The organism is Pseudomonas sp. PA-1-3F (genome assembly GCF_021609665.1).
Lineage (GTDB): Bacteria > Pseudomonadota > Gammaproteobacteria > Pseudomonadales > Pseudomonadaceae > Aquipseudomonas > Aquipseudomonas paracarnis.
The window spans coordinates 173,015-230,285 of record NZ_WJZD01000002.1 but is presented as its reverse complement, the minus strand read 5'-3'; the positions used below and the strand labels follow the sequence as shown (position 1 = coordinate 230,285).

Genomic DNA, 57,271 nt, shown 5'->3' with positions numbered 1-57,271 from the left:
TATCACCCCCGGCGAAGCTACGGTCGACCTCGCTGACACCCAGGGCCAGCACCTGGCGAACACCCTGCGGGGCGTCTGGAGCCTGCGCCTGGAAGGCCGCGACGCGGGCCTTGCGGGCCTGCCGCTGCATGGCCTGGAGTTGCTGCTCGACATCGCCCCCCGTGGGCGTGGCCTGCGCGGTTACCTGGACACCGCCGAGCAGCTGCGCGCTGAAGGCGAGCCGCGCTACCGGGTCTTGGGTGATGTGCTGACGGGCGAGGGCGCCGTGCTCTATTGGCGCTTGATCGACCGCGATTCAGCCGGCGGCGTGCCGGCCTATGAATTCAAGATGACCCTGGATGAAGTCTGGGCCGATTTCGGCAATGCCGGCAGCGCCACCCTCAGCGGGCACATCCTCGACCTTGAGCGGCCCCTGGCGCTGACCGAACGCGACAACCGTTTTATCGCCCACAAACAACTGTTCCCCGAAGCCCGCCAGCGCATCGGCCTCAACCCGACCTTGCTGGCCTGGCTGATTTCTCCCGAGCACCGCCTGTTTCACCAACTGTGGCACGCCACCCGCGACCAATGGCACAAGCTCTCCGAAGAAAAACGCGAGGCCCTGCGCGGCATCGGCTGGCAACCGGGGCCCCGTGGTCAGGAACGCGACGCCCGCGGCAAGCGCAAGGACCGCAATGGTTCGGGCATCGACTTCTTCTTCATGCACCGCCACATGCTCGGCACCGCACGTTCCATGCAGGACTTGCCCTCCTGGCCGCAATTCCCCGAGCCGCAACCGCCGTTGGAGCGGGATCGCCCGGGCTTTGTGCGCTACTTCGACAACCACGACGGTTTCGCACTGCCGCCCTGTTGGTCAGCGCCAGATGACGCCGACTACACCCAGTGGGTCAGCGATATCAAGGCGGCCGAGACCTACCACAGCAACTTCCAGGTGTGGGAATCCCAATACCGCGACCCGCGTTACCTGGCCAAGTTGACCCTGGGCCAACTGGGCTCGGAAATGGAGCTGGGCCTGCACGATTGGCTGCATATGCGCTGGGCCTCGGTGCCCCGCGACCCGTCCAACGGCGCCCCGGTACCCTTCGCCCGTGACCCCGCGGACTTTGCCGCACGTTGGTATGCGCCGGAGAATGACTTTCTGGGCGACCCGTTTTCATCCCATGTGAACCCGGTGTTCTGGCATTTCCACGGCTGGATCGATGACCGCATCGAAGACTGGTTTCGTGCCCACGAGCGCTTCAACCCAGGCGAGGTGAGCCGACTGGAAGTCAACGGCGTAGCCTGGTTTGCGCCAGGCCGCTGGGTGGAAATAGGTGACCCGTGGCTGGGCCCGGACACCCACGGCTGCAGCACCACGCCGGGGCTGCAACAGGGGCGCTCGATGGAAATGGACCCGGAGATCATGAAGCTGGCCCTGCGCATTACCTTCGGTGCCGATGAAGCGCTGCTCAAGGGGCTGTTCAAACGTGTGCCGCAGCGGCCATGGTATGCGCGGCATCTGAAACTCAAACGCGAGGCTTAGCAGGTTTTTTTAAACCTGCTCTTCCTCACGCAATTGCGCACTCATCTCATCGCAACTGCGTGCCCAGTCGCTCAACCATTGCGGCATCGGCGGTGAGGTGTCGTCCAAGCCCAACTCGCGGATGAATTCGGCCGGGGGCAGGGTGCCTTTGGCGGATCGAAACAGCCCACGCATCACCACCACGCCGACCACCCGCCCATTGCTGACGAAGCGGTGCTCCATCAGGTTCCACTTGTGGTCCCAGCCGAGAATGCGGGTATGCACCTCGAATACCTCGAACAGCTTCAATTCCCGACGGAACTTGCCCCAGGTATCGCCGACTATCGGCATCGCCTTATGGCGCAGCGCCACGCGAAACGCGCCGGTGCGCAGCACAAAATCCATGCGAGCCACATCGGCCAGGGTGAAATACCGGCCATTGGTGACATGCCGGTTCAGGTCCAGGTCCAGCGGCCAGACACGCATGCGCACCACCGTGGTAGCCAGGCCGTGAACCGGTTTGCGCCAGGGGCGGCGCAACAGCATGTGCAGTAATCGAAACCAGAGATTCATAAAAACGCCAGGCAGTTGATCAATGGCCGCACTGTACGGGGGTGGGATCGGCTAAGGTAGATGCGTAAATGACTTATTACATGCGAAAAGTGCAAGCCGGAGTTTTTACATGCATGTCACCTTGCTCCTGGCGGATCAATGTTCCGCTGCCAGTGCCACCCTGGCCATGGAAATGCTCAGTGCGGCCAATCTGTTCGCTGACAGCCCGCCGTTTGAGGTGATGCTCGCGTCTATGGACGGCCAGCCGGTGACAGCATGGGGCGGGCAGCGCCTGCAGGTGCAGGGTTCAATGGCGCAGATCGCGCACACCGACCTGGTGCTGATTCCCGGGTTTCTCTTTACCCTCAAGGAGGCTATGCCGACGTTTGCTGCCTACGGCCCCTGGTTGCGTGAGCAGCATGGGCAGGGCGCCGTGTTGGCTTCCATGTGCACGGCGGCCTTCATGCTGGCCGAGACCGGCTTATTGCACGGCTTGCGTGCGACGACTCACTGGGCATTTGCCGGGTTCTTCCGGCGTCGATATGCCCAGGTCAGCCTGGATGAGGGTCAGATCCTTTGCGAAGACAATCGCCTGATCACGTGCGGGGGCGCTACGGCGGCGATGGACTTGATGCTGCACCTGATCCGCCGTTTCGGCTCGCCGGAGCTGGCTCATACCTGCGGCAAGTACTTGCTGATCGATGCCGGCCGCACCGAGCAGTCGGCCTACGCGATGTGGTCGCTGCCCAAAAGCCACGGTGATGCGCAGATCCTGCGTGTGCAGCATTGGTTGGAGCAGCACTTTGCGCAGTCAATGGTGATCGATGAGGTGGCCCGGCGCTTTGGTTTTGGCGTGCGTAATTTCAAGCGGCGTTTCAAGGATGCCACTGGTTGTACGCCGATTGGCTACCTGCAAACCCTGCGCCTGGAACGAGCCAAGCAGATGCTGGAGTCAACACGCATGACCCTCGCCAGCATCACGTATGCCGTGGGCTATGAGGACAGCAACTCGTTTCGGCGTCTGTTCCAGCAACGGGTGGGGATGCTGCCGGCGGCGTATCGCAAGAAGTTCCTGGTTGCCCAGGGCGACGCCTATGTACCTGACGCACCGAGGTCCTGACCTGCCTTGATGCCGGTCAGGTAAGCAGGCGCGCTGCACCAGGGTCGTGTATCACTTTTTTGCGCGGGGATTGCTCTGTGCAACACCGTGCAGCAATAGCGCCTCAAACACCCGCTGTACCCGTGGTTCGTCGCTGTGGGCCACATTGAAGCGCATTGAGTCGCGGTGGGCCGGGTCGTAGCCGAAGAGCGCGCCAGGTGCCAGTACCATGCTGCGTTTCAGGGCTTCCTGGGCCAGGAGTTCGCCGTTCACGCCAGGCGGCAGGCGTGCCCAGATGAACATCCCGCCTTCATACGCCATGGGCAGTTCGCACCCGCAGCGCTTGAGCCATTGTTCGACGCGCCCACCGGCTTCCATCAGGCGCTGCACCATGCGTTTGCGGTGCTTGGCGTAACTGCCTTCGCTGAGCATGCGGTAGACGATCTGTTCGAACAGTTCCGAGGTGACGCCGCCGCTCATCAATTTCATGTTGGTCAGGTTGGCGGCCAGTTGCGGAGCGGCCACCACATAGCTGACGCGGGTGTTGGCACTCAGGATCTTCGAGAACCCCGACAGGTAGGTGACCTGGTCCAGCCCGGCGACGGCGGCCAGGCGTGGTGGAGGGTTGGGGTGCAGGTCGCCGTAGAGGTCGTCCTCGACGATGTGGCAGTGGTACTGCTGGGTCAGTTGCAACAGGCGAAACGCTTGGCTGGGGCTGAAGGAGTGGCCGGTGGGGTTGTGCAACACGCTGGTGGTCAGATACAGGCTGGGGCGGTGTTCGGCCAGCAGCTGTTCGAGGGCGCTGAAGTCAAAGCCGTCGGGGCGGCGTGCAATGGTGATGACTTTGACGCCGTGCAGCGCCAGGTTGGCGTGGAAGTTGAAGTAGCACGGCGCGTCGAGCAGCACCGTGTCGCCGGGGCGTGCGAGCAGGCGCATGAGCATGTCCAGGCCCTGCACGGTATTGGGTGTGGTGATGATCTGTTCCACCGGTACCGACAAGCCTTCGCCGTGCAGTTTCTGTTGCAGCGCCTGGCGCAACGGCAACAGCCCCGCCGGCGTGCCCAGCCCGGCGATACGCAGTGACGGCGCACGCACTACGCTGCGCATGGCCTGGCGGATCGCTTCGCCATTGAGCCAATCCTCCGGCAAGTGCCCGCCACCGGGGCGCAGTTCGCCACTGGCGGTGGCCAAGGGCCGGCGCAATACGCTGAGCAGGTCTTGGGGCAATAGGTCCACCCAGGTCACTGAGGCAGGGCGGGTGCTGTCCATCGCCACGAAGTAGCCGCGGCCCTGGCTCGAGGTGAGCAGGTGGCGACCGCGCAGGCGGTCCAGTGCCTCATTGAGAGTGAACTTGCTGACGCCGAGGACCTGGGTCAGTTCACGCACGGATGGCAGTTTGCTGCCCGGTGCCCATTCGCCATTTTCGATGGCCAGGCTGAACGCCTCGACGATCTGCTGGACCTTGGGCGTGCCTTCTACGAAAACGATGGCGGATACAAACATGACGCGTCCTTGTGTTTGCCGGTGCTTTTACCGGTGAAGTTAGGCCGGATTAGGCACCACTTTACCTGCCTTGCGCAATGCCACTCCCCTAGACTGCGCGGCATCTCGCCTGGAGATGGCGATATTTCCTACACCTGAGCAATGGATTTTGCATTTCCATGAAGACTTATATGTGCGCACCCTGCGGTTTTATGTACGTAGAAGAACTGGGTATTCCGGAGGACGGAATTCCCGCAGGCACCCCTTGGGAAGAGGTGCCTGAAGATTGGACATGCCCGGATTGCGGCGTGACCAAGGCCGATTTCATGGCCATCAATCTTCCTGAACGTCAATTCGCCTGACACTCCATCAACGAAAGGAATCGTCCCATGAACAGCAAACTGATCAACGCCACCGTCCCGTTCTGCACCGGTGTGGCCCACCAGAAATACCTGGGCGCCGAAAAGGGCCTGCAAACCGCCATCGAAGGTGACTGCACCCACTGGTACATCGACGGCAGCCTGTTCGGCGAAATGGTCGATGACTGGACCGAGGCGCGTATCGAGAGCCTGCAGGCGCAAATCGCGGCCGCGGGGGTCAAGCCGGTTTTCCATGGCAACTTCAAGGCGCCGTTGGGCAGTGATGTCGAAGCCTTCCGTAGTGCGGCCGTGGAGTACGTCAAAAAAGAAATCGATATCGCCAGCCGCCTGGGCGCGCCGTTGATCATTCACGGTGGTTGCATCGTCGAGCCGAAAATGGTGCTGATGGCCAAGAAGGTTGCCCTGGAGCATTATCTCAAGTCGGTGCAGGAACTGGCGCGCTATGCCGAGGCCAAGGGCACGGATATCTACCTGGAGAACCTGTCCAACTACGTCAACTATCGGCCGTTCCACTACATCTTTACCCATGAAGCCGAATACGCCTTTGTGTTCGAGCGCCTGCAAGCCCATAGCAATGTGTATTTCTTCCTTGATGCCGGCCACGCCAACATCGAGAACGGCCTGCCGGCAGAAGTGGTGCGCAAATACCACCACCTGATCAAGGGCATTTCCTTCAGCAACAACAACGGCGTGCAAGACCAGCACTTCGGTATCCATGACGGCAACTGCGATTACGCCGATGTGCTGCAGGCCATTGTCGAGACCAACTGGAAGGGGCTGGTCGCGTTTGAAACCCGCAACCAGACCGCCAAGGCTGCCCTGGCTGACCTGGCGGTGATGTACCGCGACTCCCTGACCACCGAAATCGCTGTCGCCTGATCGGCCGGGGGCGAGCGCTGGCCGCGTTCGCCCTGTTGCTGCTGTTTCTTTTTATTCAAGGTGCTGGCCATGACAAGTGCGTTAACCCTGTCTTCATTTCTCTACTTTCTGTTGTTTTGCGCCACCATGACCTTCAGCCCGGGCCCCATGACGTTGCTGTTGTTGAGCCTGGGCTTGAAGGACGGCCTGCGCAGTTCGATCCCGGCGCAGGTCGGCGCCAGTGTGTCGTACCTGATTTCGATCCTGATCTTTGCCGTCGGCTTCTCGGAATTGATCAAGGGCAACCTCGCCATTACCCAGACCATCCAGTTTGTCGGGGTGGCCTACATTCTTTACCTGGCCTACAAGCAGTGGACCAGCAGCGGCGTGTCGATCAACAACGCCGACAAGGTCGAGGGGGCGCGCAGCCTGTTTGGCAAAGGGCTGTTGACCGGGTTTTCCAACCCCAAGACCATCATCATGTTCAGCGCCGTGTTCCCGCAGTTTGCCGGCGCCGGTGAACACAGTTCGGCGGCGGACATCGCCATCCTTGGCCTGACCTTCCTGCTGCTGCAATTTGCCAGCGGCTGCCTGTATTGCTATTTCGGCCAGCGCATCAAACACGTGCTGGAAAACCCCAAGCGGCGGGTGTTGTTGCAGCGAATCACGGCCGTGTTGCTGCTGGGCGTCGCCTTGATGCTGGCGCGTGGGTTTTCGCACTGAAGTATTAGCCAATAAGCGGTAGTGGCGATTTGACGTCGCCCTGATAGACTCCAGGCATTCACCCAGGATCGCCCCCACCATGCCAGCCGTCGGAGGAAAAGGACTTCCGCTCGCTTTGCGCTTGTACAAATCTCGCGTGCTGGGGCTGACGCTCGGCTTTGTGTGCGTGGCGTTCGGCATGTATCCGTTGAATCCGTCCCTGTGGGTGTGGGCCTGGATGCTGATCAATGCCTTTGCGTGGCCGCACCTGGCGTTTCAATGTTCGTTGCGCTCGGCCAATACCTTGCGCAGCGAACGCCGCAGCCTGCTGTTCGATTCCTTTTGCGGTGGGTTCTGGGTTGGCGCGATGCACTTCAACCCGCTGCCCAGCGTCACCACCCTGTCGATGATGAGCATGAACAACGTCGCCATCGGCGGGCCGCGTTTCCTGTTCGCGGGTTGGGTGGCGCAGGCACTGGGGCTGGGCACCTCGTTGCTGCTGTTCACACCAGGATTTATCGCCGTGACCACCCAGGCCCAGCTGTATGCCTGCCTGCCGATCCTGATGCTGTATCCCCTGGCCCTGGGCTGGATCTGCTACCGCCAGGCCGTCACCTTGGCCCGCCACAAGCGTGAACTGCTGGCCTTGAGCCGCACCGACAGCCTGTCGGGCCTGCTCAACCACGGCGCCTGGAAGGACCATCTGGACCTCGAGTTTCAACGCTGCCGCCGTGGCCCGGGCGGTGCCGCCATCGCGTTGATCGACATCGACCACTTCAAGACCATCAACGATACCTACGGCCATGTGACTGGCGATATCGTCCTGCGCCAACTGAGCAAGGTGTTGCGCCAGAACCTGCGCACCAACGACCTGGCCGGGCGCTATGGCGGTGATGAGTTCTGCGTGATCCTGCCAGACATGCCCCTCAACCGTGCCACCGAGGTGATGGAGGCATTGCGCAGTCGCTTCAACGCCTTGGCCTACGCCCAGGACCCGACACTGCGAGTGAGCTTGAGCATCGGCCTGGCGTCGTACCAGCCGAGCCACGCCGACTCCATCAGTTGGCTCAACGATGCCGACCAGGCGCTGTACGAAGCCAAGAGCAGCGGGCGCAACCGGGTCAGTTCGGTACAGGGCAGTTGGTTGCGGTCAGTTTAGTGGGGTAGGGTGGCGGGGCACCCTCCAACAAAAAACAAGGATCGGTCCATGTTCTTCACCTTCCCGCGTACCCTCTTGGCCGCTACCCTGGCCTTGTCTTTCAGCCTGCCGGCCTACAGCGCCGAGCCTCATAAACAGATCCAGCAACAGGCCGAACAATACAAGGCCGAAGCCTTGAAGCTGCTGGAGCGCCTGGTGAATATCGACTCGGGCTCAGGCTACGAGCCGGGCCTGACCCAAGTGCGCGATATCGCCGTGGATGAGTTGAAACAGTTGGGTTTCACCATCGAATTGGTGCCGGATAAAGCCGCCAACAATAGCCATGTGGTCGCCACCCTCAAAGGCACCGGCAAGGCCAAGATCCTGCTGATGGCCCATATGGACACCGTATTCAAGGAAGGCTCGGCTGCCGAGCGCCCCTTCCACATCAAGGACGGCCGCGCCTACGGCCCCGGCGTGATGGATGACAAGGGCGGCATCGTCGCGGGCATCTATGCGCTCAAAGTCCTCAAAAGCCAGGGTTTCAAGGACTACGCGCAGATCACCTTCCTGCTCGACGCCAGCGAAGAAACCGGCTCCGACGCCGCCTCCGAACTGATCCGCAACACTGCCAAAGGCCACGACGTGACCCTGAACCTGGAACCCGGCCGCCCCGCCGACGGCCTGGTGGTGTGGCGCAAAGGCAGCGCCACCGCGGTGGTCGAAGTCAAAGGCAAGGCCGCCCACGCCGGCGTCGCCCCGGAACTGGGACGCAACGCCGCCATGGAAGCCGCGCACCAGATCCTGCAACTAGGCAAGCTGGGCGATGAAGACAAGAAAACCACCATCAACTTCACCGTGCTCAAGGCCGGTGACCGCACCAACGTTATCCCTGACCAAGCCACCGCCAAGGCCGACGTGCGTGCGGCCTTGCCGGAAGAGTTCGACCGGATCGAGAAAGACCTGGCCCGGGTTTCAGCCAACAAATTGATCCCGGAAACCGAAGTGAACACCAGCCTGCAGCGCGGCCTGCCACCGATGCCGCAGACCGCCGAGTCGGATAAGTTGGTAGCGATTGCCCAAGGGATTTATGGCGAACTGGGACGCAAGTTGACCATCGAAGGCAGCGGCGGCGCGGCGGATGCCAGCTTGTCCGCCGGTGTAGGCACGCCGACGCTGGATGGGTTTGGGATAGTGGGGGGCAATATTCACACGGCGGAGGAATATGCCGAGGTGGAGAGTGTGGTACCGCGGGTTTATTTGTTGAGTCGGATGATCATGGAGCTTTCCAAGCGCTGATCAGAACACTGGATGATCGAACGAAGCAGATTTGAATGGGGGAGGAATGCCCGTCCGGCAAACGCAGATCCCCTGTGGGAGCGGGCTTGCCCGCGAAGGCGGTGTGTCAGTCGCTGCATGTGTTACTGCACTACCGCTTTCGCAGGCAAGCCAGCTCCCACATTTGATCTTTGTTGATTTGAGCGTTGTGTTCGCTTTGTTTTGTTGGATTACTCGTCTGCTGTCGCTTCAGCGTGATAACGAATTAGACATTCAAGTAATGTTCTCATAAAGGCTCTTTTGTCGATGATTTCATCTTCGAAGTAAGTGTCGAAAAGGTAGAAGACTGAGTCGAAATTTTCGTCGGTTAAAAGATAATGCTTAATGGTTTCTATGAACCAACTCTGCTCCTCTGACGTATATGTGTAAAACTCTGGCTTGGTTAAAGCATCGAAAAGCTCTGTTAGCTCTCTTGGGTTGTTAATATTTTTTGATGCGATGATTTCTTCTCTTTCGAAATTTCTAGTGTTTTCGATGCAGTAGGTAAATAACAATCCTTTAAGGATTGATAGTTGCGGTTGTCTTTTCATTTTTAAAGTCCGTATAAGCAGTAATGGGTTTTCCGTATTTATTCAAATGTACAAAGGCTTTTCTTTGTTTTCCATATTCTAATCCATGTTTTTTTACCCTTCGTCTATAAATTTCTCCATACAGATCATTGGATGATAAAGCGAAGCGGGTTTGTATGTGAGAGGAGTTCCAGGTAAGCGCAGATCCCCCTGTGGGAGCGGGCTTGCCCGCGAATGCGGTGTGTCAGTCGCTGCATGTGTTACTGCACTACTGCTTTCGCAGGCAAGCCAGCTCCCACATTTGGTCTTTGTTGATTTGAGCGTTGTGTTCGTTTGACTGATCGGCATTCCGGGGTGATTGTGATGCAGTTTGCACATGCATTGGCTGACCACCCGCGCTGATCAGGCCGCTGTATTTCGACGCGAGGCTAAATGTTGGCAAACCCTGATGCTAGTCTGTTAAAGCATGTGTAGGAGCGATGACGCTTTAACTGACTGGTATTAGGGCTTGCCCCCTCCCACATTGAGTACTCGATGTATTCAATGTGGAAGTCACCATGTGGCAGGGTCTTCGAGGCTGGCTTTTTGGAGGTCTTCTTTCCACCATTCATTAGTTAATCTATAAATTTCTTCGAAAAAACCTTTTGGATTGTCCATTTCACTCCATCCCCAAGGCAGGGTGCAATAATAGCCGGGAGCCTGTCTCAATAAGTGTGAGAAATCAAAGGCTTCGTCGCTAAGTGCAGCCCCCAATTTGTCGCATAAAACCTTGCGATGTCGATAGCTTAGATCTGAAGATTTCTCAATTATGTGTTTTTTGATCAGTCGTCTTCTGTCTGTGTCAAGGTTGATGTCGTAACGTGCAAACTCTTCGCCTAAAGTATCTTCGCGATCATAAATATCGAACGGGCCGAGTAGGTGCCGAAGTTTCGGTGCGTACGGGATATCTAGAAAAGGGTGTTTCAGCATTGGTCATTACTCACAGGGAATACGGTATAAAGTTCTTTGGTTTCGCGATCAAATTTTGCGATCGCTGCATCCATGTTTTCATCAAGTATTGGATTGTTTCGGTCAGAAGGGTTTGGTATGTATCCTCTTCCGCAACCCTGCATTTCGATTCGGACAATTGGGTTGCCGTAGTAATCTTCCCCGGTAAAAGGCGGCAGATTGCGTTCCGCTCTTGTGGTCGCCTTATTTAATACAGCTAATTGCGCTCGATGACTTTTAAACTGTGTGCTTAACTGCATAGGATTTTTCCTTTTGCTGGAGGTGTTTATTTGTTTAGGGACGTCAGCTCGCATCGGACTCTATCTTGTAGTACAGTAAGCAGCGTAACAGCACAGTCATGAATTGCCGGTGATCAATTATTTTGTCATCAAAATAGGTGTCGAAAAGATAAAAAACAGAATCAAAGTTTTCATCTGTATTTAAATAGTAGTGAAGTGTGTCGATATGCCACTGTTGGATTTCAGGTTTATATGATAGAAATTCTGGTTTAGTCAGTTTTTCAAAGAGCTCGGCGAGTTCTGTTTCGTTGTTGACATTTTTTGAAGCGATGAAACGCTCTCTTTCAGAGTCGTCGTAGTTTTCAATGCTATAGGTGAATAGTAGGCTTCTGAGTATTGATAGTTCTGGTGTGAGTTTCATGTTTAGAATTCCGTGTACGCAGTAATCGGATTACCATCATTATCGAGTATTACAATAGCTTTGCTCTGTCTTCCATACTCAAAATTATTTTTTTTGTATCCTTCTCCAATTATTTTTCCCATGTTCATTGGTCTGCGAGATGTTTGTAGGTTTGTATGCTTAAATATAAGTTGTGCGCGATAAATGGCGTTGAGTTGGTCCCGGTGGCTGAAATATCTAGTAGCTGCAGTAGGTATTTTGGGTTCACCATCTTTTCTTCCACCAATGTATCTTTCGATTTCTTCTGTTGTTGGGTTTTTACCCGTTCTTACTCTTTCGAGTTGGGAGTCGGGGGTTGTCTGCGCGCCGTGCTTCTCCAAAAAATGTGCTCTTGGGAATGCTTGTTCGATCTCTTTCAAACGTCTGTAGGCGTTTGCCTCTGCAAGCTCATCAATTCTCGCCTGCCTCTGCGCGCGGGTCAGTTGCGGTAAGGCCGGCTCTCCGTGGTTAACCCTATCCGTAGGGCTTGGAGCACTGGTGCTGGGTTTACATCCGTCAGCACCTGGGCATGCACTCAAGCCCAGCGGATCCACCCACCCCGTCGGATTGGGCACATACCGGTACCCATTGATCCCACCCGCCAACTTCACCGGATCCGGTGTCAGGTAGCGACCAATATCCGGATTGTAGTAGCGATGGCGGTTGTAGTGCAGGCCGCTTTCCGCATCGAAATACTGCCCTTGAAAGCGCAGCGGGTTGTCAATGTTGCCTACGTCGAGCCGGGCGATCTGGCCGTAGGCGCGGTAGTGGGCGGACCAGACGATTTCGCCTTCGGGGCTGGTCAGTTCCTGCGGGGTGCCGAGGTGGTCGAGTTGGTAGTGGTAGGGCTTTGTGGCTTGTGGGCCAAAGCCTTCCAGCAGTGCCAGTGGGCGGAAGCTGTCGGGTTCGTAGAGGTAGCTTCGATGACGTTCTGCGTGGTGCTCGGCAATCAGCTTGTCGCCTTGCCAGAAAAACTCGGTGGTTTTGTCGTCCACGGTTTTGCTGATGCGGCGTCCAAATGGGTCATAGCGATAGCTGGCGGTTTGGCCGTTGGGCTTTGTGATGCTGATTAATCGATGCTGGCAGTCGTAGCGGTACTCAGTAACGAGTTGCTGGCTTTTGCCGCGCCGCTCGCGGATGAGGTTGCCGAAGGCGTCGTAGTCGTAATGGCGGTCGCCCTGGATCATCAGGCGGTTGGCCGCAACGATGTCCGGGCCGGGGCGGTCTTGCATCAGCAGGTTGCCGGCCGGGTTGTGGGCGAAGCGTTCCTGTACGTCCTGGGAGTGGTCGGCGCGGGTCAGGCGGGCGAGGGGGTCGTAGCGGTAAAGGTGTTCGCCTTTGCGGGTGTCGAGCAGGCGGGTGAGGTTGCCGGATTTGTCGTAGTCGTATTGGCGTTGGTAGAGGTGGTTTTGTTGCTGCGTTACCGCGTGGGCGTGCAGGCGGTGTTGGTCGTCGTAGTGGTAGTGGCTGAGCACTTGGCCTTGCTGGCGCTGATGCTCTCGACCGCTCTTGAATAGGTGCGAGGTAAGCACTTCACCGTTGAGTTCGACGGTGGCGAGGTGGCCGCCTTTGTCGTGGTTGAAAGTGACGCGGTTATTATCCGGCAGGCACAGGTTTTTCAGTTGCCCGCAGGCGTCGTAGCCGTAGCGCAGGGTGCCCCAGCCTTGGTGTTCGGCGGTGAGGCGGTTTTGGCGGTCGTATTCGTAGGCCAACGCCCAGTGACCGTCTTCGACGCTGAGGAGGTTGCCCTGGCGGTCGTAGGCATAGTCGACAACGCTGGCACCGGGCAGGGTTTTTCGGACGAGGCGCCCGGCGTGGTCGCGCTCGTAACGGGTGATTAGCTGACTGTTATCGTCGCCGTATTCGGTCTTTTCCAGCAGGTGGCCGTTGAGGTCGTAGGCATACGCGGTGCGTTGGCCGTCGAAGCCGGTTTCCTGGCGGATCAGACCGTTGGGGTGGTAGTCGAGTTGGTAGGTTTCGCCGGCTTCGTTTTCGATCTCGGTGAGCAGCAGCCGGGCGTTGTCGTAGCGGTACTTGACCTGGGTGCCGTCGGCGTTGAGACGGCGGCTGATCAGGTGCAGGCCGTCGGCGTATTCATAGCGGGTGACGTGGCCGAGTTCGTCGCGTTCGGCGATGATTTTGCCGTAGGGGTTGTAGCTGAATTCTCGTGTGGCGCCGCCTGGCAAGACGAGGCGAATCAGCCTGCCGACGCAGTCCCAGTGATAGTGCGTCAGCGCACCATGCTCATCCTCACAGGCAACTTGCCGCCCCAGATCGTCATAGCGATAACGCTTGATCCCACCATTGGGCAATTGCTCCTCAAGCAACTGCCCACGTTCGTTCCACACCAGTCGATGGCAACTGTGATCCGGGTACCAAACTCCAGTCAGTTGCCCGTGCTTGTTGTAGCTGTAGTCAGTAACCTCTCCATCGGGATCGGTCCTACGCGTAACATCGCCTTGCTCATTACGCTCATACTTCCAGACCGCCTCCCCACGCCTGACAACCCGTACAAAACCGTTGTCATGCTCGTAGGACGTTGGCTCATCATCCCCCGGAAACAGCGCGACCAAGCGCCCGGCATCGTCGTACTGATAGGCCGTCACCGCGCCCATCGGGTCTTGCTCGACGGTCAGCCGGCCCTGGTCGTCGTAGGATTTAAAGTGCGTGGCGCCGTCCGGATCAATCCTCTGCACCAGCCGCGCCCGCTGGTCATGGACATACACCTCCTGGCTACCATCGGCGTTATGCACCGTGACACGCCCGTCATCGCCCCAGGCATAGCGCGTGTCCATCTGCGAAAAACTCGCCCAATGCCGAACGCAGCGCGCCGCCTTGCCCGCGTGTTCCCATTCCCAATAGAAACTCGCGCCTCCGGCCAACTGCCGCTCGAGAATGACGTGCTGATCGTCGTACCGATAACGCTCGCTTTCACCGACGGCATTGGTCGCACACACCAGTCGGCCAGCTTCGTCATAGGCGTAGGAAACGATGTTCTGCTCGGTTTCCCAAACGTAGGGCTCACGCCCTTTGGCGCGATGAACCTGGTAGTCCACCGCGACGATGCGACCCAACTCATAACGCAGCAGCAACGAACGACCGGCGCCATTATCCAACCGCTCAATCCGCCCAGAACGATCCCGGCAAAGGCGCAGCCGGTTGTCATATGCATCGCTGATGGTTGTCAGTACACCGTCGCGAAAGTGATAAAAACGCGAGGCCTGGGCCAGCACCAGTTCATCAGGAGCCGAGCCTAAATAGATCGCCGCTTCGGCCAGGCTATTGGTGATCGCGGGCCGAGAATCGGTGGGCAAGGGCAGGGTAGTCGAGCGATTCTCATGATCGATCCACACCACCGAATCGCCCGACACACAAAGCCTGTGAGCCAGCGCATGGCTCCAACCAAACCCCAACCCACAATCGACCTCCACCGCGCTAGTGCGATACAGCCGCGTCCACTCAAACGGCAAAATCCCGTCCAGCGCGCCGTCGGTGAGGGTGAGCAATTCCTCGCCGGTGACCATCGACACCGGGCAGCCGTGAGTGACTGTTTTATCCGCAGGCGCCGCCGCATCGCCCTTCGGATTCGACGCCACAGTTGGCACATCATCGACAGGCTCCTGACGGACCAACGTCGTGCGCTGGGTCTTGCCGCGCACCATCGGCACCGGGTTCGAAACTAGCGTATCGCCCGCCTTCAACGGCACAGCCGGCACCGTCTTAATCGGCGTCGCCGCACTGCTCAGCAACACCGGCTTGGCCGCCTCCACATGGGTTTCCAACCGAGGCCCCGCCACCTGCTTGGCCAGCAATTCCAACAACGCCCGCGCCCGCCCGGACTTGACGCCACTAAGCACCTGAGCGCCCAGGCGCAGCTGGACCCCAATGCCTCGCGTGGCCCAGATCAGCAACAGATTGATCAAGACTTCGCCGGTGATTTCACCCAGCAGTTCGTACATGTCGGGTGGCGGCAGCATGCGTACCCAGGCCACCAGCGCCGACAGGTAGATAAACAACAGCGGCTCATCACTGAGTACCAGCAACCCCTTGGCCAGCGTGTCTTTGCCCAGCTTGAGCAGCGCATTCAGCTCGGCCTCGGACAGGTATTTCAGCAACGTTTCGCTGTTGGTCTTGAGGTTCGCGAGCAGGTCGTACAGCTCGGTGATGTTGTCCCACAGGTTATAAAGCGCGTTGCCCAGCCCGGCAGCAAAGGCCATGCCCTGTAAGGCACTGCGCTTGTAAGCCGGCGCTTTGGCAAAGTCTGCCCATCGAGGCTTGAAATACTCGGCCCATGCCGTGCGCAAATCCGCTTCCAGCCCGGCGATCACAGACTCATAGGACGCATACAGCGCCTGGACGTGAGCCTTGGAAACGTTGGGGTAAAAGGTGATTTCGTACTGTTGGTCGCGGGTACAGTCGCTGACTTCAAGAATGCCGCTGGGGCCAATGGTCCGATGCAGCGGCGCGCCTACCGGGCTGCCGTCCTGTGCAACGGCTTGCAGCCTCACGGGCGTGTTGCCGATAGGCACGAACTGCGTGCTTTCGAACAGATGCACCAGCGTCAGCCCACCCTGGGCTTTGCATTGAGCGACGGTGCGGCTGGGTTTGTCGGAAGAGATCGGCGCGACCAGTGCGACGTCTTCCCCAACCTTGAACACCTGCTCCACGCTAAGTGCCGAACCACTTAAAAAGCTGTCGGTCCACTTATCAAAGGTATTCAGGCAGGTACGCAAATCCGCGAATACGCGCTCAACCTTCGGCGCTTCGGGATCCATCGGCACCAGCATCAGGTTGGCCAGCACCGCGATCAAGAGACAGCCCCATTTATCAGGGCTCTAACGAACACCACCATCTGCAATCCCTCGCACTGTTTGATCAGGCGAGGGACTTTGCAGCGGTGGAAAGCGGAGGGGAGTAGAGCTTATCCGGCAGTTACGTGGGACGTTTCAGCAACCTTGTCGCGCAGTACCAGGCTGCACAGCGCCGGCAGGAACAACAGCGTCAACACCGTGCCTACCAGCACACCGCCAATCAGCACATAAGCCAGCGACGACCAGAACACCGACAGCGTCAACGGAATGAACGCCAGCGCCGCCGCCAGTGCGGTCAGGATCACCGGGCGGGCACGCCGCACGGTGGCTTCGATAATGGCCTCGCGAATCGCCATGCCGTGGTCCTGGTTCTGGCGGATCTGGTCGGTAAAGATCAGCGTGTTGCGCATCAGGATGCCGCCGATGCCGATCAGTCCAAGAATTGCGTTGAAGCCGAACGGCTGGTTGAACAGCAGCAAGGTCGGCACTGCACCAATCAGGCCCAAAGGCGCGGTAGCGAACACCATGAACATCACGCCGAACGAGCGCACCTGGAACATGATCACCGTGAGGGTCAGCAGGATCATGATCGGAAACAGCGCCGCCAGGGCCACGTTGGCCTTGGCGCTTTCCTCAACCGGGCCGCCGATGTCGATTTTGTAACCGCTGGGCAGCTTGGCGATCAGCGGTTGCAGGTCTTTGTACACCGCCATTTCCACATCGGGCGGTTGTACGCCGTCGATGATGTCGGCGCGTACCTCCACGGTGGTGGCGCGGTCGCGGCGCTTGAGGATCGGTTCTTCCATCACCGCCTGAAAATGCCCGACCTGTGCCAGCGGCACCGACGTACCGGCGCTGTTGGTCAGCGTCATGTTGTTGAGGTTGGCCAGGTCTTCGCGTTGGCTGCCTTGGGCGCGGGCCACCACTGAGACGGTGCGGTTGCCTTCGCGAACTTCGGTGATCGGGTTGCCGCTGAGCAGGGCGTTGAGTTGGGACTTGACCTCGTCGGGGGTAAAACCCAGCAAGCGCAAGCGATCCTGGTCCAGCACCAGGCGATAACCGCTGGCACGCTCGCCCCATTCTAGGAAGGTGTCTCTGGTCAGCGTGTTGCCGGCCACGACCTGACGCACGTCTTCAGACAGCCCGCGCAGCACATTCAGGTCGGGCCCCGAGACGCGAAACACCACCGGGAACGGCACCGGCGGGCCGAAGACGAGCTGCGTGACCCGTACCCGCGCCGACGGAAATTCGCCTGCCGCAATGCGCTCGCGCATCCGCAGTTTCAGCGCGTCGCGGGCGTGGGAGTCCGGGGTTTGCACGATCAACTTGGCGAACGCCGGGTCCGGCATTTCAGGGTTCAACGACAGGAAAAACCGCGGTGCACCGCCGCCCACATAGGTGTCGACCATACTGGTCTGCGGCTCTTGCAACAGCGCCTTCTCCACCTGCGCCGCCACGGCTTCGGTGCTTTTGAACGCGCTGCCGGGTGGCATATACACTTCCAGAATCAGCTCCGAGCGGTCGGAGTCCGGGAAGAACTGTTTCTTCACCACCGCCATACCCAGGCCGCATACCACGAACGCGGCCACCACCATGCCGGTCACCAGCCAGCGCCCGCGCACGCAGGCCTCCACCAGGCTGCGCAGTTTCTGGTAGTAGCGCCCGGCATAAATCGCATCATGCCCGCCGGGCACTGGCTTGATCTGCGGCAACAACTTCACGCCCAGGTAAGGCGTAAACACCACGGCCACCAGCCAGGATGAAATCAGGGCGAAACCCACGATCCAGAAGATATTGCCGGCGTATTCACCCGCCCCGGAACGCGCAAACCCAACCGGCAGAAAACCGATGATGGTGACCAGGGTGCCGGTCAGCATCGGCGCCGCCGTTGAGCTCCAGGCGTAGGTGGCCGCGTGGATGCGGTCAAAGCCTTCTTCGAGTTTGACCACCATCATCTCGATGGCAATGATCGCGTCGTCCACCAACAGGCCCAGGGAGATGATCAATGCGCCGAGGGTCACGCGATCGAATTCACGGCCGGTGACCAGCATGATCACGAACACGATCGACAGCGTAAGCGGCACGGCCGCCGCCACCACCAGCCCCACGCGAAAGCCCAGGGCCAATAGGCTGATCAGCATCACCACCGCCAGGGCCACGAAGAATTTGAGCATGAACTCGTTGACCGCCAGGCTGATGTTTTTCGCCTGGTCGGAGACTTTGGCGAAGTTCACGCCCAGCGGCAGGTCGGCCTGGATTCTGGCTTCCTGGGCCTGCAGGCTCTTGTCCAGTTCCAAGCCGTTCCAGTGCTTCTCCATGATCACGCCCAGCATCAACGCCGGGTCGCCCTGATGGCGGATGCGATAACTGGGCGGGTCTTCATAACCGCGGCTCACGGTGGCCACATCGGCGATGCGCAATACGCGGCCATTGACTTGCAGGGGCACGTTTTCGATCAGCGCGAGGCTGTCGAACGCGCCGTCGATGCGGATATAAGCGCGGGCGCCCGCCGTTTCGACGAAGCCTGAGGGCGCCACGGCATTTTGTGCGGCGAGGGCGGCGAAGATCTGTTCGGGCTTGATGCCCAGGGTTGCCAGGCGCTCATAGGAGAACTCGACAAACACGCGCTGGGCCTGCTCGCCAAGGATATTGACCTTCTTCACCCCAGGCAGGTTGAGCAAACCCTGGCGTAGCTCTTCGGCCATTTGCACTTGTTGGCGATGGGGCAGGTGTTCGGCTTCCAGGGCGTACAACGCAAAGTACACGTCGGAATATTCATCGTTGAAAAACGGCCCGATCACGCCCTTGGGCAGGCGCGTGGCTTCGTCGCTGAGTTTTTTGCGGGTCTGGTAGAACAGCTCCTGAATCTCGCTCGGGCGCGTGGACTCCAGGAAGGTCATGCGCATCGACACAAAGCCTGGCTGGGCGATGGTCTCGACGCGATCGTAGTAGTCCAGTTCCTGCAGGCGCTTTTCCAGACGGTCGGCTACTTGCTCCTGCATCTCCTGGGCGGTGGCGCCGGGCCAGGCGGCGGTGATGGTCATGACCTTGACGGTAAACGAAGGGTCTTCGGCTCGCCCCAGTTTGCCGAACGCGAAGACCCCGGCAACGAGGATCGCAATCAGCAAGAACAAGGTGACGGCGCGGTGCTTGACGGCCAGCTCGGAGAGGTTGATCCCGCGCATACTCATTGATCCTGCTTACGGTTGAGGGCCAGGGCCTGGGCGGGCAGCAAGCGCACCGTGTCGCCGCTGTGCAACAGGTGAGCGCCGAGGGCGACGATGGTTTGGCCGGGTGTTACGCCGCTGTCGAGCAAGGCGTCTTCCTGGCCGAGGCTGGCGACCTTCACCGGGGCGAAGCTGATCTTTTGATCATCGCCAATCAGCCAGACGCCCGTGTCTTGCCCCGCATCCTGCAAGGCGCCAATCGGCACGCGGGTTTGCAGGGGCTGGCCGTTGCCTTGCAGGCGCACGGTGATGGTGGAGCCGAGGGCGAAGCGCTCGACCGAACCCTGCAGCACGTAACGTGCGCGGTAGGTGCGGGTGACCGGGTCGGCGCTGGCGGACAGTTCGCGCAGGGTGGCGGTCACGGCCTGGTCCGCTGCGCCAAAGGGAAACGCCAGGGCTTTTTGCGCAGCCAGGTCACGCCGGTTCTCCGGCAGGTTGACGATGGCTTCGCGGGCGCCGTCATGGGCCAGGCGCGCCACGGTTTGCCCTTCGGCCACCACTTGGCCGCGATCGGCCAGCACGTCGGTGATGATGCCGTCGCCATCGGCCTTGAGTACCGAATAAGTGCGACGGTTTTCGATCTGGCTGGCATCCGATTGCGCCGCGGCCAGTTCGGCCTGGGCGACGCGCAGGTTGGTGGCCGACTGGTCGAAGATCTGCCGCGACACCGCGCCGGTGCTGGCCAGGCGCTGGTAACGGTTTTCATCGTCACGACGCTGGCGCAGTTGGGCCTGGGCGGCGTTGACGCGGTTCTTGGCCGAGCGAAGCGCCAGTTCGAAGTCGCCGATGTCCAGCACCAACAGGGTGTCACCACGGGAGACGTGCTGGCCGGGGTCGACCTTGCGCTCGATCACCTTGCCGCTGACCCGAAAGCCCAGGTCACTTTCAGTGCGTGCCGCCACCACGCCGGTATAGGCGCTTTGCTGGGTGCCGGCTGCTTCGACTGTGGCGGCCAGCACCGGGCGCGATGTGGGCGCCTGGGCGGCGCTGTCGGCCTTGCTGTTACAGCCACTGAGGACCACCAGCAGAGCCAGTGGCGTGAGAAGGCGCAGGGGGAGAGGGGGCATGACGAACTCCAGGGTGACCATAGGGCAAAAAATTATGGACATAATTTTTCGCTCATATTATGGTCGAAATATAAATTAATCCAGCCCCCGAATACTCCCCATGGCAAACGCCCCGGCACCCTCACGCAGCTTGCTGTTCTTGCTGGTTGCCCTCACCGCATTGGGTGAAGTCTCGACGCAACTGATCATCCCCGGCCTGGGTGCCATCGAGCACGCGCTGCTGGCGCCGCAAGGCTCGGCACTGATGGCGCTGTCGGCATTCGTTGCTGCGTTTGGCCTGGGGCAGCTACTGTTCGGGCCGCTGTCGGATCGCATCGGCCGGCGGCCAGTCTTGATCGGGGGCCTGGCGCTCTACGTAGTGGCGACGCTGGCGATGCTGCTGGTCACCGACATCCAGCAATTTATCGCCGCCCGGGTGTTGCAAGGCCTGGGCGCGTGCGCCGCGCTGGTACTAGCGCGTACAGTCGTGCGCGATGTGTGGAAAGCCGAGGCAGGCCCGGCCCTGGCGCTGACGATGATCGGCATGTTGTATGCCATCGTCGTTGCGCCGATAGCGGGGGGCTTGCTGATCAAATTGCTGGGTTGGCGTGCGCCCATCGCCCTGGCGTTGGTGATCGGCAGCCTGGTGTTATTGCTGGCGCTGCTGTTCTTTCGCGAGAGCAACCATCACCTCGATCCCAGGGCCGCACACTGGCGCACCCTCGGCGGGCAGTATCTGGATCTGCTCAAGGGGCGCCAGTACCGCGCTTACGCTGTGGCCCTGGCGTGTACATACGGTGCGATGTTTGCGGTGATCGCCGGTTCATCGGCGGTGTTTATCAACCTGCTGGGGTTCAGCAGCCTTGAGTACGGGCTCAACTTCGGGCTGATTGTGTCGATGCTGATCGTCGGCTCCACTTATACCCGGCGTAACATTCAGCGCTTGGGGCCGCAGCGCATTGTGGCGAAGGGTGTGACGATGGTGGCGGTGGGCGGGGTGGCAGCCCTGGCGATTTACCTAGTGTTCGGGTTGTCGGTAGTGGGGCTGGATATTCCCATCGCCCTGGTCACGCTCGGCGGCGGCCTGGTGCTGCCGGGATCCGTTACCGGGGCCGTGATGCCCAATGCGCACCGTGCGGGTTTAGCCGCCGGGCTCATGGGATTTGCACAGATGTTCGGCGCCACGTGCAGCGGGTTGTTGCTGAGCCAGTTACGCGATGGCAGTGCCGCGCCGATGATCGTTATCCAGGCCGGGTTTGCACTGTCGGCACTGGTTGCCTTTCAACTGCTGCGCCAACGCCAGGTTAAAACGCTGTCCTATATATAGAACGATCAGGGCCATTTTTACCGGCTAGTGCTCAAGGGTGAGGCGATTTAAGGTGTACTCACTTTGGAGGTACACCATGAAAAAGCTGATTGGTATCTACACCAGCCCCCGCGCCCACTGGGTCGGCGACGGCTTCCCGGTACGCACGCTGTTTTCCTACGACACCATGGGCAAGCACATCAGCCCATTCCTGTTGCTGGATCACGCAGGTCCAGCCGAATTCACCCCGACTGAACAACGTCGCGGCGTCGGCCAGCACCCGCATCGCGGTTTTGAAACCGTGACCATCGTCTACGACGGCGAAGTCGAGCACCGCGATTCTACCGGTGCCGGCGGCAAAATCGGCCCGGGCGATGTGCAATGGATGACCGCAGCCAAAGGGATCCTGCACGAAGAGTTTCACTCCCAAGACTTCGCCCGTAGTGGCGGCGCACTGGAGATGGTGCAACTGTGGGTCAACCTGCCGGCCAAGGACAAAATGGCGGATGCCGGTTACCAGACCATCGTCGATGGCGACATTCCGGTGCTGCCATTGGCAAACGACGCCGGCCACCTGCGCCTGATCGCCGGGAAATTTGCCGGTACTCAAGGCCCGGCCCGCACCTTCACTCCGATAGACGTATGGGACTTGCGCCTCAACGCCGGTAAAGCGGTCACGCTGGACCTGCACGCCGGGCGTAACACCGCCTTGGTGGTGCTCAGCGGCACGTTGTTGATCAATGGCGAAGAAGTCGCACGCCAGGGGCAATTGGCCCTGTTCGAGCGCGACGGTAAGCAACTGACCCTGGAGTCCAACGACGACGCCAAGGTGCTGCTGCTCAGCGGCGAACCCATCGACGAGCCCATCGTCGGGCACGGTCCGTTCGTGATGAACACCGAGCAGGAGATTCACCAGGCATTTGCCGACTTTCAGTCGGGCCAGTTCGGGCAAATGCACGCCTGACGGTTCACCGCCACTCCCTGTAGGAGCGAGCTTGCTCGCGAAGAACTTCAACATACCGCGTTCAATCAGACAGCACGCGTTATCGTTGTGGTTTTTCGCGAGCAAGCTCGCTCCTACATTTTGTTTCCAGGTTTCTGATTTCATGCGATCTTCTCGGCATTCGCCCTGGAGTCGCCTGGATGCCCTCATTTATCGCTGATCACCCGATGCTGTGCGCCGTGGCGTTGATCCTGATCGACATCGCCGTGTGGCGCCTTATTTCCGCCAACCTGGCTAACTGGAAACTCGCAGCGCGGCTGGTGATTTTCGCGGTGTTCAGTGCCGTGTTGTTCAACGACGGCATGAACCCCATGCAAGCGGCGCCCTATGCCGATGACACCACCTTGCATCTGGCCGCCACGGCGCTGCAGATCGGCTGGTGGTTGTTCGCCGCGCGCACCCTCACGGTATTGCTCGGCGCGGTGATGATGCAGCGGGTCGGCCATACCGGGCGTTTGTTGCAGGACCTGATGGGCGCAGTGATTTTCCTCATTGCGATCATCGCCGCCATGGCCTACGTGCTCGACCTGCCGGTCAAGGGCGTGCTGGCCACCTCCGGCGCCGTGGCGATCATCGTCGGCCTGGCCTTGCAAAGCACCCTGAGCGATGTGTTTTCCGGGATCGTCCTCAATACCACCAAGCCTTACCAGATCGATGACTGGATCTCCATCGACGGCACCGAAGGCCGTGTCACCGATATCGACTGGCGCGCCACGCGCCTGCAAACCTCCCAGGGCAGCCTGGCGGTGATCCCCAACTCCCTGGCGGCCAAGGCCAAGATCATCAACTTCTCGCGTCCGGCGGACATGTTCGGCCTGGCGGTCAGCCTGCAAGTCAGCCCCCATGCGCGCCCGCAAACCGTGATCGAAGCGCTGGAGCGTGCGATGCAGGGCTGCCGGCCGTTGCTGGCCCAGCCGGCGCCCAGCGTCGCGTTCAAGGCGTCCACCGGCAGTGGCGTGGAATATGAGATCAGCGGCTTTGTGCCGGCCATGGGCCTCAAGCGCGAAACCCGCAACCAGCTTTACGACCTGGCCTACCGGCATTTGCAGGCGGCGGGCGTGGGGCTGTTGTCCGCCACCGAAGGCAGCACGCCGCCTGCGGTGTCTGGCGCCCGCGCCTTGCTGGAGCGCTCGACGATCTTCTCCACCTTGCGCCAGGAAGAAAAAGACACCTTCAGCCAGAACATGACCCTGCACACCTACCGCGCCGGTGAGATGATCCTGGCGGCGGGGGAGGTCAGCGATCACCTGTTTATCATCGAGTCCGGCGTGGTCTCGGTGCTGTTGATCAAGGACGGGCACAAGTTCGAGGCTGGGCGCATGGGCCCTGGGGAGGTGATCGGTGAGTCCGGCATTCTCTCCGACCAGGCGGCGCTGGCGGATTTTTCGGCCAAGACCTACTGCACGCTCTACCGCATCGAAAATGAATACCTCAAGCCGTGCCTGGACGCCCGGCATGATATCGGCGAAGCCATGAAGGCGCTGCTGGACTTCCGCCGCCATGCCGCCCAGGCCCTGACCGAAGACGCGCCCGTGGTACCGGTCAAGAAGGGCTTCATCCAGTGGCTGAGGAACCGCGGTCTGTAGATTGGTCACCTGTTCTTCGCCCGGATTGGCTATTTCTCCAGAACGCTGCGCTGACTACTCTGCGCACCTATCCCAACGTTCTGGAGATTCACCATGCAAACCCGTACCGATTTCTATACCGCCTCCCCGGACGCCATGAAAGCCATGCTCGCCCTGGAAGCGGCGGTGGGCAAACTCTCCATCGAACTGCCACTGCTGGAACTGGTGCGCTTGCGCGTATCGCAGATCAACGGCTGCGCGTTCTGCCTCGACATGCACACCGCCGATGCGCGCAAGGGCGGCGAGACCGAACGGCGCCTGTACACCGTGTCGGCCTGGCGTGAAACGCCATTTTTCACCCCACGTGAACGCGCCGCGCTGGCCTGGGCCGAAAGCCTGACGCTGCTCAGCCACACCCACGCCCCCGACGAAGACTTCAACGCCCTGGCTGCGCAGTTCAGCCCCCAGGAACAAGTGGACCTGAGCGTCGCCATCGCCACCATCAACAGCTGGAACCGCCTGGCGGTGGGCTTTCGCAAGATGCCCAAGTAACGATCAGAGAGTTGCTGCTTTTTGTGGCGAGGGAGCTTGCTCCCGCTCGACAGCGAAGCTGGAGCCGGCTTTTTGGGGGCGCTACGCACCCCAGCGGGAGCAAGCTCCCTCGCCACAGAGTCGGGGGTTCAGAAGTTTACTGAAGCACTCAGGCGCGCCGTCAGCGGTGCGCCCTGGAACAGGTAGTCATCGCCCATGTATTCGCCGGCGTCGCGCCAGTAGCGCTTGTCGAACAGGTTATCGACGCTCAGGCGAAACACGGTCTCGTAGCCATCGACCTTGGTGGTGTAGCGGCTACCGACGTTGACCACCGCGTAGTCGCCCACTTCCACGTTGCCGGTGCGATTGGCGGACTTCTTGGCGCTGTATTGCACGCCGCCCAATACCGCCAGGCCGTTGACCCAGGGCAGGGCGTAGTCGGCGTAAAGACTGGCGCGCAGCTTGGGCACGTTGATCGCCTGATGGCCTTCGTATTCCTGCGTGCCGCTGCCGCTCACCCGCGCTCGGATCGCGGCCACGCTGGTGGCGATCTGCAGACGGTCGGTGGCCCAGCCGTTGGCGGACAATTCAATCCCGGTGTTTTTTTGCTGGCCCTGCTGCACGTAGTTGAACGTGCCACCTTCGGGCTTGGCGTATTGGTAAGCCTGGCGCGTCTGGAACACAGCGGCGGCGAAGCTGATACGGCGCCAGTCGTATTTCACTCCGGCTTCGATCTGGCGCGAGACGGTGGGGGCGAGTGTTTCATCGGCATTGTTTGCAAACCACGGCGCGGTGCCGCCCAGGGACAGTCCCTTGCTGTAGCTGGTGTACAGCGAAACGTTGTCCACTGGCTTGTAGAACAACGAGGCCTGGGGCAGGAACACGTACTGTTGGGTGTGGCGTGTCTGGTTGCCAGTGACGCTGTCGAAGGCTTTTTCGTCCAGGCGCACTTCACGGCCGCCGAGGATGGTTTGCCAGTGCTCGTTGAAGCGGATGCGGTCGGTGACGAACAGCCCGTACTGGCGGCTGTCGAGGTTGCGGTGGCTGTCGTTCAACGGCTTGTCGGTCGGGGGAAAGCTCGGCACCTCTTCGTTGATATTGGCGGTGCCGATGAATTCGTTGACCGACTTGCGTTTGTCGATCACTCGGCGAAACGCGCTGCTGCCAAAGGTCAGTTCATGGCCGATGCCGGCAGTGTCGAAGAGGCCGGTCATGGCCGCCTGGATTTCGTCGTCGCGGCGAGTGTCGTCCGGGCTGCGGTAGTCGTAGACGTCGTAATTGCCTTCGGGGCTGAAGTAGTTCGGCACGCTGGCGGCACTGCAACTGGCCGAACCATAGCAACCCCAGGCAAACGAGCTGTAGTCATCAATCACCACCTTGCTACGCGCCGCGCTGACACTGCCTTTCCACTGATCGCTGAAACGGTACTCGAACTTGCCGTTGAGGTTCAGCGAATCAATCCCGACCTGCTTGCCGCCCGTCTGGTGCCCCAACAGCTTCTTCGGTGAAGCACCGTGGGGCACTTCGGTGCCCCCCAGCAGTTGATACCCCGGTACCGAACGCTGTTGCTTGTTCTGGTATTCGGCGTCCAGTTGCAGCACGGCGTCGGGGCTGATGTTCCAGTCAAAGGCCAGGGACACGAAATCGCGCTGGCCGTTGGCGTGTTCCACATAGGCATTGAGGTCTTCATGGGCGACGTTGGCACGCAGGCCGAACTGCTGCTCGCTGCCAAACCAGCCGCCGACATCGGTGGCGATATAACCGCTGCCGCGATCATCGGTGGACACCGTCACCGAGCGCACATCCTGGGGGCGTTTGGTCACGTAGTTGATCACCCCGCTAGGCTCGGAAATGCCGCTCTGCAAACCCGCCAGGCCCTTGAGCACTTCCACCTGCTGCTTGTTCTCCAGCGCGACGTTCTGCTCGCCGGTGATGGTGCGCCCATTGATCTTGTAACTGCTGGCCGCGTTCAGCGAAAAGCCACGCACCACGAAATTCTCGTAATAACCGATAGGCGCATAACTGTCGCCCACTGAGGCATCGTTGCGCAGCACTTCACTGAGCAAGCGTGCCTGCTGGTCCTTGATCAGCGCGGCGTTGATCACGGTGATCGAGGCGGGGGTGTCCAACAGCGGCGCTTCATCAAAGCCGCCCACCGACGCGGTTTCACTGCGGTAGCCCGACTCATCCTGGCCCTGGACCTTTACCGTCGGCAACTCGATCTCGGCGGCCAGGCTGCTGCCGATGCCGCCACTGAGCAACAGGCCGAGGGCGAAACGTGAAGTGACGACGGGGCGAAAACGCAAAACCATGGGGCAAGGCCTTAAAGCGCTGGGCGGGGGGCGCCTAAGCTAGGCATAAGCGCGGCCTTTTACAAGCTTTCGCGCAAGGTTCGCACGGCGAGACAACCCGTCTCAGCTCCGATGCCGATCCTGTTGCGGCTCGACAGCCAGGCGCCGGCTTGCGATAGACAAGGCTCCCCTCATCGTTTCAGGAGATTGTCATGGGTATCGCAGGTAAAGTCGCGCTGGTCACCGGCGCCGGGCAGGGCATAGGCCGGGCTATTGCCATGCGCCTTGCACAGGACGGCGCCGATGTCGCGTTGGTGGACATTGACGGCGCCAAGCTCAACGCCGTGGCCGCCGAAATCGTCGCCACCGGCCGCAAAGCCTCTGTGTTCATCGCTGATGTATCCAGACGCGAACAGGTGACGGCTGCGGTAGAGCATGCCCACCAGACGCTGGGCGGATTCGACATCATCGTCAATAACGCCGGAGTGGCGCAGATCGACTCATTGCTCGATGTCAGCCCGCAGCAGGTCGAGCGCACCCTGGATATCAACGTCAAGGGCGTGCTGTGGGGGATCCAGGCGGCCGCCAACAAATTCAAGGCGCTCAAGCACAAGGGCAAAATCATCAATGCTTGTTCAATCGCAGGGCATGAAGGCTTTGCGCTGTTAGGGGTCTACTCGGCGAGCAAATTCGCGGTGCGCGCCTTGACCCAGGCGGCGGCCAAGGAACTGGCGAGCGCGGGGATCACGGTAAACGCCTATTGCCCCGGTGTGGTGGGCACCGATATGTGGGTTGAGATCGACAAGCGCATGGCCGAGATTACCGGGGCGCAGGTGGGGGCAACCTACAAGCAGTACGTGGATGGGATTGCCTTGGGCCGTGCGCAAACGCCGGAGGATGTGGCGGGGTTTGTGGCATTTCTGGCAGGCCCGGACGCAGACTATATGACCGGGCAGGCGCCGTTGATCGACGGTGGCCTGGTCTACCGCTGACAGCGTGGTCGACTCGCCTGCGTGGGAGTCGACCCCTTGTATCAGTGGGTTTTGCCGGGCATATCAATACCCAGTTGGTTCACGCGTCGGTACAGGGTTGCCCTTGAAATCCCCAGGGCCTGTGCCGCAGGCGAGGGTTTCCAGCGATGGCGAATCAACGCATCCAGAACCATTTGACGCTCGGGGCTGGCGCTTTGCTCTTCCAGCCCTTGAGGCTGCTCGCCCCGGATTTCAATCGGCAAATCCACCACTTGCAGCGTAGTGCCTTCGCACACCGCACAGGCGTACGCCAGCACATGCCGCAGTTGCCGCACATTGCCCGGCCACGCATAACCCAGTAGCAATTGCAGTGTGGCCTGGCCGATGCCCAACGACACGCCACTGTTACGCGCCTCTTGCTCCAACAGCCGATTGATCAGGGCCAGCTTATCGGTGCGTTCGCGCAACGGCGGCAGGCAGAAGCGCGCACAACCCAGGCGAAAGTACAGGTCTTCACGGAATCGGCCCGCGCTGACCAGCGCCGCCAAATCGCGGTGGCTGGCGCAGATCACCTGAATGTTCACCACGCGGGTTTTCGCTGCGCCCAACGGCGCGACTTCACCCTCGGCCAGCACCCTCAGCAACCGTGTCTGCAACGCCAGCGGCATATCGCCGATTTCGTCGAGGAACAACGTACCGCCGTCGGCTTTCAGTAGCAGCCCGCTCATGCCTTTGCTGGACGCTCCGGTGAAGGCGCCGGGCGAATAGCCGAACAGCTCGCTTTCAATCAGGCTTTCGGGAATCGCCGCGCAGTTCACCGCCACAAACGGCCCGTCCCGGCGCGTGCTGTGCTCATGCAACTGGCGGGCGAAGACTTCTTTGCCGACGCCGGTTTCACCTTGCACCAGCACGGGCAGGTTGCGGTCCTTGACCCGCGCAGCCAAGCGCAGGTGCTCCTGGATCCGCGGGTCGACTTGAGTCTCTGGCAGCGCCCGAACCGAGGGGCGTCGGGGTGCATTGACCCTCACGTGTACCGCGTCGGGCTTGCCCAGCCAGTGCAACTGCCGGGTTGACTGATCAGTGGCTGCACGCAATGCATCCACATCGAACACTTCGCCGATATGCTCAGGCAGCTGGCCAAAGCGCAAGCGCAGGGCTTGACGCGCCTTGCTGTTCAAGGCGTGCAGACGTCCGTCCTGGTCCCAGGCCAGCAGCAGGTCGGGTTGGCTGTCGACAAAGCCTGGAGTGCTATGGGCTTGTAATACCCAGTGCTGCCGGGCGCTGTGCATGAAAAAAGCGTTTTCGATGGCCTGGGCGCTCTGCGCCACCATCTGCCGTATCAGGTGCTGGCTGCCGCGGTCATCCGGCGACTTGAGCGCCGAGACATCCAGCACACCCAACAGGTGGCCCTGCGGGTCGAAGATGGGCGCAGCCGAACACGTCAGGCCGATAAACGCTGCGCGAAAGTGATCACGCTTGTGCACCGTCACCGCTGTTTTACTGGTCAGCACCGTGGCCACGCCGCAGGTGCCTTCCTCGGCTTCCGACCAGCAGGTGCCCAGGTAAAGGCCGGCCTTGCGGCAGTCGGTGCGAATGCTCGCATCGACACGGTGATCGATGGTCTGGCCCTGGGCGTCGGTGAGCATCACGCAGTAGTCGGCATGGCGCACGCGATGGTGCAACTGTGCGACTTCTTCGCCGGCGATGCGCATGAACAGCTCGGCGCGCTCGCGGCATTCCTTGAGCAAGGGTTCGCTGAGGATACGTGGACCTTGCAGGGAGCCGGGGTCCAGGCGGTGTTGCTCCATGGACCGCCGCCACGAATCGAAGATCAGCGACGGCACGGGCGCCTGGGGCAGGCGCTCGGCATTGCGGACCACGCGACTGACACAGTCGACATGCTCCCTGGAGTTCATGGCGAGCATAAAGCCTCCGGTTCTCAAGCTTTGTTGTTATGCGCGTCATTAAGCGCGCATGTGCGCCCACGGACAAGGGCACCCTGACCAACGCCTGCATTGAGACGCTGCGTCTCATGCCGCTGAGACTCAAGGGTCGAACTGCGTGGTTGCGTCTCACATTTAGCCGACCACTTGCCTGGGCATCGCTGTGTGGCGCGGCTCTGGATCAAGGCTTTGCCAGGTTTTTTCGACGGTTGGCACAAGCTGTGCTGAACAGCTTGGCACTGGCTGCAGCCAGTCTTTTGTGCGTCGAGACAACCTGGAGAACAACAAGATGTCCACCCACCTGTGCACCGATCAGTTACTGCATGCCTACACCGTGATGCGCACCATCCGCGATTTCGAAGAACGCCTGCATGTGGAGTTCGCCACCGGCGAGATCCCCGGTTTCGTTCACCTGTATGCCGGTCAGGAAGCCTGCGCCGCTGGTGTCATGGCGCATCTCAATGACGATGATTGCATCGCGTCCAACCACCGCGGCCACGGACACTGCATCGCCAAGGGCGTCGACGTGTTCGGCATGATGGCCGAAATCTATGGCAAGAAAACCGGCGTGTGTGGCGGCAAGGGCGGCTCCATGCACATCGCCGACCAGGAGAAAGGCATGCTCGGCGCCAACGGCATTGTCGGTGCCGGCGCACCGTTGGCCGCGGGGGCGGCGCTGGCTGCCAAACTCAAGGGGAGCCAGGGCGTGGCAGTGGCGTTTTTTGGCGACGGTGGCTCCAACGAAGGTGCCGTGTTCGAAGCGATGAACCTGGCGTCGATCATGCAGCTGCCGTGTCTGTTTGTCGCCGAAAACAACGGTTATGCCGAGGCCACTGGCGCCGGTTGGTCGGTGGCATGCAAAGACATCGCCGAGCGCGCCGCCGGGTTTGGTATGCCGGGGGTGATCGTCGACGGCAATGATTTTTTCGCTGTGCATGAAGCGCTCGGCGTTGCTGTGGAGCGGGCGCGCCAAGGCGACGGGCCGACACTGGTCGAGGTCAAGCTGAGCCGTTTCTACGGGCACTTCGAGGGCGATGCGCAAACCTATCGCGGCGCTGACGAAGTGAAAAACCTGCGCGAAAGCGCCGATTGCCTGGCCTTGTTCCGTCAGCGCTGCAATGCCGAAGGCTGGCTGGACGCAGCGCAGTTCGAGCGCATCGACGGTGAAGTGGCTCAGTTGATCGAAGACGCCGTGCGCCTGGCCAAAACCGATCCCAAGCCCCAGGCCGCCGACCTGCTAAGCGACGTTTACGTGGCCTACCGCTGATACCAACCCTATAAAAACAAGACGTGGAGAGAATCTAATGGCTCGTAAAATCAGCTATCAGCAGGCGATCAATGAGGCCTTGGCTCAAGAGATGGGCCGTGACCAGAGCGTATTCATCATCGGTCAGGATGTGGCCGGTGGCACCGGTTCCCCCGGTGAGCAGGACGCATGGGGCGGCGTGCTCGGCGTGACCAAGGGCTTGCACCCGCAATTTCCCGGGCGCGTGCTGGACGCACCGTTGTCTGAGGTCGGCTACGTGGGCATGGCGGTGGGCGCCGCTACCCGTGGCATGCGCCCAGTATGCGAATTGATGTTCGTCGACTTCATCGGCTGCTGCCTGGACCAGTTGCTCAACCAGGCTGCCAAGTTCCGCTATATGTTCGGTGGCAAAACCACTACACCGCTGGTGATCCGTGCCATGTACGGCGCCGGTTTGCGGGCGGCTGCCCAGCATTCGCAAATGCTCACCTCCATGTGGACGCATATCCCCGGCCTCAAGGTGGTATGCCCGGCCACGCCCTACGACGCCAAGGGCATGTTGATCCAGGCAATCCGCGACAATGACCCGGTGATTTTCCTGGAGCACAAAATGCTCTACGGCATGCAGGGCGACGTACCGCAAGAGCTGTACACGGTCCCGTTTGGCGAAGCCAACTTTGTGCGTGAGGGCAAGGATGTGACGCTGGTGACCTACGGCCGCATGCTGCATATCGCCCTGGAGGCTGCGGCCAACCTGGCGCGTCAAGGCATTGATTGTGAAGTGCTGGACCTGCGCACCACCAGCCCGCTGGATGAAGACAGCATCCTTGAAAGCGTCGAGAAAACCGGGCGCCTGGTGGTGATCGACGAATCCAACCCGCGCTGCTCGGTCGCCACCGACATCAGTGCCCTGGTGGCCCAGCGGGGGTTCGCTTTCCTGCGCGCTCCCATCGAGATGGTCACCGCGCCGCACACCCCGGTGCCGTTTTCCGATGCTCTGGAAGACCTGTACATCCCCAACGCCGCGAAGATCGAGGCCGCCGTGATGAAGATCGCCGACAAGAGGACTTCCGCATGATTCATACCCTGACCATGCCCAAATGGGGCCTGTCGATGACCGAGGGTCGCATCGATGTCTGGCTCAAACAACCCGGCGACCGAGTGGAAAAGGGCGAGGAAGTGCTGGACGTGGAGACCGACAAGATCTCCAGCAGTGTCGAGGCGCCTTTTAGCGGCGTGCTGCGTCGGGTACTGGCGCTCAGTGATGAAACCCTGCCGGTGGGCGCTCTACTGGGAATTGTGGTGGACGGCGAGGCGACAGAGGCTGAAATCGATAGCGTGATCGAACGCTTCAACGCCGGGTTCGTCTCCAGTGCCGCCGAAGCCGAAGAGGCCGGCCCCAGCGCACAAAAAGTCGAGGTAGGCGGGCGCTTGCTGCGTTATCTGGACATGGGCGAGGGCGGCACGCCGCTGGTGTTGGTGCACGGCTTCGGGGGCGATCTGAACAACTGGCTGTTCAATCAACCGGCCCTGGCCGCCGAACGCCGGGTGATTGCCCTGGACCTGCCGGGGCACGGGGAGTCGGGCAAGTCTCTGCAAACGGGAGACGCTGCCGAACTCAGTCATGCCGTACTGGCATTGCTCGACCACCTGGCGCTCGACCGTGTGCATTTGGCCGGCCACTCCATGGGTGGGCTGGTGACCCTCACCGTCGCCAGCCTGGCGCCTGCACGTATCGCCTCCATCACCTTGATCGCCAGCGCCGGTCTGGGTGCCGATATCAACGGCGATTACCTGCGAGGTTTTGTCGAAGCCAACAACCGTAACGCGCTCAAGCCGCCATTGACTCAACTGTTCAGTAACCCTGCGCTGGTGACGCGGCAGATGCTGGAGGACATGCTCAAATTCAAGCGCCTGGAAGGGGTGGATCAAGCGTTGCGCCAACTCGATCACAAGCTGTTCGATGGCGGGCGGCAGATGCTGGATCTTCGCAGCGAGGTGGGCCGCCAGCCGAGCCTGGTGATCTGGGGCAGTGACGATGCGATCATCCCGGCAAGCCACGCCCAAGGGCTGCAGGCTCAGGTGCATGTATTGCCGGGGCAGGGGCATATGGTGCAGCTGGAGGCGGCGGAGCAGGTCAATCAACTGATCTCCACCTTTTTGAAAGCGCAGCCCTGATTGAGGTTCAAGGGAGGGACGGTTTGGCCTGTCCCTCCCACAAGGTCAAGGGTGTTTTTTCAGCTGGAGCGTTTCAGGGTTTCGCTGGGCAGCTCCTGAAAAAGCGCCCGGTAGCTGTTTGAAAACCGCCCCAAATGCCAGAACGACCAATTCATCGCGACCTCGGCCACCGTGGTGTCGGTCGTGCTCAGCAACTCCCGCCGCGCCCCGTTCAAGCGGCGCAACCGCAACCACTGCGCCGGGCTCATCCCTGTGTAGGTCTTGAACCCTTGCTGCAATTGGCGCAACGGCACCCCCGCAATCTGCGCCAGTTCCAACAGGTTGGCGGTTTCATCCGGCGCATCCGCCGCCCATTCGCCGATGCGCGCCATCAATTGGCGTTCTTCGCTGCGCTTTTGCAGTGAACTGCCGTCCAGGCACACGCAGGCGTTGTCGAGGATAAACAGGCAGTCGTCGAGCAGTTGCTGGGTGAGGGCATCGCGGCTGATGGGGTCGGTCAGTGCCGACAGGCGCGTAAGGGTGCCGCTCAGCCAGCGAGTGAACAGCGCATTTTGCCGACAGGTCAGCGGTGCCATGAACAAGCCTTCGAGTTTGGCTATATCCAGGCCCTGGCGCTGGACGAACTGCGGGCCGAACACCACGGCCACTTCGCGGTAGTTTACCGGGGTGATCCAGGTGTTGCGGCTTTCGCCATTGAGCAGGTACAGCGCGTTGTCACTGGCGTCGAAACAAAACGCCAGGGCGCCGGCAGGTGCGTTGAAATGCTGCTCCACCCGGGTGTTCATGCACTCTTCGTACACCTGCACCCCGTGCAGGTCGAGGTAGCGCACCCGCCCGGCAAAATGCCCGGGGGACATCTGCTGGTACTGCTGCACCCAGCCGGGTGTCGCACTGCATTGGGCGGCCACATCGCCGGTGGCGAAGGCCTGTACGCGCAAAGCGGTTGCCTGTGTCATGGTGATCCGTGCGCACTCTATTGGTGCGTTGTGCCGCGTGCAAAGTGGATAGATGCCGTTTCAAGGCTGGCCCAAGATAGACCTCAATGCGCTGGGAGTACAAGCCGGCGTCGCATCCCACCCAAGACGAGGTCCTTATGAACGCCCCCTTCGATCAGCTGTCCACCTGGCTGAAAGAACACAAGATTACCGAAGTCGAATGCGTGATCAGTGACTTGACTGGCATCGCACGCGGCAAGATCGCACCCACCAACAAGTTCCTGCATGAGCGAGGCATGCGCCTGCCGGAAAGTGTGTTGCTGCAAACGGTAACCGGGGACTTTGTCGACGACGATATCTACTACGACCTGCTGGACCCGGCCGATATCGACATGATCTGCCGCCCGGTCGCCAACGCCACCTACGTGGTGCCCTGGGCCATCGAGCCCACCGCCATCGTGATCCACGACACCTTCGACAAGCAGGGCAACCCCATCGAACTGTCGCCGCGCAATGTGTTGAAGAAAGTCCTGCAGCTCTACACCGACCAAGGCTGGCAGCCGATTGTCGCGCCGGAAATGGAGTTCTACCTGACCCAGCGCTGCGAAGATCCGGACCTTCCGTTGAAAACTCCCATCGGCCGCTCGGGCCGCGCCGAAACCGGGCGCCAGTCGTTTTCCATTGATGCCGCCAACGAATTCGACCCGCTGTTCGAAGATGTCTATGACTGGTGCGAAGCCCAGGGCCTGGACCTGGATACGCTGATCCACGAAGACGGCCCCGCGCAGATGGAAATCAACTTCCGTCATGGCGACGCCCTGGACCTGGCCGACCAGATCACGGTGTTCAAGCGCACCTTGCGCGAGGCCGCCCTCAAGCACAACGTGGCCGCCACCTTCATGGCCAAGCCAGTGGCCGACGAACCGGGCAGCGCCATGCATTTGCACCAGAGCGTGGTGGAGATTGCCACCGGCAAACCGGTGTTCGTCGATGCCGACGGCAACATGAGCCCGTTGTTCCTGCATCACATCGGCGGCTTGCAGAAGTACATCCCCAAGCTGTTGCCGATGTTCGCGCCCAATGTGAACTCGTTCCGCCGCTTCCTGCCCGATACCTCGGCGCCGGTCAACGTCGAATGGGGCGAAGAGAACCGCACCGTCGGCTTGCGCGTGCCCACTTCCAGCCCGGAGGCGATGCGCGTGGAAAACCGCCTGCCGGGCGCCGATGCCAATCCTTACCTGGCGATTGCTGCCAGCTTGTTGTGTGGCTACCTGGGCATGATCGAGCACATCGAACCCAGTGCCCCAGTGGAAGGCCGCGCCTATGAACGCCGCAACCTGCGCCTGCCGTTCACCCTCGAAGATGCGCTGGCGCGCATGGAGGATTGCGACACGGTCAAGCAGTACCTGGGGGAGAAGTTCGTGCGCGGCTATGTCGCGGTCAAGCGTGCCGAGCATGAGAATTTCAAGCGGGTGATCAGTTCCTGGGAGCGTGAGTTCCTGCTGTTGAGCGTCTGAAAACAAGCATAAGAGGGGTGACGATATGCGTCTTGTGAACAAGCTTCTTCCACTGGCCCTGGTCGCGGCGTTCAGCAGTGCCGGCCAGGCGGCGCCGACGGTAAGTGTCTACAACTGGACCGATTACATTGGCGAGACCACCTTGGCGGACTTCCAGGCCAAGACCGGCATCAAGGTGATCTACGATGTGTTCGACTCCAACGAAACCCTGGAGGGCAAGTTGCTGGCCGGGCGCACAGGGTATGACGTGGTGGTGCCGTCCAACCATTTCCTGGCACGCCAGGTGAAGGCCGGTGCGTTCCTCAAGCTTGACCGTGCGCAGTTGCCCAACTTCAAGAACCTGGACCCCAAGCTGCTCAAGTTACTGGAACAGAACGACCCCGGTAATGCGCACTCGGTGCCATACCTGTGGGGCACCAATGGCATTGGCTACAACGTCGACAAGGTCAAACAAGTGCTGGGTATCGACCGCATCGATTCGTGGGCGGTGCTGTTTGAACCGGAAAATATCAAGAAGTTGCACGAGTGCGGCGTGGCCTTCCTCGATTCAGCGGATGAGCTGTTCCCGGCGATCCTCAACTACATGGGCAAGGACCCACGCAGCGAGAATGCCGAGGACTACAAGGAGGCCGAAGCCAAGCTGCTGACGCTGCGGCCGTACATCACCTATTTCCACTCTTCCAAGTACATCTCGGACCTGGCCAACGGCAATATCTGCGTGGCCTTCGGTTATTCCGGCGACGTGTTCCAGGCCGCCAACCGCGCCAAGGAAGCCAAGAACGGGGTGAACATTGCGTACTCGATCCCCAAGGAAGGTTCCAACCTGTGGTTCGACCTGTTGGCGATTCCGGCCGATGCGAGCAACCCTAAAGAAGCCCATGCGTTCATCAACGACCTGCTTGAGCCTGAGGTGATTGCCAAGGTCAGCGCCTCGGTGGGCTATGCCAACGCCAACCCGGCCGCCAAGCCGTTCATGCCTGCGGAGCTGGTGAACAATCCTGAGGTGTACCCGCCCCAGGACGTACTCGACAAACTCTATATCTCCACCACGCCTACGCCGGCGACCATGCGCGTGATGACCCGCGCCTGGAGCAAAGTGAAGTCCAACCGATGATGCAGCCCAATGAACACGCCCCGTCCTATTACCGCGCTTCGGCGAATGCCATGGCGCAGCGGCCCGCACTTGAGGCAGACCTGAGCGCCGACGTGTGTGTGATCGGCGGCGGCTTTACCGGGGTCAACACCGCCATCGAACTGGCCCAGCGCGGGCTCTCGGTGGTGCTGCTGGAAGCGCGCTGCATCGGTTGGGGCGCCAGCGGGCGCAACGGTGGGCAATTGATCCGTGGCATTGGCCATGATGTCTCCGGGTTTGCCAAATACGTGGGCGAGGAGGGCGTGCGCTATATGGAGCGGGCCGGTATCGACTCGGTCGCCCTGGTGGGCCAGCGCATTGCCGAGCACGGCATCGACTGTGACCTGCGCTGGGGCTTTTGCGAACTCGCCAATACTCCGGCGCAGTTCGCGGCGTTCAACGGCGAACAGGCGCACCTGGCGGCCGTGGGGTATGCCCATGAAACGCGGCTGGTCGGCCCACAAGACATGGCACAGGTGGTGGGCTCTGCTATGTATGCCGGCGGCCTGGTCGACATGGGTTCCGGGCATCTGCACCCGCTCAACCTGATATTGGGTGAAGCGCAGGCGGCCGAGGCCCTCGGGGTGCGCATCTTTGAGCACAGCCCGGCGCTGGAACTGATCCATGGCGAAACGGTGCGGGTGCGCTGCACAGGCGGAAGCGTGCGCGCAGCCAACCTGGTGCTGGCATGCAATGCCCATCTTGAAGAGCTGGAGCCGCGCTTGAGCGGCAAGGTACTGCCGGCGGGCAGCTACATCATCGCCACCGAGCCTCTGCCTGAGCCCGTGGCCCAGCAGTTGATCCCACAGAACCTGGCGCTGTGCGACCAGAAAGTCGGCCTGGATTACTACCGGCTGACCGCCGACCGGCGTCTGTTGTTCGGTGGCGCCTGCCACTACTCGGGGCGCGATCCCCAGGACATCGCCGCGTACATGCGCCCGAAAATGCTCAAGGTGTTCCCGCAGTTGGCCAACACGGCTATCGAATTCCAGTGGGGCGGCAAGATTGGCATCACCGCCAACCGTTTTCCCCAGGTCGGGCGCCTCAAGCAGTACCCCAACGTGTTCTATGCCCAAGGCTATTCCGGCCACGGCTTGAACGTGACGCACTGGTGCGCACGGTTGCTGGCCGAAGGGATACACGCGGGTGCAAGCCAGGGCCTGGATATTTTCAGCCAGGTGCCGCACATGACCTTTCCCGGTGGCAAGGCGCTGCGCTCGCCGCTGCTGGCGTTGGGGATGTTGTGGTATCGGTTGCGCGAAGCACTCTGATTGATCGTTCCCACGCTCTGCGTGGGAACGCCGCCGCGGACGCTCCGCGTCCCGCCGTTTAGTGACGCGGAGCGTCATGGGATGCATTCCCACGCGGAGCGTGGGAACGATCACCGGAGCGTGGGAACGATCAGTCGGTCAGCACTTTGCGAAAGGTTTCCACCAACGGCCTCAAGTTGACGCGGTGCCAGGCCGCCCACAGCGGTGTGGTGTAGGCCAGCCACGGCAGTTCGCGCAATACCACGCCCGGTGGAGCGTTGCGGCTCAGGCCCTTTTGCACCATCGCCACCCCTAGCCCCGACGCGACCAGGCCCAATGCAGTAAAGGGCTCGCTGGCCTCCATGGGGATCTGCGGGGTGAAACCGGCGCGGATGCAGGCGGCGACGAAATCATCGGCCGGGTTGGCGCCAGGTTTGCGCTGCACGCCGATCCATTGTTGGTCGGCCAGGTGTTCGGGCAACAGTTCAGGGTGTTGAACCAGCGGATGCTGTTCAGGCAGGGCCAGCAGCATCGGGTCATCGAGGACTTGCCAGGCGGTCAGGTCCGGGTCGTCGGCGGCAGGTGGTTCGCTCACCAGGGCGATGTCCAGGCTGCGTTGGCGCAAACCTTCCAGTTGTTCCAGGGAGGGCAGGTTGTACAGCTTGATATGCACGGCGGGCCGGTCGTCGCGCAGTATGCGCAAGGCATTGGGCAAGACACCGGCGTGCATGGCGTTTTCGATATAACCGATGCACAAACCGCCTTCTTCGCCGCGGCCCAGGCGCTTGCCCAGAGACTCCAGGCGGTTGGCGTGGGTCAGCAGTGCCTTGGTTTCGGCCAGGAAAGTCTGGCCGTCGCGGGTCAAGCGGATACGCTGCTGGCTGCGTTCGAACAGGGTAAGGCCCAGGCGTTCCTCGAGCTGGGCGATCTGCCGGCTCAGGGGCGATTGGGAAATGTGCAAGCGCTCGGCGGCGCGGCCGACGTGTTCTTCTTCGGCTACCACTTCGAAGTAGCGCAACTGGCGTAGATCAATCATGTAAGACCTTCAAGGACTCAAGTTGGTCGCAGTATGTCTTGGACGGTCTGATCAGTGCAATCTAGCATCTGCTCAACGGTCACAGCGACCTCGCACCGATTGAGGAACCACCATGAGCTTGAAAGACACACTGCCCGGCGTACTGGGCTTTGGCACCGCCCCCTTGGGCAATATGTTTCGCGCTATCCCCGAAGAAGAAGCCCAGGCCACCGTCGAGGCCGCCTGGAGCCAGGGCGTGCGTTACTTCGATACCGCGCCGTTCTACGGCTCGGGCCTGTCGGAAATCCGCTTGGGCCAGGCCCTGTCCAACTATCACCGCGATGACTACGTGCTCAGCACCAAGGTCGGCCGGGTGATTCTGGATGAAGTCGAAGAAACCGCCCGTGACCTTGGGGAAAAAAGCGGCGTATTCGAACACGGCCGCCCGAATAAAATACTCAATGACTACAGTGCCGACGCCACGCTGCGCTCCATTGAAGACAGCCTGACACGCCTGCAAACCGATCGCCTGGACATCGTGTGGGTTCACGACATCGCCCAGGATTTTTACGGCGACCAATGGCTGGAATACTTCAACCAGGCCCGCACTGGTGCCTTCAAAGTACTCACCCGTTTGCGCGAGCAAGGTGTGATCAAGGCGTGGGGGCTGGGCGTCAATCGTGTCGAGCCCTGCGAATTGACCCTGGACCTGACCGAGGCCCAGCCTGATGGTTTTCTGCTGGCGGGGCGCTATACGCTGCTGGACCACGACCGCGCCTTGCAGCGCCTGATGGACGCGGCCCACGCCCAGCAGGTGGAGATCGTCGTCGGTGGCCCGTACAGCTCCGGCATCCTCGCTGGCGGTGCGCATTTTGAATACCAGCAAGCCAGCCCGGCGATCATTGCCAAGGTCGAGCAGATCAAGGCAATTGCCCAGACGTTTGGCGTCAGTATCAAGGCCGCTGCGCTACAGTTCTCACTGGCGCATCCGGCGGTGGCGGCGGTGATTCCCGGTGCCAGTCGTCCGGGGCGGATTGCCGAAGACGTCGCGGCGTTGTCTGAGCAGATTCCAGCAGCCTTCTGGCAAGCGTTGCGCGAGGCCCGCTTGATCTCGGACCGTGCACCTTTGCCTCTCTCACGTTAAGGAGCTTGAGCATGAAGATTGATGTAAGCGGCAAAGTGGCTATTGTCAGCGGCAGCACCGCCGGTATCGGCCTGGGCATCAGCCAGGCCCTGGCGCAATCCGGCGCCACGGTGGTGGTGATCGGGCGTGATGCAGGCAAGGTGGACGACGCCTTGGCGAGCATTCGCCAGGCGATTCCCGCTGCTCAACTGCGTGGTTTAGTGGCCGACCTCGGGACCGTTGAAGGCGCACAGAAACTCTTCGCCGCCGAACCCCGCGCCGACATTCTGGTCAACAACCTGGGCATCTTCGACGCGGTGGATTTCTTCGACGCGCCGGACAGTGAGTGGGCGCGCTTCTATGAGGTCAATGTGATCTCCGGCGTGCGCCTGGCGCGGCATTATGTGCCGGGTATGGTCGAGCAGGGCTGGGGTCGGGTGATCTTCGTGTCGTCGGAATCTGGCGTGGCGACGCCGGCTGACATGATCAACTACGGAGTGACCAAAAGCGCCAACCTGGCGGTGTCCCACGGACTGGCCAAGCGCCTGGCGGGTACTGGGGTGACGGTGAATGCTATCTTGCCGGGGCCGACCTTTACCGATGGCCTGGAACACATGCTCAAGGACGCCACGGCCGAATCCGGGCGCAGTGCCCGAGACGAAGCAGATGTGTTTGTGCGCCATGCGCGGCCCACCTCGATCATCCAGCGTGCGGCCAATGTGGATGAAGTGGCGAACCTGGTGGCGTACATTGCTTCACCGCTGTCTTCGGCGACGACCGGTGCCGCGCTGCGGGTCGACGGTGGCGTTGTCGACAGCATGGCAATCTGATTTTTTCCTGACTGGAGTATTGATTGTGGCAACAGCTTCTTCTGTGATTGAAATTGCGGTGTCGGCCGACCAAGTCTGGCAACTGATTGGCGGCTTCAACAGCCTGCCCGACTGGCTGCCTTTGATTGCCAAGAGCGAGCCGAGCGAGGGTGGCCGTGTGCGTCACCTGACCGCCGCTGACGGCGGCACGATTGTCGAGCGCTTGCAGACTTTCGACAACGTGGCGCGCACCTACAGCTACACCATTGAAGCGTCGCCGTTTCCGGTGAGTGCTTACCTGTCGACCTTGCAGGTGGAAGCGTTGACGGACACCTCGGCGAAAGTGACCTGGTCCGGCGTGTTCACGCCGGCAGCGGGCACCACCGATGCGCAAGTCGAGGAATTGTTTGCCGGTATTTACGAAGGCGGGCTTGAGGCGCTGCGCGGTAACTTCTAAAGATTGTGGCGAGGGAGCTTGCTCCCGCTGGACTGCGTAGCAGTCCCACAAAGAGCGGGGCCGCTTCGCGCCCCAGCGGGAGCAAGCTCCCTCGCCACAGGTGGGGTTTAGCCTATATGGAGCAAGGCTGCCGCGACAGCCTCTGCCGGCGTCATCTGCGCCGTATCCAGCCTGAACGGTGGTACCTCCCAGCGTTCATACTCATGCACCTGTACCGATTCCCAGGTCGGTGGCACCAGCCCCGGAATATCGCCCACACGCCCTTCGACTCGGCGCCGATGCGCCTGCTGATCGGTACACACTACCTCGATATTGATCAATGCCACGCGGGCCGCTGTCGCCACCGCTTGCCAGGCATCGCGGCTTTCCTTCACCGGGTTCACACAATCGGCGATTACCCGCTGTCCCAGGCGCAGGTTACTCAGCGCCAGCGCATTCGCCACACCGTAGCCACTGGCCCCCACATCGCCCGCCAACACCGCAGCCTCCCGCAGCGCCTGCTCAATCACATCAATACGCAGGTAAACCGCGCCCAACTGTCGCGCCAGCTCCCTGGCAATCGTGGTCTTGCCACTGCCAGGCAAGCCGCTGAATACAATAAGCATGACCCATCAACCCCATATGTAGGAGCGAGCTTGCTCGCGAAAAACGCCAACAAAACGCGTACTGCCTGAATAAACGCGGTGCCTGTGAGTTTTTCGCGAGCAAGCTCGCTCCTACAGTGGTATTAGAACCGCGTGATTCATTTCACCCACAGGAGCGCCCATGACCCTGCCGTTCGTGAAGATGCACGCCCACGGCGATGACTTCATTATCATCGACCGCCGTGGCGAGGATAACCCCATTAATGCGCAGATTGCCCGCCACCTGGGTAACCGCCGCACCGGCATCGGTTTCAATCAACTGGCGGTGGTGCTCGACTGTGAGCAGGCCGCCGCGCGCGTTCAGTTCTGGAACCCCGACGGAACACGCCTGCAAACCTGCGGCAGCGCGACTCGTGGCGTGGCCGATCGCCTGATGCATGAGGCAGGCGCCGAGACCATCGTGCTGCTTAGCGACCGCGGTTTGCTGACATGCACACGTGCTGATGGGCAGCGGGTGTCGGTGGACATGGGCGCACCCTCGCTGGGCTGGGCGTCGGTACCCTTGGCCAAGGCGATGGACACCTGCGTGTTGCCTATCGACGGCCAGCCGGCAGCGTGCAGCATGGGCAACCCGCATTGCACGTTTTTTGTAGAGGATGTGACTGCGCTCGATATTGAGGCCATAGGCTCGACCCTGGAAGTTCACCCGCTGTTTCCGGCCAGGACCAATGTGCATTTCGTGCAAGTGCTGGACCGCGGCCATATCCGCCTGCGCATCTGGGAGCGTGGCGGCGGTGTGCCGCTGGGGTCCGGTTCATGCTGTTGCGGGGCGGTCGTCAACGGCATCCGGCGAGGGCTGCTCGATGAGCGTGTGGAAGTCCAGTGCGACGGTGGCGCGGTCACGGTGCAATGGGACGGGCAGGGCGGCGTGATATTGACCGGCCGTGTCGAGCCGATCATGCAGGGCACCGCGTACCTGGACTAGAACTTCACGGTAAACGTGGTGCCGGCACTCGCACAGGAACTCACCGCCACGTCGCCGCCATGTACTTTGGCCAGTTCGCGCACGATATACAGGCCCAGGCCTACGCTACGCACGTCGCTGCCTTGGTCGGTGCCGCGGGTCATGGGTTCGAACAACCCGGCCAGCAGGGTTTGCGGAATCGCCGGGCCGTGGTTGTGCACCGCAACCGCGCAGGTGTTGTCGCCCAGGCGTGAGGTGATGGTAATCGGCTGCAGCAAGTCGCCATAGGCCACGCTGTTGGCCACCAGGTTACCGATCATCTGTTGCACACGGTCGGCGTCCAGGCAGGCGTCGCCCTGGCCCTCGGCGTGATGCACCAGCGTGGCCTTGGGGAAGGCCACCCGCAGTTCGTCGACGCTGCGATGAATAACGCTATGCAGGTCCAGCGGTTGCGGCTTGATGGTAATGCCCTGGCCGACCCGGGCCTGGGTGAAGTCCAGCAGGTCGGCGATCATGCGATGGGCGCGTTCGGAAGACTGGCCGATGTGCCCCAGTAGCTGGCGCTCCTTGGCCGTGCGCTCGCCGCGCTGGAGAAAGTCGGCGGCCATGCGGATCGCCGTCAGAGGGTTTTTCAGGTCGTGGCTGACAATCGCCACCATCTGTTCGGCAAACAACGCCCGGCGCTGGGCAATGGCGTAGGCCTCGCTCAGCTCGGCCTGGGCCTGGTGCAGGGCCAGTTCCGTGGCGGTTTTTTCCTGCAGCAGGGCTTCGGCCTGCTTGCGCGCATTGAGCAGTTCGCGCTCGTACTTGTCACGGTCGGTGGTGCCGAACAGCGCCAGGTCATACACCACGCCGGCCGGCTGCTGGCGCTGGTTGGCATTGAGCAAGACCGTGACTTTGTGCCCGTTGCAATGGCGGATGTCGAGCTTCACCTCGGTGACGCTGCCGTGCATGCGCAGCATTGGCGCCAGGTGCGTCTGGTAGAAAATCCGCCCGCCCATGGCCAGCAGGTCCTGGAAACGCCGGCCCAGCAGTTGGGCCGCCGTGAAGCCCAGCCAATCGCACAAGCGTGGGTTGACGTGCAGGATCGTGCCATCTTCCTGGGTCACCGCCAGGGCACAGGCCGCGCTGTCAAACAGCGGGTCAACGGGCATCGGCAGCCGCCCAAGGGGCCAGGAACCGGTCCATCGCCGCGGCACACGCCTGGGGGGCGCTCATATGCGGGCAATGGCCGACATTCTCGACCAGGCAATAAGTGCTGTTAGGTAATACGGTGTGCAGGTATTCACCCACGGCCACGGGGGCGATCAGGTCGTCGGTCGATTGCAGGATCAGCACCGGGGTGGTCAGGCCGAACACATCCTGGCGGTTATCCGACAGGAAGGTCACGCGGGCGAACTGCTTGGCGATGTCCGGCTCGGTGCGACAGAAGCTGTCGGTGAGCGCCTCGCTCAGGTGCGGTTGCGTCGGGGCGCCCATGATCACCGGGGCCATGGCGCTGGACCAGCCCAGGTAGTTGCTGTCGAGGGTGTCGAGCAGGTCGTCGATGTCATCGTGCTTGAAACCGCCGACATACTCCTCAGTGTCGATATAGCGCGGCGATGGGCCAATCATCACATGCGCGGCAATGCGTTCCGGGATGAAACGATCAGCGAGAGTGCCGATCATCGAGCTCACCGAGTGGCCCACTAGAATCACCGGGCCTTGGGCGTAGGCGTCGATAATCTCGTTCAAGTCATGGGCATAGCCATCCAGGCGGCTGTATTTGGCTTTGTCGAACGCGCTCAGGTCCGACAGGCCGGCGCCAACCAGGTCATACAGCACCACGCGAAAGCGGTCGAGAAAGTGCGGCGCCAGGGCATCCCACATGGCCTGGTTGCAACCGAAACCGTGGGAAAACACCAGGGTCGAGGGACCGTTGCCCATCACATGTACATTGTTGCGGTGACTTAGGTCCATGGGCGTCCCGTAGATGGCTTATTGCTATGCAGCTGATCGGCAGTTTAGATAGTCGCAGGCCCTGGGTCACGCGTTTGCACGCAGATAAGGTAAAGTCGGCGCCTTCAGGGAGAGACTTCAGGTAACCATACATGATCGTGCTTGTGCGGCAATCGGTGTTCAGCCTACTGGCCCTGGTATTTTCCAGCCTGTTGATCACCGCTCATGCGGACACCTCGCCGATTGGGGTAGCCCTTGATCAGCGGGTCATTGACCTGACAAACACCCTCGACTCGGGCACCGCCCAGCGCCTCAAGCAACAACTGGCTGACCTTGAACAACGCAAAGGCGCGCAAGTGGCGGTATTGCTGGTGCCAACCACCGGCAGCGCCGATATCGAAGGCTACGCCAACCAGCTGTTTCGTGCCTGGAAACTGGGACGCAAGGACGTCAACGACGGCATCCTGCTGGTGGTGGCCAAGGACGACCGCAAGGTACGTATCGAGGTGGGCTACGGCCTGGAAGGCATCGTCACCGACCTGCTGGCCCATCGTATTATTGAAGAACAGATCACCCCGGCGTTTCGCCAGGGCGATTTTGCCGGCGGTGTGCAACAGGGGGTGGACGCCCTGACCGTGCTGGTGGACGGCGGTGACCTGCCGCAACTGGCGGGAGCCGGGATCAACCCCCAATTCATGGCATTGCTGGCGGCGCTTATCCTGGGCGGCTTGGGCGGCGTGGCGATTGCAGCCGGCAAGCTGCATTGGCGCAAGGCGTTGATCGCCGCCGTGGCGGCCACGCTGTTGTTGACGCTGCTGGCGGGTGGTTGGGAGTGGCCGATGTTCCTGTTTGTCATGCCGCTGACGCTGTTGATAGGCGGCGCGATATTCGGCGCGCTGTGGCAGGTGCGTACGCTGTTTTACTGTGTGATCGGGCTGCTGGCTTACAGCCTCGGGTTGGTGATGGCAAACCAGTACGTGGATGTCAGTTTCATCCATTGGCTGCTGTGGCCATTGGGCGTCTTGGTGGTGCTGGGGTTGTACCTGGTACTGCTGCTGATCATGAGAGAGACATGGCGCACCAGCCGCGCCGGTTTTATTGTGCGGTTGCTGGCGGCGGTAGTGGTGTACGTGGTGGCAGGATGGGTGATTGACGACGGCCGCGACGGCTGGCTGCTGGCGTTTCCTATCGCATCGTTTGTCGCGCTGATTATCTTTGGCAAGGTTGGCGAGGGGGCTGGATCTGGCTCGGGCGGTGGCTCCGGTTCAAGTTCCAGCAGTTCTAGCAGCAGCTCGTCCGGTGGTGGTGGTTCCAGTGGCGGTGGTGGGGCTTCCGGCAGTTGGTGACTCGCTGGCGGATGCCCACGCTTTCGCACCCCACCCATGGCAAGCGCGTGTTTGGCAATACCATGGGGAGGCGCAACGGCTTGGATAGCAAACAGTCGTTTGCACTGTTACGCCTTGACCCAACCGCCCTTGCCGTCGGATTTGATTTAGGAATCTATGGGGGCGCGATTGGCGACGCTCGGAGCGTCGTCGATGACCTTTTGGTCCGCAGGCAGGTAACCGTTATCAAACCGATGGGGAAGAGGGGGGATCTGCGCGTCGTCGATGACCTTTTTGTCCGAAGGCAGGCAGAGGTGATCAAACCGACGGGGAAGAGGGTGGATCTGCGCGTCGTCGATGACCTTTTTGTCCGAAGGCAGGAAGATCTGATCAAACCGATGGGGAAGAGGGTGGATCTGCGCGTCGTCGATGACCTTTTTGTCCGAAGGCACGAAGTGGTGATCAAACCGATGGGGAAGAGGATGGACCTGAGCGACGTGGATGGCTTTTTTGTCCGAAGGCAGGAAGAGGCGATCAAACCGATTGCGATTGGCGTAGGCCCGATATTCGTCGCCGACGCTCTTCCAGCCGCACTTGCCATCGGACACTTCTGCATCATCGCCAACCCTGTTTTCTTCCAAGGGGTTGTACCTGGGTTTATCGTTATCGATCTTGTTTGCGTCAACAGGTTGATGGGTCGGGATGGATGGGGTGAAGCCACTGATTGAAGACACGATTACACCTCTGTGATAGCCAGGAAGATGCCCCGCCGGGGCAGGGTCCTGGCGGGGTGTTTCGCAGGCTACAGCGCCCGGAACCTTCACTCAATGTGGCCTGTTTCGCGTGAATGTAAGCGTGTGAAACCCCTGTGTGGTTAGCTCATACAGCGGGAGAAGTTGCTGTAGGCACAATCTGAGATAACGCTTTGCAGCGTCAGGCTTGACGTCAGACAGCACAGACAAATCCAGGATTTTTACCTGTTGAAAAGCATTCGTTCCCTGCACGGCTTTTCGGCAGTTTCATGCCTTGCAACACACAATCACTACTGCGACGGTGTGGCTTTCAACGCCATCACCATTTCATGCCACGCCATCCCACCGTGATCCGACGGCGAAGGGCGCACGTAGGTATAGCCCATGCGGGTGTACAACGGCACATGCTGTTGCTTGCACATTAGATGAATCGTCTGCTTGCCCAGTGTTCCCATGCGCTGCACGAACGCGGTCATCAGTCTTTTCGCATAGCCCTTGCCTTGATGGGCCGGGTCGACCACCACCGACATGATCACCACATTCGGCGCCTCGGCGTCATGGCCCACCAACTCCTTGAAAGCCTCGTCCGACATTACCACCTCATGGGCACAGCCCGAGTTGATGAACCCCACCACTGCGCCATCTTCCTCCAGGATCAGAAATCCCTCGGGATACTGCGCGATGCGCGTGGCGATTTTTTCAAGCGTTGCGGCTTCGTCGCCTTCGTAAGCGGTGGTTTCAATGTGAAAGCAGCGTGCGGCGTCGGTGGGCAGGGCGTTGCGCAGGGTGAGAGTGGGCATGGGCGGTTCCAGGGATGTTCAGTGAAAGGCCACATCATAGAGAAACATCGGGCCTATGGCACCGCACGGCCATTCATCACCCCTTGTAGGAGCGAGCTTGCTCGCGAAAAACGTCAACGATAACGCGCGCCTCCTGGATGAACGCGGCGCCTGCGAGTTTTTCGCGAGCAAGCGCGCTCCTACACGTTGTAAGGGTAGGGCAGGCGCGACCGAGAGTCTGTATCAAACCCCACCCACCAACTTGCCACTGTCCATCCGGCGCTTATACGCACTGTCCCGACTCGCCAACCAGAAGTACAACGGCGAGGTCACCGCCAGCCCCACCACCCACGACAAGTCCGCGCCGTTGATGTGCTGCGAAATCGGCCCGACGTACAGCGGCGTGTTCATGAACGGAATCTGCACCGCGATCCCCACCGCATAGGCCAGCAGCGCCTGCGGGTTGTACTTGCCGTAGATGCCGCCATCCACACGGAAGATCGAGGCGATGTCGTATTGGCCTTTGTGAATGGCGTAGAAGTCGATCAGGTTGATCGCCGTCCAGGGCACCAGCACCACGAGCAGCACCAGCACCATGTCGACGAAGTGACCGATGAAGTCTTGGGAAGCAAACACCGCCGCAATCGAACAGGCGGCCAGCACGATGATGGAGATCACCGCACGGCTTTTCGCGGTCGGGATCCAGCGGTAGGCGAAGGTCTGTACCAAGGTGATGATCGACAGCACCGCGCCGTACAGGTTGAGGGCGTTGTGGCTGATCACGCTGAGCAGGAACAGCACCAGCATCAGCGGGCCGATGGCGCCGGTGGCGAGTTTGACGGCGTCCATGGTGTCCATGCCTACCGGCGTGGCGAGCACTGCCACGGCGCCGAAGATGAACGCCAGGCTCGACCCCAGGGCCGAGCCCAGGTAGGTGGTCCAGAAGGTGGCGGCTACCGGCACGTCGGCTGGCAGGTAGCGGGAATAGTCCGACACGTAGGGCGCAAAGGCGATCTGCCACAGCGCGGCCAGGGAAACGGTGGCCAGCCAACCCGAGATGTTGAAGCTGCCACGGGTGAGGAAATCCGTGGTCTGTACATGGGTGAAGATGTAGGCAAAGCCCAGCACGATGCCGGCGCCCAGTACCCAGGTGCCGATTCGATTGAGTACGTGGATGAAGCGATAGCCGATGATGCCGATGATCCCGGAACCAATGGCGCCGATAACGATGCCCACCGGTACAGGCACGACGTCCACCACGCCGTGCAGGGATTTACCGGCCAGCACAATGTTGGAGGCGAAGAAGCCGATGTACATCACCCCGGCAATCACCACCACCAGCAACGCGCCGAGGGAGCCGAACTGAGCACGGCTCTGGATCATCTGCGGGATGCCCATCTGCGGGCCCTGGGCTGAGTGCAATGCCATCAGCACACCGCCGACCAAATGGCCGACAAGAATGGCGACAATGCCCCACACCAGGTTGAGGTGGAACAGTTGCACACCCAGTGCGCCAGTGACGATAGGCAACGGCGCGATGTTGCCGCCGAACCACAGGGTGAACAGGTCTCTTACCTTTCCATGGCGATCTTCCGGAGGCACGTATCCAATCGTGTGTTTTTCGATGAGCGGGGCGGAGGATGTTGCAGTGGTAACCATGACGAGCTCCAAGGCAAGGTGAGTACGTGGACGTACTTCGCTATGCGCTGCACGGGCGGCGCTTTGTTGTTGGAGTGATCATCTGTAATGGGCGCAGGCAGGTAAATTAGTAAGTTTGTTGCTATAGACCTTAAAAAAAATATCTCACGTGGTTTTATGCTCCGGTATGTTGCATGGGCTTCAATGGCTTGAAAAACCGGTGTATCTGCGCACCTGTTTGGGGCGAAAACCCACGTTTATGGAGGTGCCGATGGCTGCCTACAACCTGCGCCAGCTCAGATATTTTGTGACCACGGCCGAATGCGGCAGCGTCGCCGAGGCGTCGCGCAAGCTGTATATCGCCCAGCCGTCGGTGTCCACGGCGATCAAACAGCTGGAAGACAGCTTTGGCGTGCAGCTGTTTATCCGCCACCACGCCCAGGGCGTTTCCCTTACGCCCAGTGGCGCGCGCTTTTATCGCAAGGCGTTGGAGCTGTTGCGGGTGGCCCATGAGTTCGAGCAGAACGCCCTGGCGGATAATGACGTGGTGGCCGGGCAGATCGACATCGGCTGCTTTGAAACCGTGGCGCCGTTGTACCTGCCACGCTTGATCGCCGGCTTCAAGGCACGCTGGCCAGGGGTGGAGATCCGCATCCGCGATGGCGAGCAGCAGGAATTGGTGCAGGCGCTGACCGCAGGCAGTATCGACGTGGCGATGTTGTTTGAGCACGACCTGGGCGGCACTATCGAGACCACGCCACTGATGCCGCCCCAACAGCCCTATGCGTTGCTGCCGGCCGATCACCGCTTCGCCCAGCAGGCCAGGGTGTCCTTGGCCGACCTGGTGCTGGAGCCAATGATTTTGCTGGACGTGTTGCCCAGCCGTACCTACTTCGTGAGCATCTTCGAAGAGCGCGGGCTGACCCCGAATATCGTATTCAGCTCGCCCTCCATCGAAATGGTGCGGGGCATGGTGGGGCGCCGGTTCGGGTTCTCGATCCTGGTGACCAAACCCTTCAGCGAGTACACCTATGATGGGCAGAAGGTGGTGTGCATTCCCTTGGCGGAAACGGTCACGGGGTCCGGGTTGTCGGCGGTGTGGTTGCGCCGTGCACCGCTGACCAAGCCGGTGCAGTTGTTTGTCGACTACTGCCGTGAAGAACTTGCGCGGTTACTGGCGTGACTGCGAACCAGCCCCGCGCGCTTATGCGGGTCAGTGCTCGGCCAACTGGACCTGTTGCTTGGCCAGCTTCACCACATTGTCCAGGGTAAACCCGAATTTCTCCTGCAACTTTGCCAGCGGTGCCGAGGCGCCAAAGCTGTTCATCACCACCTTGGCGCCGGTCTGCCCGACATAGCGGTCCCAGCCCAAGGGGCCGGCCTGTTCCACCACTACGCGGGCTTTCACCGCGGGCGGCAGCACACTGTCGCGATAGGCTTGATCCTGCTCTTCAAACAGCTCCCAACTGGGCATCGATACCACGCTGGCGGCAATGCCTTCACCTTTGAGCTGCTCATACGCGGCGACCGCCAGGCTGACTTCGCTGCCTGTTCCTATCAGGATGACCTCAGGCTCTTGCGCACTGGCCAGCACGTAGGCACCTTTGGCCGCGCCGCAGGCCGCCGCGTACTGGGTGCGATCCAGAGTGGGCAGCGGCTGGCGTGACAGCACGACACAGCTGGGCCGATGAGTCTGGGCCAAGGCGACTTTCCACAATTCCAGCGTTTCATTGGCATCGCCCGGGCGCAAGGTCAACAGCCCCGGCGTGGCCCGCAGTTGGGTGAGGTGTTCGATAGGCTGATGTGTCGGTCCATCCTCGCCGACGCCGATGGAGTCATGGGTAAACACGAAGATCACGGGTAATTCCATGATCGCCGCCAGGCGGATCGGCGGTTTCATGTAATCGCTGAATACCAGGAAGGTCGAGGTATACGGGCGCAGGTAGGACAGCGCCATGCCGTTGGCGATTGCGCCCATGGCGTGTTCGCGGATACCGAAGTGCAGGTTGCGCCCGCTGTAATCATCCGCGCTGAAACGCCCGGCGTCGTCGAAGGTGAGGTTGGTCTTGGTCGAAGGCGACAAATCCGCCGAGCCGCCCAGCAGCCAGGGGATCTGTTGGGCGAAGGCATTCAACACTTCGCCGCCTGAGGCACGGCTGGCGACGCCTTTGGCATCGGTGGCAAAGTCTGGCAGGTGCGCTTGCCATTGTTCGGGCATTTCCCCGGCGCGCATGCGTTGCAGTTCATCGGCCCGTTGCGGCTCGAGGGAGGCCAGGGTCTGGTTCCATTCGGCGTACAACGGCTCGGCACGTTCGTAAAGGGCATCGCGCAACACTGTGCGAGCCTCTTGCGGCACCAGGAAGCTCGAATCCTGCGGCCAGCCATAGGCGGCCTTGGTCAGGCGAATTTCATCGTCCCCCAACGGCTCCCCATGGGCAGCAGCGGTATTGTGTTTGTGCGGTGAGCCGTAGCCGATCACGCTGTCCACGACGATCAAGGTGGGCGCGCCGGTGTTGGCCTTGAAGGTTTCCAGCGCCACGCTCAAGGCCTGCAAGTCATTGGCGTCGGTGACATGCACGGTGTGCCAGCCATACGCCTGGAAGCGTTGGATCACGTCTTCACTGAACGCCAGCTCAGTGTGGCCCTCGATGCTGATGGTGTTGTTGTCATAGATCCAGCACAGGTTATCGAGCTTCAAGTGCCCGGCCAGGGACGCGGCTTCGCTGCTGATGCCTTCCATCATGTCGCCGTCACCGCACAGGGTGTAGACGTCGTAGTCAAACAGCACCTGGCCGTCGCGGTTGAAGCGCTGAGCCAGCCAACGCTCGGCCATGGCCATGCCCACGCTGTTGGCGCAGCCCTGGCCCAACGGGCCGGTGGTGGTTTCTACGCCTGTGGTCATCCGGTACTCAGGGTGGCCAGGGGTCTTGGAGCCCATCTGCCGGAACTGCTTGATATCCTCGAGGCTGACGGCCGGTTGGCCGGAGCGCTTGCCGTGGGCGTCGATCTCTACCACCCCGGCCAGGTGCAATAGCGAATACAGCAACATCGAGGCATGCCCCACCGACAACACAAAACGGTCACGGTTGGGCCAGTCGGGATGTTCGGGGTGATAACGCAGGAAGCGACTCCACAGCGTGTACCCCACGGGCGCCAGGCCCATGGGCGTGCCAGGGTGACCCGAATTGGCCTTCTGCACGGCATCCATGGCCAGGGTGCGTAGGGTGTTGATGCATTGGGTGTCGGCAGCAGTGGCAACGTGATTCATATAACCGTTCTCCCTGGGGTGGCGATCTACAGTGGAGGGCAGGGCGGGGCAAAGGTTTGATCCCATCGCGTGCGCCGCGACGAACGGGTCGTTCTTGACTTCAAACATGACAAGGCTTGTTGGAATGGGCTAGCTTCAAGGGCGTAGACCATCGATCAATCTGTGGAGGTACGCCATGCCAGTGAAACACGACCTGTATCAGGACTTGGGATTGAGCAAGGAAGACGTTCACAAGCGCAGGGCGCAAGACAACCGGTTGGACTCACTGCTCACTCAATACGACGACGCCGACGCCAAGGTGCTAAAAGCGGAAAAAGCCAGTGCCAGCGACGAAGAGGTGGAGAACCTGAAGAAGAAGCGGCTGTTGATCAAAGACGAAATTGCGCAGCGGCTGGGTTAAGCAAACCCGTAACCTGTGGCGAGGGAGCTTGCTCCCGTTCGGCTGCGCAGCCGCCGCCGATGGGGGCGCTTCGCACCCCAGCGGGAGCAAGCTCCCTCGCCACACACACGGAATGTGCACATTTGTTCAGAATTGTCTGGAGGACAAGTGCCGCTTCTCTCCTTATGATGCGCCCCGTCCACTCGGCTCTGGGGCTTGTTGCGGCGCAAGGATTGCGTTGTTTGAGCCGGGTGGGCATCCTCAGAATTCATGCAACACAGGGCCGAATCGGTCGGCTGCAAATGCCGTCTGTGGGAGCTGGCTTGCCTGCGATGGCGGCCTCCCAGCCGACGCCTATCTACCTGACACACCGCGATCCAACTGTGCGGGCTTGCTCGCGAAGGCGGCCTGACAGGCGACGCAGGTATACCGGGTGTATATCCATTCCTGCGGTAACGGCCACTTAGGGTTCCGCTTTTACAGCGGCTCACTTTTGAAAAGCCCAAAAGTAAGCAAAAGGCTCTTGCCCCACCACTCGGAACCTCGCTTAGGCTCGATGTGCCCGTAATCCGCCAGTGATTTGGGGGGCCGCCGCCACGCGCCATCCATGGCGCGGGGCGGCTAAACCGGCATCCCTGCCGGTTTACCCCCCAAATCCCTGTCGAATTCCGGCCAGCGTGGTTTGACGGGGCGCTTAAGATCAAGATCAAAAGCAGATCAAGATCAAGAGCGGCTCGCTTCGCATCGTGGTTACCATTAAGGCGGTGACGCTTGGCGTTCGGTCTTGCATCCAGTCATTTCAACAGCGTTTCAACGCATATATCCATGGAACGCTGCTGCGTCTGCTCATACAACTGCAACTCATCAATCGTCCTGCGCCCCAGCGCCTGTTCGAAGGCATCTCGGTTGGAGTTGCCCGCGTAGTGACTCTGCGCCCCATCCCCCAGGTTTGACTGGAAGATCCCCGCCGCACTGACCGGTAAAAAGTCCTCATACACCAACGGCTCCACCGCCACATGACCGGCACCGACCAGCGCCTCCAATGTGCGCGGCTGATCGGCCTGGGCGCGTGCCGTCAGGCCTTTATCGGTGACGAAGTAGCGAAAATACGCCAAGCCCTGCTCGCGCATCTGCGGGTAGTTATCGGGGAAGGCGTGGAAGTGCTGTTCCATCAGTTGCACATAGCGCTCGGCGTTGGCTTCATTGGGGAATGTGCCGAGTTCGTCGCGGGCGGCGTTCAGCAGTTGGTCGTACAGGGCGCGGCCTTTAGGGGTAAGTGCGACGCCGCGCTGTTCGATTTCGCCGAAGCGTGCGCTGTGGCTGCCGTGGGCATCGGTGAAGGCGATGGGTTCGTCCAGGGCCTTGAAGCTGGTCTGGCGCAGCAGGATCGGACATTGGCGCCGAGGTGGGCCTTCGATCACGGCTTTGGGAGTGATGCCTTTGCCGGGCATCGCCGCCTGCACCTGGTCGATGTCCAGGGTGCGTGGGGTCAGGTGGTTGATGTGCGGGCCTTTGAACGCGACGACGTCGGCGATCAGGCGGTGCTGGTCGCTCAGTTGCTGATATTGGGCGCCGGTGACCGTGGCAGTGTGGTGCCAGCGGAACGTCTCCAGGGCCTGGCGGATAAAGGCCTCGGCATCGCTGGCATTCAAGCCGCCTTGGGTCTCTGCCTGGTCGATCAATGCCAAGGCCTCGCCGGTGAAGATCGAGCGCTTGGCCAGGGCGCTTTCGGCGAAGGCGCGCAGGTCGGGGTTTTCGATCAGTTCCAGGCGCAGCAATGAAGTGAACACGCGAAACGGGCTGGTTTGCAGCGCGTGTTCATGCACGGCGCGAAAGGCGGTGGAGTGAACAGGTACGCCAGCGGGGGTGAGGTCGTAGTACCCCACCGGTTGCATGCCCATCACCGCGAACAAACGGCTGATAGTCGCCAGTTCCGCAGCGGTGCCCAAGCGGATGGCGCCGTGGCGTTCCATGCCCAGGCGCTGGATTTCGCCGGTACGCTGCAGCTGGTGCGCCAGGCCCGGTTCGCTGTCGAGCACATGTGCGTTGGTCTCGGCCACCAATTCCAGCAACGCCCCATATAAAGGAACTTCATCTCGATACATGTCGGACATGGCCTTGGAAAAGCCCTTGCGGATCTCGTCAGGGCTGACATGTGCAGTGGCGTGCATAGAAAAATTCCTGATGACTGGAGCGATGAAAGTGGCCTTTGCCTGATTTTGTTGAGCAGCCTGCCGCCTTGCAAACGAAGATTCTTCTGGACTTCATTCTGCAAATGAATGAGTTGACCCTGCGTCCAAGTCTTCATGTGCAAGCGGGCGTCATTGGGCTCTACACTGCGCTCCACTGTGTAGGTGAAGGAGGACCCAATGACGGCCAAACCCGCAACCAACCTGCTGGACACCCTCGAAGGCCAGCGCCTGGCAACGCCAGGCGCCGAGCAGTGGCGCGACTGGGGCCCGTACCTGAGTGAACGCCAATGGGGCACGGTGCGCGAAGACTACAGCGCCGACGGTGACGCCTGGGCCTACTTCCCTCATGAGCATGCACGCAGCCGCGCCTATCGATGGGGCGAGGATGGATTGGCCGGTTTCAGTGACAAGGCTCAACGCTGGTGCCTGGGCCTGGCGCTGTGGAACGAGCGTGACGCAATCCTCAAGGAACGTCTGTTCGGCCTCGACAACGCCGAAGGCAACCACGGTGAAGATGTCAAGGAACTGTACTTTTTCGTCGATGGCGTGCCGAGCCATGCCTACATGCGCATGCTCTACAAATATCCCCATGCGGCCTTTCCCTACGCTGACCTGATCGCCGAAAACGCCCGTCGTGGGCTGGCGGATGCCGAGTATGAAATCCTTGATACCGGTGTGTTCGCAGACAACCACTACTGCGACGTCAGTGTCGAATACGCCAAGCATCAGCCCGACGATATTTTCATGCGCGTCACCGTGCATAACCGTTCGGACCAACCCACACGCCTGCAGGTGCTGCCCCAGCTCTGGGCGCGCAATGACTGGAGCTGGACCTTCGATGCACCCAAGCCCAGCTTGAGGTTGGACGGCGAGCGGGTTCTGGCGCGTCATCATGAACTCGATGATCGCCACCTCAGTGCCTGGGGCCAGGACGGGTTGCAGTGGCTGTTCTGCGAAAACCAAACCAATCGGCCCAAACTGGACGGGCAACCGGCGCCGGGGCCATTCAAGGATGGCATTAATGATTACGTGGTGGGCGGGGTTGGGTCGGCCGTTCGCCGGGACGCCGGCACCAAGGTGGCCGCGCATTTCACCCTTGAACTGGCGGGCCAGGAAAGCAAAACCCTTTACCTGCGTTTTGCGCCTTTGGACGCGCCCGATGTCAATGCGCGCAAGCTATTCGAACAGCGCCGCCAGGAGGCCGATGACTTCTACGCGGTCTTGCAACAGGGCCTTGCCGATGACGATGCGCGCAATGTGCAACGCCAGGCCCTGGCCGGCCTGCTGTGGTCCAAGCAGCTGTACTATTTCGACGTGAACCAGTGGCTTGACGGCGACCCGGCTCAGCCCGCGCCACCGCCCGAGCGTCTGCATATCCGCAATACCCATTGGCGGCACCTGAGCAACTTCGACATCTTGTCCATGCCCGACACTTGGGAATATCCGTGGTACGCCTCCTGGGATCAAGGCTTCCAGGCAGTGGCCATCGCGCTGATCGACCCCGGTTACGCCAAGCAACAGCTGTTGCTGTTGGTAAAGGACCGCTTCATGCACCCCAACGGCCAATTGCCGGCCTACGAATGGCGCTTTGACGACGCCAACCCGCCCGTGCACGCCTGGGCCAGCTGGCGCGTATATCAGCAGGACAAGGCGTTGACCGGCGTGGGCGACATGGATTTCCTGGAGCGGATCTTTCACAAACTGCTGCTGAATTTCTCCTGGTGGGTCAACCGCAAGGACGCCGAGGGCCGCAACCTGTTCCAGGGCGGTTTTCTGGGCCTGGACAATATCGCCTTGTTCGACCGCTCGGCCCCGTTGCCGCCGGGTTACCAGTTGGACCAGGCCGATGGCACCGCCTGGGTGGCGGCCTAT

At 60.8% G+C, this 57,271-nt stretch carries 47 protein-coding genes (2 of these 47 cut by a window edge); 26 read left to right on the top strand and 21 right to left on the bottom strand.

All coding sequences use genetic code 11. The annotated features are described in order from the left end of the window. Positions 1 to 1,522, top strand: partial view of a pyoverdine maturation tyrosinase PvdP gene (pvdP, locus tag GIV26_RS02430; protein ID WP_034127736.1) — the 3' portion only. 107 nt of this gene lie to the left of the window's left edge; 1,522 of the gene's 1,629 nt are visible here — the last part of the coding sequence; the start codon falls outside the window, past its left edge; its stop codon occupies positions 1,520 to 1,522. A 9-nt stretch (positions 1,523 to 1,531) separates the two neighbouring features. Here the strand turns inward: pvdP and GIV26_RS02425 are convergent, their stop codons facing one another. Next, on the bottom strand, positions 1,532 to 2,074 hold the full coding sequence (locus GIV26_RS02425; protein ID WP_054897062.1) for a thioesterase family protein: 543 nt from the start codon (positions 2,072 to 2,074) through the stop codon (positions 1,532 to 1,534). Between the two features lie 109 nt (positions 2,075 to 2,183). On the opposite strand from GIV26_RS02425, the gene GIV26_RS02420 reads away from it, so the two are divergent. Further along, entirely contained in the window at positions 2,184 to 3,173 is a 990-nt protein-coding gene (locus tag GIV26_RS02420; RefSeq protein ID WP_236279426.1) for a GlxA family transcriptional regulator, read from the top strand. A gap of 51 nt (positions 3,174 to 3,224) precedes the next feature. Here the strand turns inward: GIV26_RS02420 and GIV26_RS02415 are convergent, their stop codons facing one another. Further along, positions 3,225 to 4,655, bottom strand: coding sequence for an aminotransferase-like domain-containing protein (locus GIV26_RS02415; RefSeq protein ID WP_236279425.1), 1,431 nt, complete (start codon positions 4,653 to 4,655; stop codon positions 3,225 to 3,227). Between the two features lie 158 nt (positions 4,656 to 4,813). Here GIV26_RS02415 and GIV26_RS02410 point away from each other — a divergent pair, with 158 nt between their 5' ends. From GIV26_RS02410 to GIV26_RS02390, 5 genes are all read left to right on the top strand, one after another. Beyond that, on the top strand, positions 4,814 to 4,996 hold the full coding sequence (locus GIV26_RS02410; protein WP_014718115.1) for a rubredoxin: 183 nt from the start codon (positions 4,814 to 4,816) through the stop codon (positions 4,994 to 4,996). Between the two features lie 27 nt (positions 4,997 to 5,023). Continuing rightward, positions 5,024 to 5,893 carry a sugar phosphate isomerase/epimerase family protein gene (locus tag GIV26_RS02405; protein WP_236279424.1) on the top strand — a complete coding sequence of 290 codons (870 nt, stop codon included), beginning with the start codon at positions 5,024 to 5,026 and terminating at the stop codon, positions 5,891 to 5,893. A 69-nt stretch (positions 5,894 to 5,962) separates the two neighbouring features. Further along, entirely contained in the window at positions 5,963 to 6,595 is a 633-nt protein-coding gene (locus GIV26_RS02400; RefSeq protein WP_034127731.1) for a LysE family translocator, read from the top strand. A gap of 79 nt (positions 6,596 to 6,674) precedes the next feature. Next, positions 6,675 to 7,733, top strand: coding sequence for a diguanylate cyclase (locus GIV26_RS02395; RefSeq protein ID WP_236279423.1), 1,059 nt, complete (start codon positions 6,675 to 6,677; stop codon positions 7,731 to 7,733). Between the two features lie 48 nt (positions 7,734 to 7,781). Then, positions 7,782 to 9,011: a M20/M25/M40 family metallo-hydrolase gene (locus tag GIV26_RS02390; RefSeq protein WP_236279422.1), complete on the top strand. Its 1,230-nt coding sequence runs from the start codon at positions 7,782 to 7,784 to the stop codon at positions 9,009 to 9,011. Positions 9,012 to 9,220: 209 nt separating this feature from the next. On the opposite strand, the gene GIV26_RS02385 is transcribed toward GIV26_RS02390, so the two are convergent. The 7 genes from GIV26_RS02385 to GIV26_RS02355 form a co-directional block, all read right to left on the bottom strand. Continuing rightward, the gene (locus GIV26_RS02385; RefSeq protein ID WP_127881656.1) at positions 9,221 to 9,580 is read right to left on the bottom strand and encodes a hypothetical protein; all 360 of its coding nucleotides are present in this window, start codon (positions 9,578 to 9,580) and stop codon (positions 9,221 to 9,223) included. Positions 9,581 to 10,111: 531 nt separating this feature from the next. Next, entirely contained in the window at positions 10,112 to 10,528 is a 417-nt protein-coding gene (locus tag GIV26_RS02380; RefSeq protein WP_202691585.1) for a hypothetical protein, read from the bottom strand. Next, a complete protein-coding gene (locus GIV26_RS02375) occupies positions 10,522 to 10,806 on the bottom strand; it encodes a hypothetical protein (RefSeq protein WP_202691586.1) in 285 nt (94 codons plus the stop codon). The genes GIV26_RS02380 and GIV26_RS02375 overlap by 7 nt, the downstream gene beginning before the upstream one ends. A gap of 43 nt (positions 10,807 to 10,849) precedes the next feature. Further along, complete coding sequence (locus GIV26_RS02370; protein WP_236279421.1) at positions 10,850 to 11,206, bottom strand: hypothetical protein; 357 nt, start codon at positions 11,204 to 11,206, stop codon at positions 10,850 to 10,852. A gap of 2 nt (positions 11,207 to 11,208) precedes the next feature. Beyond that, on the bottom strand, positions 11,209 to 16,011 hold the full coding sequence (locus tag GIV26_RS02365) for an RHS repeat-associated core domain-containing protein (protein ID WP_442962895.1): 4,803 nt from the start codon (positions 16,009 to 16,011) through the stop codon (positions 11,209 to 11,211). A 134-nt stretch (positions 16,012 to 16,145) separates the two neighbouring features. Next, positions 16,146 to 19,220, bottom strand: coding sequence for an efflux RND transporter permease subunit (locus tag GIV26_RS02360; protein WP_236279419.1), 3,075 nt, complete (start codon positions 19,218 to 19,220; stop codon positions 16,146 to 16,148). A 2-nt stretch (positions 19,221 to 19,222) separates the two neighbouring features. Next, positions 19,223 to 20,329 (bottom strand): efflux RND transporter periplasmic adaptor subunit, encoded by a 1,107-nt coding sequence (locus tag GIV26_RS02355; protein WP_236279418.1) that lies wholly within the window; start codon positions 20,327 to 20,329, stop codon positions 19,223 to 19,225. A gap of 100 nt (positions 20,330 to 20,429) precedes the next feature. On the opposite strand from GIV26_RS02355, the gene GIV26_RS02350 reads away from it, so the two are divergent. The 4 genes from GIV26_RS02350 (at position 20,430) to GIV26_RS02335 (ending at position 24,734) form a co-directional block, all read left to right on the top strand. After that, positions 20,430 to 21,635 carry a multidrug effflux MFS transporter gene (locus GIV26_RS02350; protein ID WP_236279417.1) on the top strand — a complete coding sequence of 402 codons (1,206 nt, stop codon included), beginning with the start codon at positions 20,430 to 20,432 and terminating at the stop codon, positions 21,633 to 21,635. A gap of 76 nt (positions 21,636 to 21,711) precedes the next feature. Further along, positions 21,712 to 22,578: a pirin family protein gene (locus GIV26_RS02345; RefSeq protein ID WP_034125786.1), complete on the top strand. Its 867-nt coding sequence runs from the start codon at positions 21,712 to 21,714 to the stop codon at positions 22,576 to 22,578. A gap of 179 nt (positions 22,579 to 22,757) precedes the next feature. Beyond that, positions 22,758 to 24,203: a mechanosensitive ion channel family protein gene (locus GIV26_RS02340; protein ID WP_054918623.1), complete on the top strand. Its 1,446-nt coding sequence runs from the start codon at positions 22,758 to 22,760 to the stop codon at positions 24,201 to 24,203. A 93-nt stretch (positions 24,204 to 24,296) separates the two neighbouring features. Next, positions 24,297 to 24,734, top strand: a complete 438-nt coding sequence (locus GIV26_RS02335) for a carboxymuconolactone decarboxylase family protein (protein WP_034125784.1) — start codon at positions 24,297 to 24,299, stop codon at positions 24,732 to 24,734. A gap of 128 nt (positions 24,735 to 24,862) precedes the next feature. Here GIV26_RS02335 and GIV26_RS02330 read toward each other — a convergent pair whose 3' ends face one another. Further along, entirely contained in the window at positions 24,863 to 27,025 is a 2,163-nt protein-coding gene (locus tag GIV26_RS02330) for a TonB-dependent siderophore receptor (protein ID WP_236279416.1), read from the bottom strand. Between the two features lie 191 nt (positions 27,026 to 27,216). On the opposite strand from GIV26_RS02330, the gene GIV26_RS02325 reads away from it, so the two are divergent. After that, positions 27,217 to 27,996 carry an acetoin reductase gene (locus tag GIV26_RS02325; RefSeq protein WP_003190660.1) on the top strand — a complete coding sequence of 260 codons (780 nt, stop codon included), beginning with the start codon at positions 27,217 to 27,219 and terminating at the stop codon, positions 27,994 to 27,996. 41 nt (positions 27,997 to 28,037) lie between these two features. On the opposite strand, the gene GIV26_RS02320 is transcribed toward GIV26_RS02325, so the two are convergent. After that, on the bottom strand, positions 28,038 to 29,900 hold the full coding sequence (locus tag GIV26_RS02320) for a sigma-54-dependent Fis family transcriptional regulator (RefSeq protein WP_089042540.1): 1,863 nt from the start codon (positions 29,898 to 29,900) through the stop codon (positions 28,038 to 28,040). Positions 29,901 to 30,207: 307 nt separating this feature from the next. Between GIV26_RS02320 and GIV26_RS02315 the strand changes: the two genes are divergently transcribed. Genes GIV26_RS02315 through GIV26_RS02305 form a run of 3 tightly spaced genes read left to right on the top strand, consistent with a single transcriptional unit; the run spans position 30,208 to position 33,342 of the window. After that, on the top strand, positions 30,208 to 31,185 hold the full coding sequence (locus GIV26_RS02315) for a thiamine pyrophosphate-dependent dehydrogenase E1 component subunit alpha (RefSeq protein WP_034125780.1): 978 nt from the start codon (positions 30,208 to 30,210) through the stop codon (positions 31,183 to 31,185). A 37-nt stretch (positions 31,186 to 31,222) separates the two neighbouring features. Next, a complete protein-coding gene (locus GIV26_RS02310; protein WP_054896571.1) occupies positions 31,223 to 32,242 on the top strand; it encodes an alpha-ketoacid dehydrogenase subunit beta in 1,020 nt (339 codons plus the stop codon). Beyond that, positions 32,239 to 33,342: an acetoin dehydrogenase dihydrolipoyllysine-residue acetyltransferase subunit gene (locus GIV26_RS02305; RefSeq protein WP_236279415.1), complete on the top strand. Its 1,104-nt coding sequence runs from the start codon at positions 32,239 to 32,241 to the stop codon at positions 33,340 to 33,342. The genes GIV26_RS02310 and GIV26_RS02305 overlap by 4 nt, the downstream gene beginning before the upstream one ends. 59 nt (positions 33,343 to 33,401) lie before the next feature. On the opposite strand, the gene GIV26_RS02300 is transcribed toward GIV26_RS02305, so the two are convergent. Next, positions 33,402 to 34,298 carry a helix-turn-helix domain-containing protein gene (locus GIV26_RS02300; RefSeq protein ID WP_236279414.1) on the bottom strand — a complete coding sequence of 299 codons (897 nt, stop codon included), beginning with the start codon at positions 34,296 to 34,298 and terminating at the stop codon, positions 33,402 to 33,404. Between the two features lie 137 nt (positions 34,299 to 34,435). Here GIV26_RS02300 and GIV26_RS02295 point away from each other — a divergent pair, with 137 nt between their 5' ends. From GIV26_RS02295 to GIV26_RS02285, 3 genes are read left to right on the top strand one after another with little or no spacing between them, the layout of a single operon-like run. Continuing rightward, complete coding sequence (locus GIV26_RS02295) at positions 34,436 to 35,794, top strand: glutamine synthetase family protein (protein WP_014718136.1); 1,359 nt, start codon at positions 34,436 to 34,438, stop codon at positions 35,792 to 35,794. Positions 35,795 to 35,819: 25 nt separating this feature from the next. Beyond that, entirely contained in the window at positions 35,820 to 36,908 is a 1,089-nt protein-coding gene (locus tag GIV26_RS02290) for a polyamine ABC transporter substrate-binding protein (RefSeq protein WP_236279413.1), read from the top strand. After that, positions 36,905 to 38,197 (top strand): NAD(P)/FAD-dependent oxidoreductase, encoded by a 1,293-nt coding sequence (locus GIV26_RS02285; protein WP_181125011.1) that lies wholly within the window; start codon positions 36,905 to 36,907, stop codon positions 38,195 to 38,197. The genes GIV26_RS02290 and GIV26_RS02285 overlap by 4 nt, the downstream gene beginning before the upstream one ends. Before the next feature lie 130 nt (positions 38,198 to 38,327). Here GIV26_RS02285 and GIV26_RS02280 read toward each other — a convergent pair whose 3' ends face one another. Then, the gene (locus tag GIV26_RS02280) at positions 38,328 to 39,212 is read right to left on the bottom strand and encodes a LysR substrate-binding domain-containing protein (protein ID WP_236279412.1); all 885 of its coding nucleotides are present in this window, start codon (positions 39,210 to 39,212) and stop codon (positions 38,328 to 38,330) included. 112 nt (positions 39,213 to 39,324) lie between these two features. On the opposite strand from GIV26_RS02280, the gene GIV26_RS02275 reads away from it, so the two are divergent. Genes GIV26_RS02275 through GIV26_RS02265 form a run of 3 tightly spaced genes read left to right on the top strand, consistent with a single transcriptional unit; the run spans position 39,325 to position 41,580 of the window. Beyond that, positions 39,325 to 40,335 (top strand): aldo/keto reductase, encoded by a 1,011-nt coding sequence (locus GIV26_RS02275; RefSeq protein ID WP_060763739.1) that lies wholly within the window; start codon positions 39,325 to 39,327, stop codon positions 40,333 to 40,335. 11 nt (positions 40,336 to 40,346) lie between these two features. Further along, positions 40,347 to 41,144: an SDR family NAD(P)-dependent oxidoreductase gene (locus tag GIV26_RS02270; protein ID WP_096143378.1), complete on the top strand. Its 798-nt coding sequence runs from the start codon at positions 40,347 to 40,349 to the stop codon at positions 41,142 to 41,144. A gap of 25 nt (positions 41,145 to 41,169) precedes the next feature. Then, entirely contained in the window at positions 41,170 to 41,580 is a 411-nt protein-coding gene (locus GIV26_RS02265; protein ID WP_054918606.1) for an SRPBCC family protein, read from the top strand. A gap of 107 nt (positions 41,581 to 41,687) precedes the next feature. Here the strand turns inward: GIV26_RS02265 and GIV26_RS02260 are convergent, their stop codons facing one another. Next, positions 41,688 to 42,185: an AAA family ATPase gene (locus tag GIV26_RS02260; RefSeq protein ID WP_236279411.1), complete on the bottom strand. Its 498-nt coding sequence runs from the start codon at positions 42,183 to 42,185 to the stop codon at positions 41,688 to 41,690. A gap of 160 nt (positions 42,186 to 42,345) precedes the next feature. On the opposite strand from GIV26_RS02260, the gene dapF reads away from it, so the two are divergent. Beyond that, positions 42,346 to 43,149 (top strand): diaminopimelate epimerase, encoded by an 804-nt coding sequence (gene dapF / locus GIV26_RS02255; protein WP_198862798.1) that lies wholly within the window; start codon positions 42,346 to 42,348, stop codon positions 43,147 to 43,149. Here dapF and GIV26_RS02250 read toward each other — a convergent pair. Next, complete coding sequence (locus GIV26_RS02250; RefSeq protein WP_096143381.1) at positions 43,146 to 44,282, bottom strand: PAS domain-containing sensor histidine kinase; 1,137 nt, start codon at positions 44,280 to 44,282, stop codon at positions 43,146 to 43,148. The genes dapF and GIV26_RS02250 overlap by 4 nt on opposite strands. Then, positions 44,272 to 45,087, bottom strand: a complete 816-nt coding sequence (locus GIV26_RS02245; protein WP_072447717.1) for an alpha/beta fold hydrolase — start codon at positions 45,085 to 45,087, stop codon at positions 44,272 to 44,274. Before GIV26_RS02245 ends, GIV26_RS02250 begins: the two co-directional genes overlap by 11 nt. 131 nt (positions 45,088 to 45,218) lie before the next feature. Here GIV26_RS02245 and GIV26_RS02240 point away from each other — a divergent pair, with 131 nt between their 5' ends. Further along, positions 45,219 to 46,412, top strand: a complete 1,194-nt coding sequence (locus GIV26_RS02240; protein ID WP_236279410.1) for a TPM domain-containing protein — start codon at positions 45,219 to 45,221, stop codon at positions 46,410 to 46,412. A 146-nt stretch (positions 46,413 to 46,558) separates the two neighbouring features. Here GIV26_RS02240 and GIV26_RS02235 read toward each other — a convergent pair whose 3' ends face one another. The 3 genes from GIV26_RS02235 to GIV26_RS02225 all read right to left on the bottom strand — a co-directional run bounded on the left by GIV26_RS02235 (position 46,559) and on the right by GIV26_RS02225 (position 49,581). Then, entirely contained in the window at positions 46,559 to 47,125 is a 567-nt protein-coding gene (locus tag GIV26_RS02235) for a hypothetical protein (protein ID WP_236279409.1), read from the bottom strand. A gap of 308 nt (positions 47,126 to 47,433) precedes the next feature. Then, entirely contained in the window at positions 47,434 to 47,943 is a 510-nt protein-coding gene (locus GIV26_RS02230) for a GNAT family N-acetyltransferase (protein ID WP_060765081.1), read from the bottom strand. A 222-nt stretch (positions 47,944 to 48,165) separates the two neighbouring features. Beyond that, positions 48,166 to 49,581, bottom strand: coding sequence for a purine-cytosine permease family protein (locus GIV26_RS02225; protein ID WP_072447724.1), 1,416 nt, complete (start codon positions 49,579 to 49,581; stop codon positions 48,166 to 48,168). 250 nt (positions 49,582 to 49,831) lie between these two features. Here GIV26_RS02225 and GIV26_RS02220 point away from each other — a divergent pair, with 250 nt between their 5' ends. After that, positions 49,832 to 50,743: a LysR family transcriptional regulator gene (locus GIV26_RS02220; RefSeq protein ID WP_072447726.1), complete on the top strand. Its 912-nt coding sequence runs from the start codon at positions 49,832 to 49,834 to the stop codon at positions 50,741 to 50,743. A gap of 30 nt (positions 50,744 to 50,773) precedes the next feature. Here GIV26_RS02220 and tkt read toward each other — a convergent pair whose 3' ends face one another. Further along, complete coding sequence (tkt, locus tag GIV26_RS02215; protein WP_236279408.1) at positions 50,774 to 52,828, bottom strand: transketolase; 2,055 nt, start codon at positions 52,826 to 52,828, stop codon at positions 50,774 to 50,776. A gap of 175 nt (positions 52,829 to 53,003) precedes the next feature. On the opposite strand from tkt, the gene GIV26_RS02210 reads away from it, so the two are divergent. Beyond that, the gene (locus tag GIV26_RS02210) at positions 53,004 to 53,228 is read left to right on the top strand and encodes a YdcH family protein (protein ID WP_054896555.1); all 225 of its coding nucleotides are present in this window, start codon (positions 53,004 to 53,006) and stop codon (positions 53,226 to 53,228) included. Between the two features lie 773 nt (positions 53,229 to 54,001). On the opposite strand, the gene hglS is transcribed toward GIV26_RS02210, so the two are convergent. Further along, on the bottom strand, positions 54,002 to 55,378 hold the full coding sequence (gene hglS, locus GIV26_RS02205; protein WP_127881291.1) for a 2-oxoadipate dioxygenase/decarboxylase HglS: 1,377 nt from the start codon (positions 55,376 to 55,378) through the stop codon (positions 54,002 to 54,004). Positions 55,379 to 55,576: 198 nt separating this feature from the next. Between hglS and GIV26_RS02200 the strand changes: the two genes are divergently transcribed. Beyond that, a protein-coding gene (locus tag GIV26_RS02200; protein WP_236279407.1) for an MGH1-like glycoside hydrolase domain-containing protein crosses the window boundary here: on the top strand, positions 55,577 to 57,271 show its 5' portion. It continues 942 nt past the right edge of the window; 1,695 of the gene's 2,637 nt are visible here — the first part of the coding sequence; it begins with the start codon at positions 55,577 to 55,579; its stop codon lies off the right edge, out of view.

What these genes read in the sequence shown, in the direction of transcription:
- GIV26_RS02425 (WP_054897062.1), bottom strand. Translation starts at nt 2,074, where the DNA reads ATGAATCTCTGGTTTCGATTACTGCACATGCTGTTGCGCCGCCCCTGG.
- GIV26_RS02420 (WP_236279426.1), top strand. Translation starts at nt 2,184, where the DNA reads ATGCATGTCACCTTGCTCCTGGCGGATCAATGTTCCGCTGCCAGTGCC.
- GIV26_RS02415 (WP_236279425.1), bottom strand. Translation starts at nt 4,655, where the DNA reads ATGTTTGTATCCGCCATCGTTTTCGTAGAAGGCACGCCCAAGGTCCAG.
- GIV26_RS02410 (WP_014718115.1), top strand. Translation starts at nt 4,814, where the DNA reads ATGAAGACTTATATGTGCGCACCCTGCGGTTTTATGTACGTAGAAGAA.
- GIV26_RS02405 (WP_236279424.1), top strand. Translation starts at nt 5,024, where the DNA reads ATGAACAGCAAACTGATCAACGCCACCGTCCCGTTCTGCACCGGTGTG.
- GIV26_RS02400 (WP_034127731.1), top strand. Translation starts at nt 5,963, where the DNA reads ATGACAAGTGCGTTAACCCTGTCTTCATTTCTCTACTTTCTGTTGTTT.
- GIV26_RS02395 (WP_236279423.1), top strand. Translation starts at nt 6,675, where the DNA reads ATGCCAGCCGTCGGAGGAAAAGGACTTCCGCTCGCTTTGCGCTTGTAC.
- GIV26_RS02390 (WP_236279422.1), top strand. Translation starts at nt 7,782, where the DNA reads ATGTTCTTCACCTTCCCGCGTACCCTCTTGGCCGCTACCCTGGCCTTG.
- GIV26_RS02385 (WP_127881656.1), bottom strand. Translation starts at nt 9,580, where the DNA reads ATGAAAAGACAACCGCAACTATCAATCCTTAAAGGATTGTTATTTACC.
- GIV26_RS02380 (WP_202691585.1), bottom strand. Translation starts at nt 10,528, where the DNA reads ATGCTGAAACACCCTTTTCTAGATATCCCGTACGCACCGAAACTTCGG.
- GIV26_RS02375 (WP_202691586.1), bottom strand. Translation starts at nt 10,806, where the DNA reads ATGCAGTTAAGCACACAGTTTAAAAGTCATCGAGCGCAATTAGCTGTA.
- GIV26_RS02370 (WP_236279421.1), bottom strand. Translation starts at nt 11,206, where the DNA reads ATGAAACTCACACCAGAACTATCAATACTCAGAAGCCTACTATTCACC.
- GIV26_RS02365 (WP_442962895.1), bottom strand. Translation starts at nt 16,011, where the DNA reads ATGCTGGTGCCGATGGATCCCGAAGCGCCGAAGGTTGAGCGCGTATTC.
- GIV26_RS02360 (WP_236279419.1), bottom strand. Translation starts at nt 19,220, where the DNA reads ATGCGCGGGATCAACCTCTCCGAGCTGGCCGTCAAGCACCGCGCCGTC.
- GIV26_RS02355 (WP_236279418.1), bottom strand. Translation starts at nt 20,329, where the DNA reads ATGCCCCCTCTCCCCCTGCGCCTTCTCACGCCACTGGCTCTGCTGGTG.
- GIV26_RS02350 (WP_236279417.1), top strand. Translation starts at nt 20,430, where the DNA reads ATGGCAAACGCCCCGGCACCCTCACGCAGCTTGCTGTTCTTGCTGGTT.
- GIV26_RS02345 (WP_034125786.1), top strand. Translation starts at nt 21,712, where the DNA reads ATGAAAAAGCTGATTGGTATCTACACCAGCCCCCGCGCCCACTGGGTC.
- GIV26_RS02340 (WP_054918623.1), top strand. Translation starts at nt 22,758, where the DNA reads ATGCCCTCATTTATCGCTGATCACCCGATGCTGTGCGCCGTGGCGTTG.
- GIV26_RS02335 (WP_034125784.1), top strand. Translation starts at nt 24,297, where the DNA reads ATGCAAACCCGTACCGATTTCTATACCGCCTCCCCGGACGCCATGAAA.
- GIV26_RS02330 (WP_236279416.1), bottom strand. Translation starts at nt 27,025, where the DNA reads ATGGTTTTGCGTTTTCGCCCCGTCGTCACTTCACGTTTCGCCCTCGGC.
- GIV26_RS02325 (WP_003190660.1), top strand. Translation starts at nt 27,217, where the DNA reads ATGGGTATCGCAGGTAAAGTCGCGCTGGTCACCGGCGCCGGGCAGGGC.
- GIV26_RS02320 (WP_089042540.1), bottom strand. Translation starts at nt 29,900, where the DNA reads ATGCTCGCCATGAACTCCAGGGAGCATGTCGACTGTGTCAGTCGCGTG.
- GIV26_RS02315 (WP_034125780.1), top strand. Translation starts at nt 30,208, where the DNA reads ATGTCCACCCACCTGTGCACCGATCAGTTACTGCATGCCTACACCGTG.
- GIV26_RS02310 (WP_054896571.1), top strand. Translation starts at nt 31,223, where the DNA reads ATGGCTCGTAAAATCAGCTATCAGCAGGCGATCAATGAGGCCTTGGCT.
- GIV26_RS02305 (WP_236279415.1), top strand. Translation starts at nt 32,239, where the DNA reads ATGATTCATACCCTGACCATGCCCAAATGGGGCCTGTCGATGACCGAG.
- GIV26_RS02300 (WP_236279414.1), bottom strand. Translation starts at nt 34,298, where the DNA reads ATGACACAGGCAACCGCTTTGCGCGTACAGGCCTTCGCCACCGGCGAT.
- GIV26_RS02295 (WP_014718136.1), top strand. Translation starts at nt 34,436, where the DNA reads ATGAACGCCCCCTTCGATCAGCTGTCCACCTGGCTGAAAGAACACAAG.
- GIV26_RS02290 (WP_236279413.1), top strand. Translation starts at nt 35,820, where the DNA reads ATGCGTCTTGTGAACAAGCTTCTTCCACTGGCCCTGGTCGCGGCGTTC.
- GIV26_RS02285 (WP_181125011.1), top strand. Translation starts at nt 36,905, where the DNA reads ATGATGCAGCCCAATGAACACGCCCCGTCCTATTACCGCGCTTCGGCG.
- GIV26_RS02280 (WP_236279412.1), bottom strand. Translation starts at nt 39,212, where the DNA reads ATGATTGATCTACGCCAGTTGCGCTACTTCGAAGTGGTAGCCGAAGAA.
- GIV26_RS02275 (WP_060763739.1), top strand. Translation starts at nt 39,325, where the DNA reads ATGAGCTTGAAAGACACACTGCCCGGCGTACTGGGCTTTGGCACCGCC.
- GIV26_RS02270 (WP_096143378.1), top strand. Translation starts at nt 40,347, where the DNA reads ATGAAGATTGATGTAAGCGGCAAAGTGGCTATTGTCAGCGGCAGCACC.
- GIV26_RS02260 (WP_236279411.1), bottom strand. Translation starts at nt 42,185, where the DNA reads ATGCTTATTGTATTCAGCGGCTTGCCTGGCAGTGGCAAGACCACGATT.
- dapF (WP_198862798.1), top strand. Translation starts at nt 42,346, where the DNA reads ATGACCCTGCCGTTCGTGAAGATGCACGCCCACGGCGATGACTTCATT.
- GIV26_RS02250 (WP_096143381.1), bottom strand. Translation starts at nt 44,282, where the DNA reads ATGCCCGTTGACCCGCTGTTTGACAGCGCGGCCTGTGCCCTGGCGGTG.
- GIV26_RS02245 (WP_072447717.1), bottom strand. Translation starts at nt 45,087, where the DNA reads ATGGACCTAAGTCACCGCAACAATGTACATGTGATGGGCAACGGTCCC.
- GIV26_RS02240 (WP_236279410.1), top strand. Translation starts at nt 45,219, where the DNA reads ATGATCGTGCTTGTGCGGCAATCGGTGTTCAGCCTACTGGCCCTGGTA.
- GIV26_RS02230 (WP_060765081.1), bottom strand. Translation starts at nt 47,943, where the DNA reads ATGCCCACTCTCACCCTGCGCAACGCCCTGCCCACCGACGCCGCACGC.
- GIV26_RS02225 (WP_072447724.1), bottom strand. Translation starts at nt 49,581, where the DNA reads ATGGTTACCACTGCAACATCCTCCGCCCCGCTCATCGAAAAACACACG.
- GIV26_RS02220 (WP_072447726.1), top strand. Translation starts at nt 49,832, where the DNA reads ATGGCTGCCTACAACCTGCGCCAGCTCAGATATTTTGTGACCACGGCC.
- tkt (WP_236279408.1), bottom strand. Translation starts at nt 52,828, where the DNA reads ATGAATCACGTTGCCACTGCTGCCGACACCCAATGCATCAACACCCTA.
- GIV26_RS02210 (WP_054896555.1), top strand. Translation starts at nt 53,004, where the DNA reads ATGCCAGTGAAACACGACCTGTATCAGGACTTGGGATTGAGCAAGGAA.
- hglS (WP_127881291.1), bottom strand. Translation starts at nt 55,378, where the DNA reads ATGCACGCCACTGCACATGTCAGCCCTGACGAGATCCGCAAGGGCTTT.